The sequence below is a fragment of the Azospirillum rugosum genome, from assembly GCF_017876155.1.
Classification (GTDB): Bacteria; Pseudomonadota; Alphaproteobacteria; order Azospirillales; family Azospirillaceae; genus Azospirillum; species Azospirillum rugosum.
This window is the reverse complement of the sequence record NZ_JAGINP010000009.1, coordinates 1-55,630: the sequence shown is the minus strand read 5'-3', so window position 1 is coordinate 55,630 and position 55,630 is coordinate 1. Positions and strand designations below refer to the sequence as shown.

Annotated in this window: 55 protein-coding genes, 1 tRNA gene and 2 pseudogenes (1 of these 58 cut by a window edge); 35 read left to right on the top strand and 23 right to left on the bottom strand. The window is 68.7% G+C overall.

The features are described from left to right. Both J2851_RS13800 and J2851_RS13795 read right to left on the bottom strand, forming a co-directional pair. A protein-coding gene (locus J2851_RS13800) for a recombinase family protein (protein ID WP_281416028.1) crosses the window boundary here: on the bottom strand, positions 1-766 show its 5' portion. 755 nt of this gene lie to the left of the window's left edge; only the first 766 of its 1,521 coding nucleotides appear in the window; the start codon lies at positions 764-766; the stop codon falls past the left edge of the window. Positions 767-925: 159 nt separating this feature from the next. Next, entirely contained in the window at positions 926-1,204 is a 279-nt protein-coding gene (locus J2851_RS13795; RefSeq protein ID WP_209766867.1) for a helix-turn-helix domain-containing protein, read from the bottom strand. Positions 1,205-1,676: 472 nt separating this feature from the next. Here J2851_RS13795 and J2851_RS13790 point away from each other — a divergent pair, with 472 nt between their 5' ends. Continuing rightward, entirely contained in the window at positions 1,677-3,452 is a 1,776-nt protein-coding gene (locus J2851_RS13790) for a ParB/RepB/Spo0J family partition protein (RefSeq protein ID WP_209766866.1), read from the top strand. Positions 3,453-4,079: 627 nt separating this feature from the next. Here J2851_RS13790 and J2851_RS13785 read toward each other — a convergent pair. Both J2851_RS13785 and J2851_RS13780 read right to left on the bottom strand, forming a co-directional pair. Further along, on the bottom strand, positions 4,080-5,570 hold the full coding sequence (locus J2851_RS13785) for an IS4 family transposase (RefSeq protein ID WP_209766865.1): 1,491 nt from the start codon (positions 5,568-5,570) through the stop codon (positions 4,080-4,082). Next, the gene (locus tag J2851_RS13780; protein ID WP_209766864.1) at positions 5,570-6,076 is read right to left on the bottom strand and encodes a hypothetical protein; all 507 of its coding nucleotides are present in this window, start codon (positions 6,074-6,076) and stop codon (positions 5,570-5,572) included. Before J2851_RS13780 ends, J2851_RS13785 begins: the two co-directional genes overlap by 1 nt. A gap of 646 nt (positions 6,077-6,722) precedes the next feature. Between J2851_RS13780 and J2851_RS36550 the strand changes: the two genes are divergently transcribed. The 3 genes from J2851_RS36550 to J2851_RS13765 all read left to right on the top strand — a co-directional run bounded on the left by J2851_RS36550 (position 6,723) and on the right by J2851_RS13765 (position 10,068). Next, complete coding sequence (locus J2851_RS36550; RefSeq protein WP_209766863.1) at positions 6,723-8,342, top strand: diguanylate cyclase; 1,620 nt, start codon at positions 6,723-6,725, stop codon at positions 8,340-8,342. A 265-nt stretch (positions 8,343-8,607) separates the two neighbouring features. Next, on the top strand, positions 8,608-9,552 hold the full coding sequence (locus J2851_RS13770; RefSeq protein WP_209766862.1) for a flavin-containing monooxygenase: 945 nt from the start codon (positions 8,608-8,610) through the stop codon (positions 9,550-9,552). Between the two features lie 449 nt (positions 9,553-10,001). Further along, positions 10,002-10,068: transfer RNA gene (locus J2851_RS13765), tRNA-Arg, on the top strand. Between the two features lie 6 nt (positions 10,069-10,074). On the opposite strand, the gene J2851_RS13760 is transcribed toward J2851_RS13765, so the two are convergent. Beyond that, positions 10,075-10,557: a site-specific integrase gene (locus J2851_RS13760; protein WP_209766861.1), complete on the bottom strand. Its 483-nt coding sequence runs from the start codon at positions 10,555-10,557 to the stop codon at positions 10,075-10,077. A gap of 184 nt (positions 10,558-10,741) precedes the next feature. Between J2851_RS13760 and J2851_RS13755 the strand changes: the two are divergent. Next, positions 10,742-10,876: pseudogene (locus tag J2851_RS13755) on the top strand (transposase domain-containing protein); the annotation flags it as partial. A 37-nt stretch (positions 10,877-10,913) separates the two neighbouring features. Here J2851_RS13755 and J2851_RS13750 read toward each other — a convergent pair. The 3 genes from J2851_RS13750 to J2851_RS13740 all read right to left on the bottom strand — a co-directional run bounded on the left by J2851_RS13750 (position 10,914) and on the right by J2851_RS13740 (position 11,755). After that, positions 10,914-11,153: a hypothetical protein gene (locus J2851_RS13750; protein ID WP_209766860.1), complete on the bottom strand. Its 240-nt coding sequence runs from the start codon at positions 11,151-11,153 to the stop codon at positions 10,914-10,916. 83 nt (positions 11,154-11,236) lie between these two features. Beyond that, a complete protein-coding gene (locus J2851_RS13745; RefSeq protein ID WP_209766859.1) occupies positions 11,237-11,467 on the bottom strand; it encodes a hypothetical protein in 231 nt (76 codons plus the stop codon). A 57-nt stretch (positions 11,468-11,524) separates the two neighbouring features. Next, positions 11,525-11,755 carry a helix-turn-helix domain-containing protein gene (locus tag J2851_RS13740; RefSeq protein WP_209766858.1) on the bottom strand — a complete coding sequence of 77 codons (231 nt, stop codon included), beginning with the start codon at positions 11,753-11,755 and terminating at the stop codon, positions 11,525-11,527. Between the two features lie 153 nt (positions 11,756-11,908). On the opposite strand from J2851_RS13740, the gene J2851_RS13735 reads away from it, so the two are divergent. The 3 genes from J2851_RS13735 (at position 11,909) to J2851_RS13720 (ending at position 15,461) form a co-directional block, all read left to right on the top strand. Further along, positions 11,909-12,388: a helix-turn-helix domain-containing protein gene (locus J2851_RS13735; protein WP_209766857.1), complete on the top strand. Its 480-nt coding sequence runs from the start codon at positions 11,909-11,911 to the stop codon at positions 12,386-12,388. 739 nt (positions 12,389-13,127) lie between these two features. Then, on the top strand, positions 13,128-13,421 hold the full coding sequence (locus J2851_RS13725) for a hypothetical protein (protein WP_209766855.1): 294 nt from the start codon (positions 13,128-13,130) through the stop codon (positions 13,419-13,421). A gap of 105 nt (positions 13,422-13,526) precedes the next feature. Next, a complete protein-coding gene (locus J2851_RS13720) occupies positions 13,527-15,461 on the top strand; it encodes a diguanylate cyclase domain-containing protein (RefSeq protein ID WP_209766854.1) in 1,935 nt (644 codons plus the stop codon). Positions 15,462-15,748: 287 nt separating this feature from the next. On the opposite strand, the gene J2851_RS13715 is transcribed toward J2851_RS13720, so the two are convergent. Then, on the bottom strand, positions 15,749-16,258 hold the full coding sequence (locus J2851_RS13715; protein ID WP_209766853.1) for a GNAT family N-acetyltransferase: 510 nt from the start codon (positions 16,256-16,258) through the stop codon (positions 15,749-15,751). 519 nt (positions 16,259-16,777) lie between these two features. On the opposite strand from J2851_RS13715, the gene J2851_RS13710 reads away from it, so the two are divergent. Both J2851_RS13710 and J2851_RS13705 read left to right on the top strand, forming a co-directional pair. Beyond that, entirely contained in the window at positions 16,778-20,095 is a 3,318-nt protein-coding gene (locus tag J2851_RS13710) for a DEAD/DEAH box helicase (protein WP_209766852.1), read from the top strand. A gap of 49 nt (positions 20,096-20,144) precedes the next feature. Further along, positions 20,145-20,945 carry an HNH endonuclease gene (locus J2851_RS13705; protein WP_246500644.1) on the top strand — a complete coding sequence of 267 codons (801 nt, stop codon included), beginning with the start codon at positions 20,145-20,147 and terminating at the stop codon, positions 20,943-20,945. 498 nt (positions 20,946-21,443) lie between these two features. Here the strand turns inward: J2851_RS13705 and J2851_RS13700 are convergent, their stop codons facing one another. From J2851_RS13700 to J2851_RS13685, 4 genes are all read right to left on the bottom strand, one after another. Next, positions 21,444-21,848: a Ros/MucR family transcriptional regulator gene (locus J2851_RS13700; protein WP_209766850.1), complete on the bottom strand. Its 405-nt coding sequence runs from the start codon at positions 21,846-21,848 to the stop codon at positions 21,444-21,446. 143 nt (positions 21,849-21,991) lie between these two features. Then, complete coding sequence (locus J2851_RS13695) at positions 21,992-22,381, bottom strand: response regulator (RefSeq protein WP_246500643.1); 390 nt, start codon at positions 22,379-22,381, stop codon at positions 21,992-21,994. Beyond that, the gene (locus J2851_RS13690) at positions 22,368-22,832 is read right to left on the bottom strand and encodes a hypothetical protein (protein ID WP_209766849.1); all 465 of its coding nucleotides are present in this window, start codon (positions 22,830-22,832) and stop codon (positions 22,368-22,370) included. Before J2851_RS13690 ends, J2851_RS13695 begins: the two co-directional genes overlap by 14 nt. Before the next feature lie 32 nt (positions 22,833-22,864). Continuing rightward, positions 22,865-23,107, bottom strand: a complete 243-nt coding sequence (locus tag J2851_RS13685) for a hypothetical protein (protein WP_209766848.1) — start codon at positions 23,105-23,107, stop codon at positions 22,865-22,867. Between the two features lie 203 nt (positions 23,108-23,310). On the opposite strand from J2851_RS13685, the gene J2851_RS13680 reads away from it, so the two are divergent. Continuing rightward, complete coding sequence (locus J2851_RS13680) at positions 23,311-23,586, top strand: helix-turn-helix domain-containing protein (protein ID WP_209766847.1); 276 nt, start codon at positions 23,311-23,313, stop codon at positions 23,584-23,586. 31 nt (positions 23,587-23,617) lie between these two features. Here J2851_RS13680 and J2851_RS13675 read toward each other — a convergent pair whose 3' ends face one another. From J2851_RS13675 to kdpF, 7 genes are all read right to left on the bottom strand, one after another. Next, positions 23,618-24,025, bottom strand: coding sequence for a PTS sugar transporter subunit IIA (locus J2851_RS13675; RefSeq protein WP_209766846.1), 408 nt, complete (start codon positions 24,023-24,025; stop codon positions 23,618-23,620). A gap of 77 nt (positions 24,026-24,102) precedes the next feature. Beyond that, positions 24,103-24,801 (bottom strand): response regulator, encoded by a 699-nt coding sequence (locus J2851_RS13670; protein WP_209766845.1) that lies wholly within the window; start codon positions 24,799-24,801, stop codon positions 24,103-24,105. Beyond that, a complete protein-coding gene (locus J2851_RS13665; protein ID WP_209766844.1) occupies positions 24,798-27,521 on the bottom strand; it encodes a sensor histidine kinase in 2,724 nt (907 codons plus the stop codon). Before J2851_RS13665 ends, J2851_RS13670 begins: the two co-directional genes overlap by 4 nt. Before the next feature lie 10 nt (positions 27,522-27,531). Continuing rightward, entirely contained in the window at positions 27,532-28,140 is a 609-nt protein-coding gene (locus J2851_RS13660) for a K(+)-transporting ATPase subunit C (protein ID WP_209766843.1), read from the bottom strand. 10 nt (positions 28,141-28,150) lie between these two features. Next, the gene (kdpB, locus tag J2851_RS13655) at positions 28,151-30,286 is read right to left on the bottom strand and encodes a potassium-transporting ATPase subunit KdpB (protein ID WP_209766842.1); all 2,136 of its coding nucleotides are present in this window, start codon (positions 30,284-30,286) and stop codon (positions 28,151-28,153) included. A gap of 14 nt (positions 30,287-30,300) precedes the next feature. Beyond that, the gene (kdpA, locus tag J2851_RS13650) at positions 30,301-32,010 is read right to left on the bottom strand and encodes a potassium-transporting ATPase subunit KdpA (protein ID WP_209766841.1); all 1,710 of its coding nucleotides are present in this window, start codon (positions 32,008-32,010) and stop codon (positions 30,301-30,303) included. A gap of 10 nt (positions 32,011-32,020) precedes the next feature. Then, positions 32,021-32,110, bottom strand: coding sequence for a K(+)-transporting ATPase subunit F (gene kdpF / locus J2851_RS13645; RefSeq protein ID WP_209766840.1), 90 nt, complete (start codon positions 32,108-32,110; stop codon positions 32,021-32,023). A 756-nt stretch (positions 32,111-32,866) separates the two neighbouring features. On the opposite strand from kdpF, the gene J2851_RS13640 reads away from it, so the two are divergent. Beyond that, complete coding sequence (locus tag J2851_RS13640) at positions 32,867-34,756, top strand: potassium transporter Kup (protein WP_209766839.1); 1,890 nt, start codon at positions 32,867-32,869, stop codon at positions 34,754-34,756. Positions 34,757-35,163: 407 nt separating this feature from the next. Then, a complete protein-coding gene (locus J2851_RS13635; protein WP_209766838.1) occupies positions 35,164-36,072 on the top strand; it encodes an ArdC family protein in 909 nt (302 codons plus the stop codon). A 174-nt stretch (positions 36,073-36,246) separates the two neighbouring features. On the opposite strand, the gene J2851_RS13630 is transcribed toward J2851_RS13635, so the two are convergent. Then, positions 36,247-36,498 (bottom strand): helix-turn-helix domain-containing protein, encoded by a 252-nt coding sequence (locus tag J2851_RS13630; protein WP_209766837.1) that lies wholly within the window; start codon positions 36,496-36,498, stop codon positions 36,247-36,249. A gap of 179 nt (positions 36,499-36,677) precedes the next feature. Here J2851_RS13630 and J2851_RS13625 point away from each other — a divergent pair, with 179 nt between their 5' ends. The 3 genes from J2851_RS13625 to J2851_RS13620 all read left to right on the top strand — a co-directional run bounded on the left by J2851_RS13625 (position 36,678) and on the right by J2851_RS13620 (position 37,884). After that, positions 36,678-36,953, top strand: coding sequence for a DNA -binding domain-containing protein (locus tag J2851_RS13625; protein WP_209766836.1), 276 nt, complete (start codon positions 36,678-36,680; stop codon positions 36,951-36,953). Between the two features lie 165 nt (positions 36,954-37,118). After that, positions 37,119-37,316: a transcriptional regulator domain-containing protein gene (locus tag J2851_RS35755; protein WP_246500642.1), complete on the top strand. Its 198-nt coding sequence runs from the start codon at positions 37,119-37,121 to the stop codon at positions 37,314-37,316. Between the two features lie 22 nt (positions 37,317-37,338). Next, entirely contained in the window at positions 37,339-37,884 is a 546-nt protein-coding gene (locus tag J2851_RS13620; protein ID WP_307419536.1) for a DUF2285 domain-containing protein, read from the top strand. An 8-nt stretch (positions 37,885-37,892) separates the two neighbouring features. Here the strand turns inward: J2851_RS13620 and J2851_RS13615 are convergent, their stop codons facing one another. Next, complete coding sequence (locus J2851_RS13615; protein ID WP_209766834.1) at positions 37,893-38,729, bottom strand: pentapeptide repeat-containing protein; 837 nt, start codon at positions 38,727-38,729, stop codon at positions 37,893-37,895. Between the two features lie 516 nt (positions 38,730-39,245). On the opposite strand from J2851_RS13615, the gene J2851_RS13610 reads away from it, so the two are divergent. The 19 genes from J2851_RS13610 (at position 39,246) to J2851_RS36545 (ending at position 54,909) form a co-directional block, all read left to right on the top strand. Further along, positions 39,246-39,497, top strand: coding sequence for a helix-turn-helix transcriptional regulator (locus J2851_RS13610; RefSeq protein ID WP_209766833.1), 252 nt, complete (start codon positions 39,246-39,248; stop codon positions 39,495-39,497). A gap of 8 nt (positions 39,498-39,505) precedes the next feature. Further along, positions 39,506-40,390 carry a replication initiator protein A gene (locus J2851_RS13605; RefSeq protein ID WP_209766832.1) on the top strand — a complete coding sequence of 295 codons (885 nt, stop codon included), beginning with the start codon at positions 39,506-39,508 and terminating at the stop codon, positions 40,388-40,390. Between the two features lie 211 nt (positions 40,391-40,601). Next, complete coding sequence (parA, locus tag J2851_RS13600) at positions 40,602-41,240, top strand: ParA family partition ATPase (protein WP_209766831.1); 639 nt, start codon at positions 40,602-40,604, stop codon at positions 41,238-41,240. Next, the gene (locus tag J2851_RS13595; protein ID WP_209766830.1) at positions 41,237-41,476 is read left to right on the top strand and encodes a chromosome partitioning protein ParB; all 240 of its coding nucleotides are present in this window, start codon (positions 41,237-41,239) and stop codon (positions 41,474-41,476) included. Before parA ends, J2851_RS13595 begins: the two co-directional genes overlap by 4 nt. Continuing rightward, complete coding sequence (locus J2851_RS13590; protein WP_209766829.1) at positions 41,473-42,126, top strand: nucleotide-binding protein; 654 nt, start codon at positions 41,473-41,475, stop codon at positions 42,124-42,126. The genes J2851_RS13595 and J2851_RS13590 overlap by 4 nt, the downstream gene beginning before the upstream one ends. A 363-nt stretch (positions 42,127-42,489) precedes the next feature. Continuing rightward, a complete protein-coding gene (locus tag J2851_RS13585; RefSeq protein ID WP_209766828.1) occupies positions 42,490-43,233 on the top strand; it encodes a hypothetical protein in 744 nt (247 codons plus the stop codon). After that, positions 43,230-43,793: a hypothetical protein gene (locus J2851_RS13580; RefSeq protein ID WP_209766827.1), complete on the top strand. Its 564-nt coding sequence runs from the start codon at positions 43,230-43,232 to the stop codon at positions 43,791-43,793. Before J2851_RS13585 ends, J2851_RS13580 begins: the two co-directional genes overlap by 4 nt. Positions 43,794-43,804: 11 nt before the next feature. Next, positions 43,805-45,259, top strand: coding sequence for a type IV secretory system conjugative DNA transfer family protein (locus J2851_RS13575; RefSeq protein WP_209766826.1), 1,455 nt, complete (start codon positions 43,805-43,807; stop codon positions 45,257-45,259). Between the two features lie 14 nt (positions 45,260-45,273). Then, entirely contained in the window at positions 45,274-45,615 is a 342-nt protein-coding gene (locus J2851_RS13570) for a hypothetical protein (RefSeq protein WP_209766825.1), read from the top strand. After that, positions 45,612-46,682 (top strand): CpaF/VirB11 family protein, encoded by a 1,071-nt coding sequence (locus J2851_RS13565; RefSeq protein ID WP_209766824.1) that lies wholly within the window; start codon positions 45,612-45,614, stop codon positions 46,680-46,682. The genes J2851_RS13570 and J2851_RS13565 overlap by 4 nt, the downstream gene beginning before the upstream one ends. Then, complete coding sequence (locus J2851_RS13560) at positions 46,666-46,956, top strand: hypothetical protein (RefSeq protein ID WP_209766823.1); 291 nt, start codon at positions 46,666-46,668, stop codon at positions 46,954-46,956. The genes J2851_RS13565 and J2851_RS13560 overlap by 17 nt, the downstream gene beginning before the upstream one ends. A gap of 3 nt (positions 46,957-46,959) precedes the next feature. Beyond that, on the top strand, positions 46,960-47,280 hold the full coding sequence (locus J2851_RS13555; protein WP_209766822.1) for a VirB3 family type IV secretion system protein: 321 nt from the start codon (positions 46,960-46,962) through the stop codon (positions 47,278-47,280). Positions 47,281-47,302: 22 nt separating this feature from the next. After that, entirely contained in the window at positions 47,303-49,774 is a 2,472-nt protein-coding gene (locus J2851_RS13550) for a conjugal transfer protein TrbE (protein ID WP_209766821.1), read from the top strand. Further along, on the top strand, positions 49,771-50,685 hold the full coding sequence (locus tag J2851_RS13545) for a TrbJ/VirB5 family protein (protein ID WP_209766820.1): 915 nt from the start codon (positions 49,771-49,773) through the stop codon (positions 50,683-50,685). The genes J2851_RS13550 and J2851_RS13545 overlap by 4 nt, the downstream gene beginning before the upstream one ends. A 3-nt stretch (positions 50,686-50,688) precedes the next feature. Then, the gene (locus tag J2851_RS13540) at positions 50,689-50,880 is read left to right on the top strand and encodes a hypothetical protein (protein ID WP_209766819.1); all 192 of its coding nucleotides are present in this window, start codon (positions 50,689-50,691) and stop codon (positions 50,878-50,880) included. Positions 50,881-50,886: 6 nt separating this feature from the next. Further along, positions 50,887-52,179, top strand: a complete 1,293-nt coding sequence (locus J2851_RS13535) for a type IV secretion system protein (RefSeq protein ID WP_209766818.1) — start codon at positions 50,887-50,889, stop codon at positions 52,177-52,179. Then, positions 52,179-52,949, top strand: coding sequence for a hypothetical protein (locus J2851_RS13530; RefSeq protein WP_209766817.1), 771 nt, complete (start codon positions 52,179-52,181; stop codon positions 52,947-52,949). The genes J2851_RS13535 and J2851_RS13530 overlap by 1 nt, the downstream gene beginning before the upstream one ends. Then, positions 52,946-53,905 (top strand): TrbG/VirB9 family P-type conjugative transfer protein, encoded by a 960-nt coding sequence (locus tag J2851_RS13525; RefSeq protein WP_209766816.1) that lies wholly within the window; start codon positions 52,946-52,948, stop codon positions 53,903-53,905. Before J2851_RS13530 ends, J2851_RS13525 begins: the two co-directional genes overlap by 4 nt. After that, positions 53,902-54,909 (top strand): TrbI/VirB10 family protein, encoded by a 1,008-nt coding sequence (locus J2851_RS36545; protein WP_209766815.1) that lies wholly within the window; start codon positions 53,902-53,904, stop codon positions 54,907-54,909. The genes J2851_RS13525 and J2851_RS36545 overlap by 4 nt, the downstream gene beginning before the upstream one ends. 455 nt (positions 54,910-55,364) lie before the next feature. Here J2851_RS36545 and J2851_RS13515 read toward each other — a convergent pair. Beyond that, a pseudogene (locus J2851_RS13515) lies at positions 55,365-55,630 on the bottom strand (hypothetical protein); the annotation flags it as partial.

Genomic DNA, 55,630 nt, shown 5'->3' with positions numbered 1-55,630 from the left:
TGGCGCCGATGTACTTCTCGTTGCTCAACAACTGATGAACGGTGCCCCGTGTCCAGGGACGCCCGAAATCGGTGCGCTTGCCTTCGGCGTTGAGGAGGGCCGCGATCTCTGTCTCGGACCGCCGCTCCTGAACAAAGGCCCGGTACACCCGCCGGACGGTTTCGACCTCGTCGTCGGGGCCGGGGACGAGGATCACCCGGTCGGTCTGCAGGCTCTTCCGCTCCCCAGGCCCCAGCAGGCATTTGGCGCGCCGGTCCTGGCCGATCATCTGGCGGCGCAATCCGTACCCGGCAGGACCGCCCTGGCGGAACCCCAACTCGATCAGGCGGCATTGGCCGGCAAAGACCTTGTGCGACAGCTCCCGGCTGTACTCCCCGGCCATCTTGCGCTTGATCATCTTCTGCAGGTCGGAACCCATGCTGCCGTCATTGGAGAACGGCTCTGCGCAATACTCGACCTGGACACCGGCGCGCCGGCACAGGTACTCGTAGTAGGCGCTCTCGTCGGCATCCTGGAAGCGACCCCACCGGCTGACGTCGTAGACCAGGATTACCGAATAGTCGGCGCGACCGTTCTGCACGTCGTCGATCAGGCGTTGCAGGCCTTCGCGCCCGTCGATGGCCAACCCGCTCTTGCCGGCATCGGCGTAGGTCCGCACGATCTCCAAGCCGCGCCGGGCGGCGTACTGGCGGATGGCGCCGTCCTGGTTTTCCGTCGAATACTGCTGGTGCTCCGTCGACATTCGCACATACTCCGCCGCCCGCATCGCGCGGGAGGGAACCGGAGCGTCGGAGGCCGTCGGATGGGGGCGCATGGCGAAAGCAGCCTTTCACGACCGTCGCCGTGGAACTCTATTTGACGCACTGTATAACTGCAAGCGTGAAGGCCGCCCCCGCCTAGCGCTTGGGACGGCGCGCGCGCAGAATCACGACACGGCCGCCAGGAGCGTTCTTGCTAAAGAGAAGGGAAGCGCCGATCCGTCGCCGGTGAAGATCCAGTCGGTGGTGATGCCGTGCAGCTCTTTCAGGCGTGCCATCGCCAACGGATCCGGGAGACGCTTGCCGCTCTCCCAGTGATTCCACGTCGCCGCCTTCACGCCCAGAGGTTCGTAAAGGTCCTTCTGCGTCAGGCCGAGCGCCAGACGGGCCACCCGCAGACGGTTGCCGATTGCCTTCAGGTCGTCGGGATTGCGTTTGCGAGCCATGAACGGCACTTTACGCATTGTAAAGGAGGGAGGCAAGACGCGCGGATGCATGCGGGACGATGCCGCCCCCGCCGCCAACCCGATGCGAGGGCGACCGTTTTGATGGCGCGTCCTGCGGACCGGGCTCTATGGCTGCGCCACCGAGCCGCGGCACGCCGCGTCTCGGCCCATGCGGGTGACGATCCCTCGCGCATGATGTTGCCGGCTGGCGCCGAACCTTCGGAGCCGGCGCCGGCTCGGCGCCGTGCACCGGCTCAAGCCGGGGGAAAGAGGGCGTTGCCGCTCTCTCCCCCGCGAGGGCCGCCTGTTGCCGGGCAGGGCTGCCGGCTCAGGGCACGAAGGCCGTGCCCCTCGCTCCGCAGCCCGGCCCGGCGCGCCGTCCCTCGCCCCCCACTCACCCACCGCTCGCGCGGCCCCGGGAAGCAGCAGCGGCTTGCTGCTGCTTCGCAGCTTCAAGAGAGGGAAGTGAACCATGAGCACCCAACTCGTTCCCCTGTCCCAGCTTCTCCCGCCGACCTCCAACCCGCGCAAGCGGATCGACCCCGACGGCATCGAGGGGTTGGCCCGCTCCATCCGAACCGACGGCGTGCTCCAGAACCTCGTGGTGAAGTGCCTCAAGGGCGACCGCTTCCGCGTCGTCACCGGCGAGCGGCGCTACCGGGCCTTGAAGCTGCTGGAGAGCCGGGGCGAGATCGGCGCCGATTACCGGGTGCCGGTCGAGGTGCGCCACGGGCTGAAGCCGGCCGACGCCCAGCGGATCGCCCTGGTGGAGAACGTGCAGCGCGAGGCTTTGGACGCCATCGACGAGGCCGACGGCTTCGCGGCGCTGCTTCAGAAGGGCGCCACGCTGGACGACGTAGCGGCAGAGACGGGCTTGAGCACCACCACCGTCAAGCGCCGGCTGGCGCTGGCCGGGCTGTGCGCCGAGGCCAAGCGGGCGGTGCGCGACGGCAGCCTCGGACTCGGCATCGCCGAGGCGCTGACGCTGGGCACGCACGAGCAGCAGCGGCGCATTCTCGCCGACATCGAGGACGGCATCTGGCACGACGCCGACGATGTCCGCGCCCGTCTGGTCGAGGAGAAGCCCTCCATCGCCATGGCGGTGTTCCCGCTGGAGCGCTACGGCGGCACCTTTACCGCCGACCTGTTCGCGGAAGCCGAGGCGACCTACTTCGACGACGCCGAGCAGTTCCACGCCTTGCAGCGGCAGGCCGTCGAGCAGATGGCGGCCGAGCACTCGAAGACCGCCGCCTTCGTGGACGTGTTCGACACGCACGGGGCGCCGTGGTGGCACTACCGCGCGGCGCAGGATGGGGAGAGCGGCGGCGTGGTGATCAACCTCACGCCGGCCGGCCGGGTCGAGGTGCGGGACGGGCTGGTGCGCCACGAGGTGCAGAGGACGGTCGTCGCTGAAACGCGGGAGAGCCCCCTGGCGGTGCGCCGGGAGCGGCCGGAGTATCCGGCTTGGCTGGTGCGCCACATGGCTGGGCACAAGACGCTGGCCGTGCAGACGCTGCTGATCGCCGCCCGACGCACGGCGAAGGAGGTGGCGGTGGTGCTGCTGATGCGGGGCGCCGATGCTCATCATGGCCGGGTGTCGGTGGAGGCGCATCCGGCCCTGGCGCTGTTCTCGGGCGAGGATGGCCGGCCCCGCAGCTACGACGCCGTCGAGGCGGCAGCGGTCTACTTCGAGCGCCTGCTCGGCCTGGAACCGGCCGAGGGCGACGCACCCGCCTACGGGCCGCGCAGCCGTGGTGCGTGGGAGCGGCTGGTGGGCGAGTACAAGGACGGCGCCGACCTGTACGAGCGGCTCAAGCGGCTGAGCGACGAGGATCTGGACGGGCTGCACCTGCTGCTGACCATCCTCGCCTTCGGCCAAGGCGACATGGATGCCATCGACCACGGCGACGGCCTGTTCAACCGGGTGGCGCGCGACCTCGGCGCCGACATGCGCGACTGGTGGCGGCCGGACGAGACCTTCCTCGGCGGGCGCACCCGTGCCCAGCTTTGTGCCATCGCGGTGGAGAGCGGCGCTACGGTCACCATGGCCCGGCTGTCGGACTACAAGAAGTCCGGTTTGGTCACCGCTCTGGCGGCGCACTTCGCCCGCACGGCCGATGCCGGCGACGAGGCGCCGGACTGGCAGGCGAAAGGCAGGGACTGGCTTCCCGGCGCCATGCGGTTCAGCCCCGAAGCGCCGCCCGAGGCTGAGGCCGAGCCGGACGACCTGCCGGCGGCGGCAGAGTAGGAACGAACCGCCGCCCTTCTTCGGGAGGGCGGCTCCCCGTTTGCATTTCGCGCCGTCCGCCATATGGGGCGTTTTCAGAACTCCAACGGCTACGCCGCTGATGCAGGCTATGGGGAGCAGGGCGTCGATGATCGCATGCGGCAGGGGAGGCGTCTGTCTGGTGCCATCGATGCCGACAACCCAGCTTACAACGAAAGTTGAAGCCGAAAGGCCGCCCGCAGGGGCGGCCTTTCGTGGGAGAGGAACCAATCATCAGCGCGGAAGACGAATGGCCTTTCAACAAGATCCAGGTTCGAATGTTCCCGGTGTGTCATCGAACGACCATATACCAGCCTACCATGCCGCAGTATCGCAAATTGGCCCCATGTGCCACTGACGTTTTGGACAAGGCCGAGGCTCGCCTGAGATCCAGCGAGGCAACCATGCTCCAAGCGTTTGAGCGGTTGGCCGCCAGCAAGGCGGCATTGCGAGCATGGCGCCGCAACAGGATCCAAGACGCAGAAACCTTCTCGCGTTCTGGTGGGTGCTGAACACCCCAACCTGTGCTTATTGAATTTTCTGAAGGCTGGGAAACGCGCCTTAAACGGACGGCGTGTGTATATCCAAGGTACGCATCCGGTGAGCCTTTCAATTACCCACAAGCTGGGGCGCGATCTCCGAGCCCAAGGTGATGTCGATCAGGCGCGCCATGCCGCGCCACATGACGGTGTTCCCTGGTGGGGGATCGCAGCCCCGGGCGAGATAACCGCCGAGCTTGGCCACTTTGGTGAGATATATGCCCAGAGTGTTGCCGCCGGGCAGGGTTGGAGCCTTGTTGGGGATCAGGAAGTCAAGGATCTCCTGCTCACGATCGGTGAAGACGATCCCCGCATCGACATCCGGCGCCGATCGGTTGATCATCGTCAGCCAGAAGACCCGCCAGATCACCAAGCAATAGACGGCGATCAACTTCACCAAGCGGTCGGCGCTTCGAAGGCGAGCCTCCTCGGCTTTGCAGCCTGACTTCAGGATCTTGTGAAACACCTCGATCTTCCACCTTACCGCATACCAGCGGAGCTTCTCGACGGCGTCGCCGTTCGAGAGGACGGGGAGATCGGTGAGGAGCTTCCAGTCGATGCGCGGGCGGTCGGCGGGCGCCTCACGTTCCCGGGCATGCAGGACCGTCAGGGTGAGCGCCGGGTAGCGCTTCTGCTTCCCGATCGGCGGCAGGATCCGCAAGCTGCGGTAGGTGAGTTCGACCTCCGCCGTGCTGACGTGGCCCTTGCCATCCCGGACGGTAACGGCATGCACGCCTTGAACGGCGACCTCGTCCATCACGGCGTCGACGGTCGTATCGCCGCCCAGGGCAAGCCGGTCAACGCAGGTCCGCACCAGGAAATGTGTGCCCAGTTCTTGAGCCAGGCAGAACAGCTCGTAGATGTCGCTCTCGCGATCCCCGACATGGATGCAGCGCGTCGGATCGCCGAACCGCTCCGTGGTCTGGCGCAGGTTCTCCAGCCAGCGGACACTCTCTTTCTGCTCGATGGGAACCCGCGTCGGGTTGATCTTCCTCTTGAGAGCGGCGGTTCCCTTGAACTTGGTCCGGGTCCAGAACTTGACCGCACCAAGCCCCAGGGGCAGGCCTTCGGTCGTGACCGCCAGACTGGCGTGCATTAGCAGCCCACACACGGTGTGCATGCGAAACCGGCCCTCCTGGTCCTGACCGCTGTTCACCCGGACGGTCTGGCCGATCTTCTCGGGATGCTCGCGCTGGAAGGAGAACTCTGTGGTGTCCTGAATGACTAGGAGGGGGCCGGTAGTCGCGGCGACCCGCTGGCGGGTCGAGTCGAAGTGGCCGGCGAGAATATCCGCTTCGCTTACCCGGTCATTGGCGAAGAACCGGTAGGCCGCCTTGGTGTTGGCCCAGTCCTGGCAGGCCAAGGGGATGCTGTCGCCCATCGCCCCGGCCATCTGATCGAGCAACGTGCTCAGCCGCCGGCCCAGACGCTCATCGGCAAAGTTGCAGCTGGCAAGTTCATCCTCGATCCATGCGTTTGACCCCTGGACATCGGCGCCTCCCGAACATCGTTCGATGCCAACAGGTCCAGCGTCCCCCGCGTTCGGGCCAAAAGCCACCATCACCGGCCGCGCGGCCAGATGTGGGTAATTGAAAGGCGGTCGAGTTCGGCTTTGCGCGCAAGATAGCCCTGGTTCAAGGACTTGAGGTAGGACAGTCGCGCCGCGACCCCTTGGTCGCTCAGCTCCCCGTAGCGCACGAACATGCCGCGCGCTTCGCGCAGCGCCTCCTTGCGTTCCGGGCGGACGGCCAGTTCCACCATCCGGTCGATCAGGTCCAGGCTTTGCGCGCGTTGCGTACCGCCCATTTCGGCGAAGCGGACGACGTCCGCCTCCGTGCCAGCGGTCGCCACGACCAGATTGGCATAGGCGATCGCCTGGAACTTCGCCTGGATCTCCTGCGTGGTCGCGGCCACGACTGCAGCCCGTTGCGACAGCCCGGTGTCGGACCGTATGGTGTTGAAGGCTTCGTATCCGCCGATGGCCATCCCGGTCACCATGACGACCACGACGATGCCGCTTCCCGCCAGCTTCGTGGCGATGCGAAGGTTTTGCGCGATGCTCCACATTGGTGTGCGTCAGCCTTACCGTGGGTGAACGGCGGCTGAGAGGTGCGGCGTGCGCGTTTCCTCGCTCCTCCTATTCATTTGCAGGTATTTTTAGAAAATATTACAGGGATGCCGTGTTCCTGCCATGCCGGCCAAGTGCGACGAATGCGCCCCCAACGACGGTATTGTTAATGCTCACCGGCCCCTCGCAGGCCATATCGTTCACAGCTACGAAATGCGGCTGTACGCTGCCCTGTCCCGGCAGGCGAGCAAAGATCAAACTGGATCTGTCTTTGAGCGGCAAGCATAAAAATTCACGAAGCCATAAATTTCGTGTCATTCAAAAAGCAGAGAGCTTGGGGTTCTTGTCGCGTACCCTCTATGGAGGGCTGCTGATATTAAATTATCTATTATTTACCGTAAATGCCGATGCGCGAGTTTGTTAAAAGGGCGGCGAACAAGCTGATGCTGCGCGTCAAGATCGATCAAAGAGTCTTGGGACGGCAAATGGGGCGTGCGCTGCCCTGCCAACGCCTTCTGCATTGCGTTAACTGTCGGTTAGTGCATCAGGTTTCTGATATTGAATTCGAGGACTTTTCCTCGCATGCGCGCGTGCGCGCATCAGGGCGAGTGCGAACGAATGCGTAGTCTACGTAACATTATCGGGGTGACGATCACGCTTCTGCTCGGCGGCATCGCCGTTGTCCGTGGCGCCTCCGTGGGGTGGGAGGCCGAAGGCCTGCTCCGGCAGGAGGTCGGCCGCTCCTTGGGCGAAACGGCGAAGGGCCTGGCCGAGCGGCTCGACGCCGACATGCGGGCGCGGACAGCACGGGCCGCCATTCTCGGCTCGCTGGAAGCCCTGCAGGATCCCAGGTCGGCCCAGCGTCTCGTCGATGAGATCCTCACACGCGATCCTTCCACGGCGTGGGTCGGCGTCACCGACGCGCAGGGTACGGTCGTGGCGGCAAGTGGTGGAATCCTGGTGGGCCAGAGCGTGGCACAGCGGCCTGTCTTCCAGCGTGCCCAAGACGGCATGTTCGTCGGCGACGTCCACGACGCGGTGTTGCTGGCGAAGCTGCTCCCCAATCCGTCGGGCGAACCGATGAAGTTCGTCGACGTGTCGGTGCCGTTGAAGGGGCCCACCGGCAAGACGGTCGGGGTGCTGGCCTTCCATTACAGCTGGTCCTGGGCACGCGACGTCGTCGGAGCCCTGCTCGACATGGTCCGGAACCGCACAGGAACCGAGGTCCTGGTCATGGCGGTGAATGGAACGGCCCTGTTGGGCCCGGACGGAACCATGGGGAAGCCTCTGGTCTTCGACGGATTGGAAGCGGTCCGCGCGCGGGGCGACGGCTGGGAGGTGGCGCGCTGGCCGGACGGCCGCGAGTACCTTCTGGGGTTCTCGCGTGGCGCCGCCGGTCAGGATGTCTCGGACCTTGGCTGGACGGTCATCGTCCGGCAACCCGTGGAGCACGCATTCGCACCCGCACAGGAAATGCGCCTGCACATTCTGCTGTCCGGTTTTGTGTTTGCCGGCATTTTCGGAGCGCTCGGCTGGCTCGCCGCCGGCTGGATCGCCCGGCCCTTGCGTCTCATTGCCACGGAGGCGGAGCGCATGCGTGCGGGCGAACCGGGAGCCGCAATTCCGGAGATCACGCGGGGAGCCAAGGAGATCGGCACGCTCTCGCGGGCGTTGCGCGAACTGGTCACAAGTCTCACCGCCTCGAAGGCCGCGCTGGCGAGGATGGAGGACATCGCGTACCAGGACCGGCTGACCGCGCTTCCCAACCGCCGCTTCTTCGAACAGTACCTTGACGTCGCGCTGAGCCGCGCGCGCGCCGAGATGGGGCATGTGGCGGCGCTGTACATCGATCTGGACGGATTCAAGCCGGTCAATGACCGTCTGGGGCACGACGCCGGTGACGAGGTCCTGCGGCAGGTCGGCGTCCGGCTGGCGTCCAGCCTGCGAGGGGATGATGTGGTCGCCCGCATTGGCGGAGACGAGTTCGCGGCGATCCTCGTTTCGTCCGGATGCTCCGGGCTCGCCAACCTCGACGAGGTGACCGCCCGGATCATCGCGGCTGTGAACGAAGTCGTCGTTGTGCAGGGCCAGCCGGTGCGGGTTGGCTGCAGCATCGGTGTTGCGCTGTGGCCGCTCGATGGGCCGGATCTTTCCAGCGTGCTGAAGCACGCCGATGAGGCATTGTACGAGGCCAAGCGTAGGGGTAAGAACCAAGCCGTCAGCTACGCGAGCATGGCGGCTTCGCCATTGCCCGAAAGTGATTGAGGGCCGGGCTTCCGCAACCGAATGGCAGGGATACTGTTGTCATCCTGGATGAAAGCCAGGAGGCCTCCATGGCTGGCCACACGTCGGCCAACGGCAGCGTGCGGTTCATTGATCGGGGGGAGCCCGGTTGCCCGCTGTGTGTTCATACCCTGCCTGGCAAGGGCTGGTGTACTGGGCTGTGCCGCTGCTCCGCACTCGAAGCCGTCGCCGAGTTGGACCGGCTGTCCTTGGGAAAGGCCATGCTCGCGCCGGTGCCACAGGTGCAATGAACAATCGGGTGTGCCACGCTGTCTCCGGCAGGGCCGCCGCGCGGGACGTCACGGGCAAGCGGGTCGCCCTGATCGGCACCGGCGCCAGCGCCGCCCAGGTCGGGCCGGCCATTGCTGGGGACGTCGCGCACCTCACCGTCTTCCAGCGCTCGCGCCACTGGTGCCCGCCGTACCAGCGCGTGCCGGTGCCGGACGGCGTGCGTTGGGCGTTGCGCCACATTCCGCACTACGCGGAGTGGTTCCGCTTCCGCACCTACTGGTTCACGTCGGACGGCCTCTACCCCGACAGCCAGATAGACCCGGCCTGGCCGCAGGAGGTTTCCGCCTCCGCCCGCAATGAGGCGGTGCGCCAGTACTGCCTGGCGAACCTGCACACCAAACTGGCCGACCGCCCCGACTTGGTCGAGAAACTGACGCCGGACTATCCGGTGTTCGGCAAGCGCATCGTCATGGACGTGGAGTGGCTCAACACGTTGCGCCGCGACAACGTCACCCTTGAGAACACGCCGATCGAGCGCGTCACCGAGGACGCGATCCTGCTGAAGGACGGTCAATCGGTGCCCGTCGACGTCATCATCTGCGCCACCGGATTCGAGATCGCCAAGATGGTCGGCAACATGACCATCATCGGTCGCGGCGGCCGGAACTTGGGCGAAGAGTGGGGCGAGGACGATCCGCGCGGCTACCTGGGCGTGGCGGTGCCGGGCTATCCCAACTACTTCCTGACCGTCGGACCCAGCAGCGGGCCGGCGCACGCGGCCGGCGTGAACCTGATCGTCGAGGCGCAGATGCATTGCATCATCGAATGCCTGGACATCCTGCGGGCACGCCACGCCGTGGCGATGGAGCCAACCCAGCCGGCCGCCGACGTGTTCAATGCCGACGTCGAACGCTTCATGAAAAGCATGGTGTGCTCGCATCCCAAGGCGGACAGCTACTAAAAGAACAGCAAGGGGCGTGTCATCCTGGCGAGCCCGTACCGTCTGGTCGACTACTGGACGATGACCCGGTCTCCGAACCTGGACCATTACGCGTTCAGGTGAGGGCGCCTTTTGGTGATGGGCGCGGGCGGACGGTTATTTGCTAACAGTTTGCGATATGGCGGAACCTGTTGGCACGATACAGGCCCGCGCCCGTCGTCACCTGTGAGCCGCAACGTTCGCCCGACGAGCGAGCGAGTGGAGGTCCGTCGGCATCGCACGTCGATCAGCGCTGTGACGCGGCGCCGTTTTCCCGGCAACGGTACCAAGGAGGTGGCCGGCCCCCCGGGGCAGGGCCGGCCGGCCACGGTTGGCGTATCCCTGTTAACATCCCCGCATTCCTGCTTTCCGCACCGACTTGAGAGCTTCAGAAGCATGAATAAAACAGGAACCGGGTGAGAACACAACGCGGAAGTCGACCATGACGCTGCCCTCCGAAGGCAGAGGTCGTGGGTTCGAATCCCGCCGGGTCCGCCAGTCTTTTCAAGCGGTTATTGTTCTTTTGTCGGAAGGCACGACGCAGCGCAACCCCGTTTTCGTCCCCGCATCGCGTCCAAGCGCCGAATTGCCGGCTTCCGCCATGTAATCAGGGTGGTGGTGACCGTAGACGTCGCGGACGGTGTCCGGGCTCATGCCGACGAACCCGCCCACCTTCCAGAAGTCGAGTCCATCCCACAGCAGCCACGTCACGCAGGTGTGACGCAGAGTGTGGGGGTGGATTGTCGGCTTTTTGACCGCCGTTGGATTGCCGTCCGCGTCCTTGCCGGCGATCGGTTCGTAGAGCCCGGCGTCCACGGCGATGGTCGAAAAGCCCTCCTTCACGTCGCCGACCGGCTGGCCATCGCACTCGACGACGTACTGCCGGGTGATCTTCCGGGCCAGCGTCAGCTGTAAAGGCCGGATGAAGTTTGGTTCTCCCGCATTTTGCGTGATGCCGGTGGTGCCGGACGCCGAGGATGAGCACATGAGGTGAACATCGCAGCAGATTCAGTTCACCGTGACCAAGCGCCTCCTCCCCGTGATCCCCGACGGGCTCTGCGTCGAGCATGTTCTGCCGGAGCCTGACCGCATCATTATCCTCGTCCGCGCCCGACGCCCGTCAGCCCTATGCCCGCGTTGCCACGCGCCGTCGTCGCGCGTGCACATCCTCTACGGGCTGATCACCACGGCGAAGCTGAACGGCGTCGATCCCCAGGCGTGGCTCGCCGACGTGTTGGCCCGCATCGCCGACCTGCCGCAGAGCCGCCTGCCCGAACTCCTGCCCTGGAACTGGAAACCCGCCTGACCGCGGCGCTCACCGGATGCGTACTATCCAAGCGGGGTCAAGGATCCCGCTTTTCCCAAGCGCCGAAATAGGCCCGAAGACGCTCTTCGGCACGCTGGCGGTTCTCGACCGCCTCGCGATAGCTCATCTCGGCCTGCCGGAATACGTCCAGGAAGCGACTGTCCTGCACCGAGGCTGCACGCGCGAACTCAAGAGCCTTGGACGCCGTGTCCTCAGCCCGCCGCATCAAATCCAGAAAATCTCTGAGCTGCGCTTCAAGCAGCTTTCTCGTCGGCATCGCGGTTCCATGGTGCAAAGTGTCCTACGTAAGGATGGCGAACCTCGCTGTCCAGATCAAACCTGACGTTCGGTGTATGCGGCTCAGAATTGATCTCGCCCCGTCCGCTCTTCGGGCGGTGGCGGCAGACGCCGATCAAGTTCCATTTTGATGGCTTCCAGGCCAACCTTCAGAGGGTTGACTTCGTCCTCATTGATTGCCCGCGCCAATGCTGTGTGGTTGGCCGCCCAAACGCTCGACAGTTCTGCATTGTTCAGGCGGGCAAGGCGTGGCAACACCTGCTGGATCTGGTCGGCATGAATCTTGAGTGGCATGACCATTCCGGAAATTTAGCAATCTGAGCACGCCGGAACAAGCGGCGAGCGTGCCGTTCAGGAGCGGCTTTGTATCGGCTGTTCGAGTTCCAACAAGCTCGCCGCACTGACGCCGAGCGCGTCGGCCAGTTCCTTCAGCACGGTGACGGTCGGGTTGCGGGCGCCGCGCTCGATCCCGCTGATGTAGGTGCGGTGCAGCCCCGATTCGAAGGCAAGTTCCTCCTGCGACCAGCCGCGCGAGCGCCTGATCCTCTGCACGTTGAGCCCGACCTGCCTGCGGATGTCCATCCATGCAGAAAGCCGGTGCGCAGCCTATCGGTCTACAGACTATGAGTAACATTTTCTTAGGGGCGCGCACGCTACCGTCCGGGCGAACACAGCCGCCGCGAGCATCGGGGCGGGGGCAGCCCGCAGCCGAACGCACAGCGCAGGAGGTAACTCGTGTCCAACGCATCAGGATCAAAGCACAAGGGCCGCGGCCGTGCGCCGAAGGCCGGCAGCGGCCTGGACAAGGTTGACGAGCATGTCGGCAGTCGGTTGCGGCTGCGCCGCACCCTTGTTGGGCTGTCGCAGACGAAGCTGGGGGAGCGGGTAGGCCTGACCTTCCAGCAGATCCAGAAATACGAGAAGGGCGGGAATGGCATCGCCGCATCGCGGCTCTGGCAACTGGCCGCGGTGCTCGACGTTCCCGTCAGCTTCTTCTTTGACGGCATTCCAACCGAGGATGATCGCACCGCAGAGGCGCTTGACTCAGGAACGCCGATGCCGCCGCTGGGGCGGCGGGAAACTCTGGAATTGGTGAAATGCTATTACCGGATCAAGGACCCGCGCGTGCGCCGGAGGGTCTTCGATCTGGTCAAGGCGACTGTGGGCGCTTTGGAGAACGCGGTGGCACCTCCGCCGGTTTCAGATCCGCCTTGAAACGCATGCCCGGCCCCTTGTCTCCGTCAGCGGCAACAAACTCAATCCCGGCCGCATCGAAGGCCTGGATGAGAGCTTCAACGGTTAGGGTGTTCGCCCTTACGTACCCGTTCATCGACTCCAGCCGCTTGACCGTCGGTTCGGACACCTTGGACGCCTTCGCCACATCCTTCTGTTCCCAACGCAAGCTGGCACGTGCCGCTCTGAGTTGCTCGCCCGTAAGTGATGTCGTTGCTGCCAATGTTGTCTCCCAAGTGTAAAAATATCTATGACGTATTGACTGTCGCTCAGGGGCTATGTTATCCTTCAGGGATAAACGATAAAATGGCCCCGCAGCAAGGGTTCGTGTTAGGCCGGCTGCGCTCAAGGTGGCCGCAGCGCGGACACTTATTGTGTTCATTGGAAGGAGCCAGCGGTGCCCTCTAGAACGCGAGCACCAAGGAGGAGCAAGGCAACAACCCGCACTGAATTGGCTGCGGCCGCTCGCCTGCTGTCGGCTTCTCTATCGGATGGACGGTCAGAGGACCCACTCATCTCCCTTTGGCAGGATTGGCGGGAGACTTTCGCCTCCTCAAAGCAGCTGTGCTGTGAGGCCCAGCGTCTGGAACGGAAACTGGTCGAAAAGATCGGCTTCCCCCGTGTGGAAATCCCCCTCAACGATCACGAGCGCTCCTCGGTTTCGGCTACGGATCCCCGCCAGATCGATTGGGTGCTGGGGAAGGCGCCGGCCACCCGAGCGTTGCGCCGACGCCTAAAGCGCGATCTCGCCGCTGCGCAGGCGCGCTGGGACGCCGAAGCGGCGGCGATCGGTCTCACCAGCGCCGTACAGCGGGAAGCGGCGGCCGACCGGCGGGTGGACGAGTTGCTCAAGGCTGCCTCCCGCACGCCCGCAGGGTCGATCACCGGCGTCATCGCCAAGCTCGCCATCGCGACCGAGTGGAGCGAGCTGGAGCCGGAGGCCGACGGCTACCCCTGGGACTTCATCCGCGGCGTTCTCTCCGACCTCACCACGCTGACCACCAATGGGACATAGCGTATCCGGTCTCCCCACCGGGCGTCCGGCGGGTTATAACCAAGGGGAAAATCGGCTGGGAACTGCAACCATCGCACTGACGTCGGTTGGGAGTGTCGAGATCACTTGACGGCGAACACACGAAACCTCGTTGCCGCGCTGGTCGGATCGGCGGTCGCCGTCACCATCGTCGCCGTGGGCGCAACCACCATCGTCGACCACCGGGCCACCCGCGGGCGAGCCGAGCGGGAGCTGGATCAGCGCACCCTCCTCGTGGCTGAGCACGTCCGGGCGGTGATCCGGACCGACGTCATGCTGCTCGGGCGGGTCGCCGACCACTTCGCCGGCCGGCCGCTGCCGGCGCCCGAGGCGGCGGACGCCGACCGGGGCGCGCTCCGGGCGATGCTCGGGGACGCCGATGGGGTCGAGTCGATATGGGTGTACGACGAGCGCGGCGACGCGGTGCTGTCCACCGCCGAGGACAAGTTGGGCCGGTTCAACGTCGCGGACCGCGAGTATTTCCAGGCGACCAGGGCCGGTGACCGGCTGTTCGTCAGCCCGCTCATCTGGGGGCGCGTGACCGGCGGCTTCTTCTTCGTCGTCGCCCGGCGCCTGGAGGATCCCTCCGGCGCGTTTCGCGGAGTCGCCGTTGTGGGCGTTCCGGGCGACCGGTTCGCGGACTTCTATCGCCGCCTCTCTGGCGACGAGAACGCGTCGGTCGCGGTTCGGAAGCTGAACGGTGATGTCGTCGTGCGCGCGCCTCTGCCCGCCTCGGAACCGCCCAAGGGCTGGCCGGAGGGCTCCTACGTCCACGAACGCTTGGCCGAGGAGGCCGGGGTCTACGAGCGCGTATCTCCGATCGACGGGATCGAGCGGCTGTACGCCTTTCGCCGTCTCGATCCGGAAGGGCTGGTGGTGATCGCCGGCCGTCCCGTGGACGCGCTGTTCGCCGGCTGGTGGTCGCGGAGCGTGCTGGTCTATGGCCTCGGTGGCGTCGGCGTCGGGCTCAGCCTGGTGCTCAGCATCCTCGTCCTGCGCCGCGCGCGCCAGGAGGCCGACGCCCTGCGCGATGCGCTGCGGGCCGTGCGGGAGAGCGAGGAACGCTTCGACTTGGCGGTGGCCGCCACGACGGACGGCATCTGGGATTGGGACCTCCGCACGAACAAGGTCCGCCGGACAGCCAGGATGAAGGGACTGTTTGGCTTGGCCGACCACGAGATGGGCGACGATTCCCAGGAGTTCTGGGACCGCCTGCATCCCGCCGATGCCCCGACCCTTCGGTCCGCTGTGCAGGCGCACCTGGAACGGCGGTCCGAGCAGCTCGAAGCGGAATGCCGGGTGCTCCACGAAGACGGTTCCTGGCGGTGGCTGTTCGTCCGCGGCCGGGCGCAGTTCGACTTCGGCGGAAGTCCGTTGCGCATGGTCGGCATGATGACCGACGTGACCGAACGGCGGGAACGCGAGTTGCAGGTGCAGGCCGCTCACCAAGCGGCCGAGGAGGAGAAGGAGCGCGCCCGGCATGCGGCCAACCACGACCCGCTGACCGGGCTGCCCAACCGCGCGTACCTCACCGAGCGCTTGGCGGCGCTGGCTGCGGCCGCGGCGCCGGACGGCGGGCGACAGGTAGTGATGCTGCTCGACCTCGACGACTTCAAGGGGGTCAACGACACGCTGGGGCACCCGGCCGGCGACGAGCTGCTGCGGATCGTCGCCGGCCGGCTCCGGAGCTGCCTGCGCGACGGTGACTTCGTGGCCCGGCTGGGCGGCGACGAGTTCGCCGTGCTTGTACCGTCGCTCTGCGGGACGGCGTGCGGCACGCTGGCGCTGGCCGAGCGCATCGTCGCCACGGTGGGACAGGAGGCGGTCATTGCCGGGCAGCCGGTGCGGGTCGGCTGCTCGGCCGGCGTGTCGGTCTGGAAGGCGGCCGAGCTCGAGCCGGAAGAGGCCATCCGACAGGCGGACGTCGCGCTCTACGAGGCGAAGCGCACCGGCAAGAACCGGGTGGTGCTCCAGGGATGCGGGGACCTCCCGTCTCCCTGTTGCCGCAACGTCCCGGCCTGATCGATTGCTGTCGCCCCGTCCACCGTTCCGGCGGTGCCCGTCGGCCGGCGGTCTGCGCTCTCCAGCGATATCGTCCGCCTGTGCAGGGCGCGCATCGGGTCCATGGGCGTGCCGCCAACCACGGCCGTTCCCCCGTACCCTTCAGAATGAGGGGCACGCCGACCTTGCGGTTCGAGGCCGCTTCGGTCGGCGAGCGGAGCGCCCTACGCTCGAAGGCAGAAAGGACGGTGCGGGACAGGGTGGCTAACGGCAGCATCATCACCCGGGCATCCTCGAGGATCCCGCGTTTACGGCCGCCAACGGAGCTGCCAGTCGGTTCGGTCTCTGGTGCTCCGGACTTTTCGGAACCCAGCCTTCTTCAGAAGATGGACCATTGCGGTCGACGGTGTGAAGCACCGTGCGAACAGTCCCCGGTTCCTCGGGTCCCTGCGCATGTCCTCGCACATCGTGTGGAGCACATGGCGCGCGATGCCTTGCTTGCGCGCCTCTTCGACGATCGAAAAGAACCACAGCTCCACCACTCCCGGGTCGAGCGTCCCGTCGACGCGCTGAGCGAGGAAGCCGACAGGCCGGCCATCCTGCTCGATGAGCACGAATTGGGCGAACACCCCCAGGATGTCCGCGCCGCTGGCGACGGAGAACCGCGGTTGCCGGATCATGGCCTCGATCGCCTGCGCGGCCGGCATTCCAAGGGACCGGTAGTGGCCTCCTGCCAATCCGTCTTCATAGAGCCGACCAATGAACGGCGCGTCTGCGGGCGCCGCCTTTCTCATTGTGATGCCTTCTACGCCGGGCATGCTGAGTTCCCTTGAGGATCGGTTTTGCTTCACAGCGGACTGTACCGTACGGGCTTGCCGCCCGCCTGCTCGACAGACACCGTTTTTCGTCGTCGTTCGCAGGGCGGCGCGCCGACGCCCGGTCCGCTCGGCATCGCAGTTGGCTGGTTTGCCGGCCATCGCCGGCGTTCCATGCGCACCCCGTCTTTCGTGTCGCTCTGCGCCGCTTCGCAGACGGCCGGGTTCGACGGGAAGGGTGTGGGCCAAGGTGGCAACGGCAAGGCTGGCGACGGAAGGGCAATATACGGCCGAGCGAAGGCGGCGTCCGTTCCCGTTATGAAAGAAATGCATCGGTGCTGTGGGCGGATTCGTGCGAGGTGTCCGTGAGGTGGCGGTGGCGCAAGTTGTATTCTCGAAGGCCATGGTGCAGTCTGCCGGAAGGTGGACATCCCAAGCAAGGGGGGCTGTGCCCATATCAGCCACCCCTGTCACCGGGCACCGTTCATCGGACGTGGACATGACGCCCTTGGGTTCAATTTGATGCCTCTCACTCCTGATCCGGTTGCCCTGCTGAACGCTTGGCTGGCGCTGGAGGCCTTGCAGCCGCAGACATTTCCAAAGCAGGAGGACCTGATCAGCGATGAGCCGCCGCGCCGGAATCGTGGCGAGCCTCGCAAGACGCCTCCCCGTCTGCTGCTGCCGTTCGACGTCCGGTCCGGCCAGATGCCCTGGGACAGCCCGGCGGGTGATCGGGTGGGGTTGAAGCTCTCCGACGAGGAGACCATCCGCTGGTATCTGCCGGTGGCCTTCGCCAAGGTGAAGCCTGCGGTCGACCTGCTGGTCAGAAACGTCGAGCCGGATGGTCCGGAGCGGGAGCAGGCGTCCGGGGTCGCCGTGCTGGCCCTGGCCTCCTTCGATGAACGGGGCTTCCCATCCTCCAAGGTGCTGCTGTCGAGTTTCGGGTGGGCATGCGGAGAAGTCCTGGCCGACCGGATATCCGGCTTGCACCGGTACCTGGACGTCCAGGACGAACTGTGCCGCGAGATCGGAGACGCGCTGGTCGAACGCGCCGAGGAAGGCTGCCAGATCCCGACGACGAGGCGGGGCTTCGTCCTCGGCATGAGCACGCTGGAGCGGCTCTTGAACCTGCCGAAGGAGGTGCTCGAGCGGCCGAGGATCGCCATCCGCGTCATCGGGGACGGCGAGAAGGAGCCGGTCGACATCATCAACAGCTTCTTCCTCCGCGACCTGCACCGCCTCCGCACCGTCGTGCAGGCTGGCGGGGGCGGGGCGACGCTGCAAACCTATCTCGGGCAACGGCCGCCCCCGCATCGCCGCGACGTGCTGGCCGACAAGGCGCTGCTGGAGGATCTGCTGGCGCCCAGGCAACTGCCGTTGGCCCGCTGGCCGGCGCCTCCGCCTGCCAAGCTGGTGACGTTGCAGCAGGCGGCGGTGAACGCCGCCGTGCGCGATCTGGCGGACGGCGGCGTGCTCTCCATCAACGGGCCGCCCGGCACGGGCAAGACGACGCTGTTGCGCGACGTCATCGCCGCCGTGGTTCTCGACCGGGCCGACGCGCTGCTCGGGTTCGAGGATCCGGCATCCGCCTTTGCGCCCGTGGACCTCATTGCCGAAGGGGGGCGCCGGCAGACGCTTCACAGGCTGGACGACAGGTTGCGGGGGCGCGGGATCGTGGTCGCGTCCTCGAACAACGCCGCCGTGCGGAACGTCAGCGCCGAACTGCCTCTCGCCGGAACGGTGGCGCCGGATTGCGCAGCCCGTCATTTTCCCGGCACCGCGGACGCCGTTCACGGCAAGGAGGGGAGTTGCTGGGGGCTCATCGCCGCGGTGCTGGGCAACATGGCCAACCGCACGGACTTCGTAGAGGACGCCTGGTGGCATCCGGATTGGGGGTTGGAAAAGTACCTCGCCGCGGTGACCGGGCGGGTGAAGCGCGATCGGGCGGGCGCGCCGCCCCCGATGATCGTCGAGGCCGAAGCGCCGCCGCGGAACAAGGCGGCGGCCATGGAACGCTGGCGGCAGGCCTGTCTTGACTACCGGGAGAAGCGCGCGGCCGTCGCCGGCATGCAGACGCTGCGCGAGCAGATCCGCATGGCGCTGTGGTCGGCCGCGTCGGTCCAGCAGGCCATGGACGATGCCGAGGCGGCGCACCGTGCTGCGGTTGGAGACGCGGACAAGGCACGGGAGACCCGCCGGGCGGCGGAGCTGGCGCTGGCCCGGCTCGATGCCGCCGTCGCCGATGCGCGCCGCCTGCTCGATGGCAGCACGGCCCTCCAGCCGGCTCCTGTTTTCCGCTGGCTCGGTCTGGACGCCCGCTGGCGGCGACGGCAGGAGGAGGCGATGGGCCTGTTGCGCCGCACGCTGGCCGACCAGGATGCGGCCCGGGCCGAACTGCTTGCCGCGGGGACCCGCGCGGAAACGGCGGACGCGCAGGCGAGGGCGGCTGAGGCCGCGCTGACGGCCGGCCGGGAACGCTGGGCGCAGCTGCGCGACCTGGAGGCCCGGTGTCCGGATGTCTGCGCGGGCACCCAACTCGGCCCGACATTCTGGAGCGGTTCCCATGAGGCCATTCATACTGCCAGCACCTGGGCGGATCCTGACTTCACGGCGGCGCGGGATGAGATGTTCGCCGCCGCCATCCGTCTGCACCGCGCGTTCATCGATGCCGCCGGCGGGCCGATGAAGTCGAACCTCGGGCTGATGATGGATCACCTCAAAGGCAAGCGCACGCCGTCCGGCGCCGACGCCCACCTTGGAGATCTGTGGGACAGCTTCTTCCTCGTGGTTCCTCTTGTCTCGACGACGTTCGCCTCGTTCGACCGGCTGATGGATGGAGTGGGCGAGGGAGCCATCGGCTGGCTCATCGTAGACGAAGCCGGCCAGGCGACGCCGCAGGCTGCGGCTGGCGCCGTGTGGCGGTCGCGGCGCGCGCTCATCATCGGCGATCCGCTGCAGATCGAACCGGTCTCGAAGGTCCCAACGGGCCTCGTCCGGGCGATCTGCGCCAGCTACGGTGCGCACCCCGATCTGTGGGCGGCGCCGCGGGCGTCAACACAGACGCTCGCCGACGCCGTCAGCCCGTTGATAGCCCGTATGGGCGAGGGTGCCGATGTCCGGGAGATCGGCCTTCCGCTTCTCGTGCACCGCCGCTGCCAGGATCCGATGTTCTCGATCTCCAACGAGATCGCCTACGGGGGGCTGATGGTGCATGCGGCGGGGGATCCGGCGTCTCCCATCGCCGACGCCCTGTCGCCGTGGCTTGCCGGCAGTGCCTGGATCGACGTCCGGTCCAATGCCGAGAAATGGAGCAAGGCGGAAGGCGAGGCGGTCGTCGATCTCCTGCGGAAATTGAGCGTGCAGGGCATTCGGAAGCCCAGCCTGTACATCATCACCCCGTTCCGGGCTGTGGCGGACAAGCTCAGGAGTTTCGTGCTCAAAAGCGGCGTTCTCGACGAACTGGGCATCGAGGGAAAGAAGCCGAAGGACGACTGGGGAAAGGCGCACATCGGGACGGTCCACACGTTCCAGGGCAAGGAGGCGGAGGCCGTGCTGCTGGTCCTGGGGGCGTCGGCGGAGACCAGCCGCGGGTCGCGGACCTGGGCGGGCGGGACACCGAACATCCTCAACGTCGCCGCCACACGGGCGAAGAAGGTGATGTACGTCGTCGGCTCCCACGCCGCCTGGGCCGGTGCCGGCGTGTTCGCCGCTGCCGCCACAGCCCTTCCCGTCGTGCGCTGGCCGTTCGATGCGCATGACGTCACCGGCGAGACCGATGAGATGCCCGTTGAACGGGATGCTGCCGACGATTGTGAGGACATGGTGCCGCTTCCCGGCTGACATTCGCTCTCGTGTTCTGTGAAGCGCCGCGGCTGGGTGAGGTGAGGCGATGAGATGCATCTGGTGCAAGAAGGATGACCAAGCCCCTTCCGTGGAACACATCATTCCCGAGGCTCTGGGGTGTCCGGACGGTTTTGTCCTCACGGGCGGTACCGTCTGCCGTGCGTGCAACAACAACCTGGCAAGCCTGGATCGGGCGGTGATCGATGATTTCGACGTTCCCGCTTTCCTGGCGGGCATTCCTCGCAAGGGTGGCCGGCCGCCTGCCATTCTGAATCGCGGGAATGTCAGGGCAACGGTCGGCCGGCGAGGGCCCCAGATGTCCTTCAACATGGACAGGCACCCGGTTCGGGCACATGACGGGGCCGCTTTGCCTCCGGTTGGCGGGTCGAGTCGGAACATCCGTGCTTCGTTCGAACGCAGCGGCAGAGTTGGGACGGTATCCTTCTCCACCGAGATCGGCAGAAACCCCAAATTCGTCCGGGGGATCGTCAAGATTGCCGTTTCCGCGACGGCTTATTTCCTTGGTTCGGATACGGTGTTGTCGCCTGATTTCGATGGTGTCCGCGATTTTGTGCGTAACGGCTCAGGAGCAAGGCAAATATTGATGCTGATGGGCGAAGGCACGTCGTACTTCAATCAAGTGTCTCCGCCTTTCGTGTCGGAAGCCGGTGGTTGCGGTATCGGATTTCGGTTGGCCCATATGGACTTCCTGGTCGATATGAGTCCCGACTGCTCTCTTTTTCCCGTATGGAAGGCGAAAGCTCTGGAACTGTACGGGGAAACAGGATGGACATACTTGCCGCCGGAGCGTGCCGGAAAATCCGAGCCAAGGAAGCGCAGCAGGTGAAAGCGCGCAGGCAAGGCTCCTTCCCCGCGGCCCGGGACCGCGTCAGCGGCGCCGTTCGATTCCCAGCCGGAGGCACCGCAATCCGCAGGCCGCGTGTTCGTCGATCGGATTCATCACGGCCGGGGCGAAGCGGGCGGACACGGCTGGATGGGCTGCCTTCGGTGGAGATCACTGCCGATCCCCTGCCTCGAAACGCGGCAACAAGCTTGCCGGGCTGACGCTCAGCGCGTCGACCAGTTCCGTCAGCACCGTGCGAGTCGGGTGCGGCTGGCGCGTCCGACCCGGTGCGAGTCGGCTGCTCGGCCGGCATATCCGGTGTGGACGCAGGCCAAGCTGGAACCAGAGGAGGCGATGCGGCAGGCGGATGCCGCCCTGCACAAGGCGAAGCGGACCGGCAAGAGCCCGGCGGTGCTCCAGGGGCGCAGGGACCCGCCCCAATCGGTGTGCGGCGATGGTGCGGGCTGACCATTCCCGCCGATGTCCCCGGTACCCGCACCTTTACCCCATGTTCCGCGGCCTCCGGCCGATCCGCCCAAGCCCCCGCGCCTTGGCCATCGCCGAGCGGTCCGCCGCGTAGTTCGGGGCCGTCATCGGGTAGGCGTCCGGCAGGTTCCAGCGCGCCCGGTACTCCTCGGGCGTCATGCCGTAGACGGTCCGCAGGTGACGCTTCAGCGTCTTCAGCTTCTTTCCGTCTTCCAGGCAGACGATGTAGTCGGGCGTCACCGACCGGCGAATCGGCACCGCCGGCTTGCGCTCGGTGGGCGCCGGTGCGCTCGGCTTGCCGGCGCTGTCCAGCGCCCGGCGCACGGTTGCGATCAGGGATGGCAAGTCACCGATCCCGACGCGGTGGTTGCGGACGTATGCGGCGACGATCCTGGCCGCCTGCTCGATCACGTCAGTCATGACGCGGGGCGCTCCATGAAGAGGTTGCATACGTGAGTATGAGTTTTTACGCGAAGAGGCGGCAAAACCATAGCGGAAAAAGGGCTTCTGTCCTGTGGACGCGATGTGGAAGCACCTTGCCCAAGCCTTCCGGCCCTAGGGAATCATGATGCCTCCAGTGCGGCGCGGAGTGCGGCGAGAATCGGCTGGGGGCTCAGCGGCTTGGCTACGATGATGGTGGACGCCGGCGTGCCGTGTCCCAGCCCAGCAAGGTCGCGGACATCCGGCGTGCCCGTCATGACGATCACCGGCAGCAGCGGGCGTGACGACCTCAGGCGGCGGACCAGCGCCGCACCATTCAGGTGCGGCATCTGCAGATCAGTCAGCAGCGCGTCGGCCGGATCCTCAGCCTCGAAGGCGAGGGCGCGCAAGCCGTCGTGGGCCACCGTTACCCGATAGCCGGCGCCCTCCAGGATTTCCCGAAGCGCCCAGGCGACCAGCACCTCGTCTTCGACGACGAGGACGTGGACGGGTTTGCCTTCATCCATCGCCATCGCGTCCCCTCCCGCCGGCGTCGGCATCGGATGTCGTGCGGGCCGTTGCCCCTCGCCGTGCTCCCACACTCGTTTCAAGTTCGCGCTCCATCGCCGCGATCACGCTCAGCCGGCGGCTCACCTCGGCCCTGTACGCTTGCAGCACCTCCGGGGCGTGCCCCGTCGGGCGCCGGCTGGCCGCAAGCACCGCCCGGGTCAGGGCGGCCAGCGTGTCGAAGCCGAAGCTCACGGCCAGCGACAGCAGCGCCCTCGCGTCTTGATTGATGCGGTGCCAATCGGGCGGTTCGTCCTGCGCCGACCGCAGCCGCCGGATCAGTTCCTCCTTAAGCCCGGCAAGGACGTCACGGAAGGTATCGTGCTCCAGGTCGCGCCGGAGAATGGCAAGGATCGCTTCGTCGTTCGCTGCGGTGGTCTGCGGCATGGTCGGCCCGGCTGTCATGTGGAACGGCATGGACGGTGCGTCATGGCGTGCGTGCTGCCCATCTACTGCCATCCGCCTCCGGCCACGAAGGCCCGAACGGCCTCGAGATCGTCCTGCCAGCACCGGGTGCAGGGCAGGGGGACACCGAAGCGTTCCGCTTCGCCATAGATCAGCTCCTTGATGACGACCGCGCGCCAATAGCACTCCACCGCGGCCGGAATGTCGGCGGGGCACAAGGCGTCGCCATCGTCCATGCATCGATCGTACTGCCGGATCAACGCCGCCAGTTCCCAGACGCGCGGCATCGCGTCTTGCCTCCATCGTGCTTTCTCCACACCGGTACCACGGCGGCCAGCGTGGTCCTGCCTGCCCACGTCACGCGCGCCATGAAGCCGGGAAGAACATCGGGACCCTTGCAGCCGGAGAGTGTAGCCGGTTGCCTATGGGAATGCGACCAAAATAGTCGTCTCTGTGGCGCGCGAGGGGCGTATCGGGAATGTGATCCCTGATGATCACATCCAGGCAAATTAGGGCCGCGCGGGCTCTCCTCGGGTGGACGCAGGAGACGCTTGCAGACGCGGCTCTGGTCGCCCTGACGGCGCTCAAGCGGCTGGAGTCGGACCGCCTCGGGGTGCGGGACACCACGCGGGACGCCGTCCGCAAGGCGCTCGAGGAGCACGGCGTCATCTTCCTGTCCTCGGCTCGCGGCCTCGGCGTCATGCTGGTCGATCAGCCGGAGAATGCAGGCAAAACAGGCAGCGAGTCCCCACCTCCGGTTCCGTAAAAACGCGTGTAGCCCGGATCGGCCGCGGGTTTCAGCAGTCACCACCTCCTGCCATGGCAGAATAGAGTGCCGCCGCATCCACTGACCGGCGCAGGTGGGCCAACACGGTCGGGTCACGCAGCCGGCGCGAAACGCACGCCAGCGCATGCAGATGCTCATGCGCAGCCCGTGGCGGCCCCAGCAACAGGAAGACGAGATCCACAGGCTGATCGTCGACAGCATCGTTTGTGATGTGGCGCTCCAGGCGGGCGAACAGCCCGAAGAAGCGGCCGATCCCGGGAACGCGCGCATGCGGCAACGCCACGCCGCTGCCCACACCGGCCGAGCCCAGCGCCTCGCGCTTTTCGAGTGCCTCCAGGACGGTTGATTGCGGCAGGCTGGTCGCGGCAGCGGCGTGGCCGGCAAGCTCCGAGAGCAGCCTCCGGCTTGTCCGCTGCAACCAGCTTCGCGATGACGCGGTCGGGCGTCACAAGGTCGCCAAGGTCCATGAACGGGTCTTTCGTTTGACCGCCCGCCTCACTCCGGCGCGCGCAGGCGGTAGCCGACCCCGGTCTCGGTCTGGATGTGCCAGGGGCGGTCGGGGTCCGGCTCGATCTTCTGGCGCAGCTGGCGGATGTAGATGCGCAGGTACTGGATGTCGGTCTCACCGCCCCAGACCTCCTTGAGGATGAAACGGTGCGTCAGAACCTTGCCGGCGTGCGCCACCAGCAGACGCAGCAGGTCGTACTCGCGCGGCGACAGCTTCACCTCGCCCCCGCGCACCGTTACCAGCCGCCTCACCAGATCGACCGCCAGCTCGCCGCAGCGGAACACCGGCCGCTCGCCCTGCTGCTGCAGGCGGTGGCGCAACGCGGTGCGCAGGCGGGCCATCAGCTCGTCGATACCGAAGGGCTTGGTGACGTAGTCGTCGGCACCGAGGTCGAGCGCCTCCACCTTGCCGGCCTCGTCCGTGCGGCTGGACAGCACGATGATCGGCATGGTCAGGCCGTCGCCGCGCAACCGCCGGATCACCTCCTGCCCGTCCATGCCCGGCAGGCCGAGGTCGAGGACGATCAGGTCCGGCGTACGGCGGCGCACCTCGTCCAGCACCCTGGCGCCGTCCTCCGCCTCGGTGACGTCGTAGCCCTGCGCGGTCAGGCTGGCGCGCAGGAAACGGCGGATCGACGGCTCGTCATCGACGACGAGCACGCGCACCGGTGCGGTGTCGGATTTCATGGCGACGCCTCCTCTTCGATCCGGGGCGGGTCCGCGGCGGGAAGCGACAGGGTGAACACGGCACCCGCCCGGTCCGTCCGGTTCCCGGCGGCGATGGTACCGCCCATCGCCTCGACGAAGCCGCGGCAGATGGCGAGGCCGAGGCCGGTGCCCGCCCGCTGCCGGTCCTGCGCATGAACACGGTAGAACTTGTCGAAGATCCGCTCGAGGTCCGGCGGCGGGATGCCGTCGCCTTCGTCCTGGACCTCGATGCGCACGCGCTCCCCCTCCCGCCGCGCCCGCACGTCGATCCGCGAGCCGGGCGGCGCGTACTTGGCGGCGTTGTCCAGCAGGTTGAACAGCACCTGCTCGAACAGCACCGAATCGAGGTCGAGCATCGGCAGGTCGGCGGCGAGATCGACCTCCACGCGGTGCCCGGCGAGGATCGCGCCGGCCCGCTCCAGGGCACTGCCGACCACCTCGGCGAGGTCGACCGGGCCGGTGCGCGGCCGGATCGCCCCGGACTCCAGCCGCGTCATGTCGAGCAGGTTGGCGATGAAGCGGTTCAGGCGCTCGGCCTCCTCCTGGATGGTCGCCGTCAGCTCCTTGCGGCCCGCCTCGTCGAGCATCGGCCCGTAGCTGTTCAGGCTGGTGGCCGAGCCGAGGATCGAGGCCAGCGGCGTGCGCAGGTCGTGCGAGATGGAGGTGAGCAGCGCCGAGCGCAGCCGTTCGGTCTCCGCCGTCAGACGGGCGCGGTCCACGTCCTCGGCCAGGTTGACCCGCTCGATGGCGAGCGCCGCCTGGTCGATCAGCGCGTCGAGCAGGCGCCGCTGGTCGGGCGTCAGCAGGGCGCCGGGCTTGCCCCCGCCGGCGTCGGTGTCGATGCCGACCACGCCCACGGCGCCGCGCCCGGTCCGCATCGGCAGGAACAGCCACTTGGCGCCGGGCAGCGTGTCGGCGCCGGCGCCGGCTGGCCGGTTGTTCTCCCACGCCCATTTCGCCGCCGCCAGATCCGCGTCCTCGATGACGTCCTCCGGCGGGTAGCCGGCGCGAACCGCCACCGTCTCGCCCTCCGGCAGAAGCACCACCACGCGCACCTTGAGCATCGCGGCGATCTGGTAGGCGGTGGCCCACAGCAGGTCGTCCATGGCGGCGACGCCGGCCAGCTTGCGGCTGAACCGGTAGAGGTCCTCGGTGGTCTTGGCGCGCTGGCGCGCCGTCACCGCCTGGGCGCGCACCCGCGCCGTCAGGTTGCTGGCGATCACCGCCACGACCGCGAAGAAGAACAGCGCGACGATGTTCTCGGGGTCGGCGACGGTGAAGGTGTGCAGCGGCGGGATGAAGAAGAAGTTGAAGGCCAGCACGCTGACCAGGCTGGCGAAGAGGGATGGTCCCAGCCCGCCGGTGACGGCGCTCGCCAGCACCGCGGTGAGGAACACCAGCGCGATGTTGTTGAGGTCGAGCACGAGGCGCAGCACGTGGCCGGCGCCGAGCGCCGCGGCGACGTAGCCGGTGCCGGCCAGATAGGGCAACCACTCGACCGGCGTGCGCGGCACCGGGGCGGTCCTGACCGTCTTCGGCGGAATCGGGTCACCGGCGTCGCCGGCGATCACGTGCACGCTGATGTCGCCGGCGCAGCGGATCAGGTCGTGCGCCACCGAGCCGTGCAGCAGCTCCGACCAGCGCGACCGGCCCGACTTGGCGATGACGATGTGGGTGACGTTGTTGGCCCGCGCGTAGTCGACGACCGTGGACGCCACGTCGGTTCCGGGGATGGTCACCGCCTCGCCGCCCAGCCGCTCCACCAGCCGCAGCGCGTCGGCGATGCGGTCGCGGCCCGCTTCCGCAAGCCGAAGATCGCGCGGCGTCTCGACGTGGACCGCCGTCCAGTGGGCGCGCAGCCGCTCCGCCTGCCGCCGGGCGTAACGCACCATGGCGCCGACGTTCGGGTCCTCGTTGACGCAGACCAGCAGGCGCTCCCCGGCGGCCCAGGGGCCGGCGATCGCGTGTGCCTGCATGTGGGTGAGCAGCTGTTCGTCCACCCGTTGCGCCGTGCGCCGCAACGCCAGTTCGCGCAGCGCCGTCAGGTTGCCGGGCGAGAAGTAGTGGCGGATCGCGCGCTCCGCCGTGCGCGGCACGTAGACCTTGCCCTCCTTCAGCCGCTGGAGCAGGTCGTCCGGCGCCAGGTCGATGACCTCGATGTCGTCGGCGCGGTCGAGGATGGAGTCCGGCACCGTCTCGCGCACGCGCACCCGCGTGATCTTGGCGACCACGTCGTTGAGGCTCTCGACGTGCTGGATGTTCAGCGTGGTGTAGACGTCGATGCCGGCGTCCAGCAGCTCCCCGACGTCGAGGTACCGCTTGGCGTGGCGGCTGCCGGGCGCGTTGGTGTGGGCCAGCTCGTCCACCAGGGCGAGCGCCGGCCGTCGGGCGAGGATGGCGTCCAGATCCATCTCGTCGAGCGCGTGCCCCTTGTAGTCGATCCGGCGGCGCGGAACCACATCGAGCCCGGCGAGCAGCGCTTCGGTCTCCGGGCGGCCGTGGGTCTCGACGATGCCGACGACGAGGTCGATGCCCTCGCGGCGCTTGGCCTGCGCCGTCTGCAGCATCTCGTAGGTCTTGCCGACACCGGGTGCTGCGCCGAGGAAGATCTTCAGCCGACCGCGCTCCTCCCGCTCCGCCTGACGCAGCAGGGCGTCGGGCGAGGGGCGGGCGGTGCGGTCGGACAGCTCGTCGGTCATGCCCGGCAGCCTAACGGTCCGCCGCGCCGGCATCCAGGGCGAGGTTGAGCGCCAGAACGTTGACGGTCGGTTCGCCCAGGACGCCGAGAAGGCGGGGAACGGTGTGCGCCTCGACCAGCCGGCGGACCCGCTCCTCGGGAAGCCCGCGCGCCCGGGCGACCCGCGGCACCTGGAAGTCGGCCGCGGCCGGCGAGAGGTCCGGGTCGAGGCCGCTGCCCGACGTGGTGACCAGATCGGCCGGGACCGGGACACCCGGGTTCTCCGCCTTCAGCCGCTCGGCGTCGCCCTGGATGCGCTCCACCAGCGCCTTCGAGGTCGGGCCGGCGTTGGAGCCGCCGGAGTTCGCGGCGTTGTAGGGCGCCGGCACCGATTTCGCCGGGTCGGCCGGGTCGGGAGCTGTGGTCGCCGACGGGCGGGGGTGGAAGTACCGCTCGCCGGTGAAGGGCTGGCCGACCAACCCGGAGCCGATGACGGCGCCGTCCCTGACGATCAGGCTGCCGTTGGCCTGATGCGGGAGGACGCCTTGCGCGATGCCGGTGACGGCGAGGGGGTAGACGAGGCCGGTGATCACCGTCAATGCGGCGGTCATGACCAGCGCGGGGCGCAATTCCCTAAGCATGTCCGGGTCCTCAGACAAGGCCGATGGTGGTGACGATCACGTCGATCGCCTTGATGCCGGCGAAGGGGACGGCGAGGCCGCCCAGGCCGTAGACCAGCAGGTTGCGGCGCAGCAGCGCGGCGGCGCCGACCGCGCGGTAGCGCACGCCTTTCAGCGACAGCGGGATCAGCGCGACGATGATCAGCGCGTTGAAGATGATCGCCGACAGGATGGCGCTCTGCGGGCTCGCCAGTCCCATGACGTTCAGGGCCTGGAGCTGCGGGTAGAACGCCAGGAACATCGCCGGGATGATGGCGAAGTACTTCGCCACGTCGTTGGCGATGGAGAAGGTGGTCAAGGCACCGCGGGTCATCAGCAGCTGCTTGCCGATCTCGACGATCTCGATGAGCTTGGTCGGGTCGCTGTCGAGGTCCACCATGTTGCCGGCCTCGCGCGCCGCCATGGTGCCGGTGTTCATCGCCACGCCGACGTCGGCCTGGGCCAGCGCCGGCGCGTCGTTGGTGCCGTCGCCGCACATGGCCACCAGCTTGCCCTTGGCCTGCTCGTCGCGGATGAGCTGCAGCTTGGCCTCCGGCGTCGCCTGGGCCAGGAAGTCGTCCACCCCGGCCTCGGCGGCGATGGCGGCGGCGGTCATCGGGTTGTCGCCGGTGATCATCACCGTCCTGATGCCCATCTGCCGCAACGCCGCGAAGCGCTCGCGGATGCCGCCCTTGACGATGTCCTTCAGGTGCACGATTCCGAGCAGCCGGCCGTCCCTGGCGACCGCCAGCGGCGTGCCGCCGGCGTTGGCGACGCGCTCCGCAATGGCCGTCAGCTCCTGCTCGGCCGCGGCGACGGCCGGGCCCGGGCGGACCGCCGCGACGGTGCCGCCGCGCCCCACGGCGGCCGACCGCGCGCTGCCCTGGACGTGGGCGAGCACGGCGTCCACCGCGCCCTTGCGGACCGAGATGCCGCCCCCGCCGATGTCGCCGTCGATGCCGCTGATGCGGGTCTGGGCGGAGAACGGGATGAAGTGGGCGTGCAGCTCCGCCATTTCCCGGCCGCGGATGCCGTACGCTTCCTTGGCCAGCACGACGATGGAGCGGCCCTCCGGCGTCTCGTCGGCCAGCGAGGCGAGCTGGGCGGCGTCGGCCAGGTCGCGTTCGGACACGCCGCTCACCGGCAGGAACTCGGCGGCCTGCCGGTTGCCCAGCGTGATGGTGCCGGTCTTGTCGAGCAGCAGCGTGTCGACGTCGCCCGCCGCCTCCACCGCGCGCCCGCTCATCGCCAGCACGTTGAAGCGCACCAGCCGGTCCATGCCGGCGATGCCGATGGCCGACAGCAGCGCGCCGATGGTGGTGGGGATCAGCGTCACGAACAGCGCCACCAGCACCAGCACGCCAACCGAACCGCCGGCGTAGGCGGCGAAGCCGGGGATGGTCGCCACGGCGATGACGAAGATGATCGTCATGCCGGCCAGCAGGATGTTCAGCGCGATCTCGTTCGGCGTCTTCTGGCGCTGCGCGCCCTCGACCAGCGCGATCATCCGGTCGAGGAAGGTGGAGCCCGGTGCCGCGGTGATGCGCACCTTGATCCAGTCGGAGATCACCTGGGTGCCGCCGGTGACGGCCGAGCGGTCGCCGCCCGACTCGCGGATGACCGGCGCCGATTCGCCGGTGATCGCCGCCTCGTTGACCGAGGCGACGCCCTCGATCACCTCGCCGTCGGAGGGGACGAGGTCGCCGGCCTCGACCAGCACCAGGTCGCCCGGCTTCAGGCTGGTGGCGGGGACGAGCTGCACGACCGCACCGTCCGGGCCGAGCAGGCGGGCGCTGTTCTCGGTCCTGGCCTTGCGCAGGGTGGCCGCCTGCGCCTTGCCGCGCCCCTCGGCGATGGCCTCGGCGACGTTGGCGAACAGCACGGTGAACCACAGCCAGACGACGATCTGCAGCGCGAAGCCGATGCCGCCGGCCCCCGTCGCCAGATCGCGCAGAAACAGAAGCGTGGTCAGCGCGGCGACCACCTCGACGCAGAACATCACGGGATTGCGGATCATCAGCCGCGGGTCGAGCTTGCGGACGGACTCGGCCAGCGCGGGGCCAAGGATGGCCGGATCGAGCACGGTGGCGACCGGCGACCGTTTGCGGTCTTTCGGCACGGTGTGCATGGAAGCGTCCTCACTCAGAAGAGGGTGCCGGCGTTCATCGCCAGGTGCTCGACCAGCGGGCCGAGGGCGAGGGCCGGGAAGAAGGTCAGGCCGCCGACGATCAGGATGACGCCGACCAGCAGGCCGACGAACAGCGCGTCGTGCGTCGGGAAGGTCCCGGCGGAGGCCGCCGCGCGCCGCTTCGCCGCCAGCGAGCCGGCGATGGCCAGCATCGGCACGATCACGAGGAAGCGGCCGACCAGCATGTCGAGGCCGAGCGTCAGGTTGTACCAGGGCGTGTTGCCGCTCAGCCCGGCGAAGGCGCTGCCGTTGTTGCCGGCGCCCGAGACGTAGGCGTACAGCACCTCGGTGAAGCCGTGCGGCCCGGCGTTCGCCATCGACGCCACGCCGGTGTCGGTCACCACCGCGGCGGCGGTGAGGCCCAGCATCATCAGCGGCATGCAGAGGATGGCGAGCATGGTCATCTTGACCTCCTTCGCCTCCAGCTTCTTGCCCAGGTACTCGGGCGTGCGGCCGACCATCAGCCCGGCGACGAACAGCGCGATGATGACGAACAGCAGCATGCCGTAAAGCCCGGCGCCGACGCCGCCGACGATGACCTCGCCCAGCATGATGTTGACCAGCGGCACCATGCCGCCCAGCGGCGTGAAGCTGTCGTGCATGGCGTTCACCGCGCCGCAGGACGCCGCCGTGGTCACGGTGGCGAACAGCGCGCTCGAGGCGATGCCGAAGCGGGTCTCCTTGCCCTCCATGTTGCCGGCGGCGGGGTCGATCCCGAGTGCGGCGAAGGCCGGGTTGCCCTGCGCCTCCGCCCAATAGGCGACGGTGACGCCGGCGAGGAACAGCACGCCCATGGCGGCGAGGATGGCCCAGCCCTGGCGCTCGTCGCCGACCATGCGGCCGAACAGGTTGGTCAGCCCGGCGCCCAGCGCGAAGATCGACACCATCTGCACCAGGTTGGTCAGCGCGTTGGGGTTCTCGAAGGGGTGCGCGGAGTTGGCGTTGAAGAAGCCGCCGCCGTTGGTGCCCAGCATCTTGATCGCCTCCTGCGAGGCGACGGGGCCGAGTGCCAAGGTCTGCTTGGCGCCTTCCAGCGTGGTGGCCTCGGCGTAGGCGCCCAGCGTCTGCGGCACGCCCTGCCAGACCAGGAACAGCGCGTAGACCACGCAGAGCGGCAGCAGGACGTAGAGCGTGCAGCGGGTCAGATCGACCCAGAAGTTGCCCACCGTGCGCGCCGAGGCGCGGGCGAAGCCGCGCACCAGCGCCACCGCCAGCGCGGTGCCGGTGGCGGCCGAGACGTAGTTGTGGAACGTCAGCCCGGCCATCTGCACGAGGTGGGACATCGTGCTCTCGCCGCCATAGTTCTGCCAGTTGGTGTTGGTGGTGAAGCTGGCGGCGGTGTTGAAGGCGAGGTCGGCGGGCACCGCCGCCATGCCGGTCGGGTTGAACGGCAGCACGCCCTGAAGCCGCTGCATCAGGTACAGCACAGCCATGCCGGCGGCGCTGAACAGCAGCATGGAGACGGCGTAAGCCGTCCAGTGCTGCTCCGCCGCCTCGTCCACCCCGGCGAGGCGGTAGAGGCCGCGCTCGATCGGGCGCAGCAGCGATGACAGGAACGAGCGCTCGCCGTTGAAGACGCGGGTCATGAAGCCGCCCAGCGGCCGCGTGACGGCGGCCACCAGCAGGACGAAGAGCAGGATCTGGATCCAGCCGTTGACGGTCATGGACGCCTCCTCAGAACCGTTCGGGATGGATCAGCGCGTACACCAGGTACGCCAGCAGGCCGGCCGTCACGAGGCCGCCGAGGACGTGGTCGAGGACCATGGCGCCCTCCCTACAGCCGGTCGCAGGCATGGACGTAGGCGATCGCCCCGGCGAAGAACGCCAGCGTGATCGCCAGTGCGACGATGTCGAACATGATTGGTCTCCGAAGCACGCCATTTGCCGATGGGGAGAGTTTGGCAGCGTGAGGCCGAACCCGCCTTAATCCGGATAAAGTCCGCTGCGATCAGAGGCCCAGGGCGTCCAGCACCAGGGTCACGATCAGGGCGAGCGTCAACGCGGTGGCGAGCGTCACGGCCACCTCGTGAAAGACCTCCTCGGGCGTCGGGTACACCTCGTCCAACGGGGGCCCATCCAGTCCTTCCGCGGCCGAAGGCGCGTTCATGAGCTCTTCGGCCACGGCCCGTTCCGTTTTCCACAGCATGCGATCCTCGCGGCCAGCGCCGCCGGCCCCCGGAGAGGGCGCATGCCCCCTCAGGACCGTGCCGGCCCCCATAGAAGAGGGCAGTTCTGCGTATAAAAGCCATGAGGATTGATCGCATCGAAGAATATACGGACCACATATGCGCACGCCATCAGCGCCGCCTCTGCGACACGCCGCAACGAGCTTGAGCATCCATCCGCACAAGTTCCATGCTCTTTTCGGGTGCCGGAAATATATGCGGCATATATGCGACGCAGATCGCGTTCGGTCGCGCTGAACATTTTGTCTTGTGTTTCGTTTTGCAGGCGCATAATGGGGCGCCGTCGTTGCCGGTGGCGGCACGACAGGTGAACAGGCGCAAGGCGGGCGAACCAATGACCGAAGCCAGCATCCCCACTCCGGCCGGGACGGCAAAGCTGCGCGCGCTGACGCTCGGCGCGCTCGGCGTGGTGTACGGCGACATCGGCACCAGCCCGCTCTACACGCTGCGCGAATGCTTCGTGCAGAGCGGGCTGCCGGTGCAGCACGACACGGTGCTGGGCGTGCTGTCGCTGATCTTCTGGTCGCTGATGCTGGTGGTGACGCTCAAGTACGTCACCTTCGTCATGCGCGCCGACAACCAGGGTGAGGGCGGCATCCTGGCGCTCACCGCGCTGGCGCTGCGCGGCATGCGGCCGGGGCACCGCCGGACCATGGCGGTGATGGCGACCGGCCTCATCGGCGCCGCCCTGTTCTACGGCGACAGCATCATCACCCCGGCCATCTCGGTGCTGAGCGCCATCGAGGGTCTGACCGTCGCCACGCCGGTGTTCGAGAAATACGTCATCCCGATCACGCTGGCCATCCTGGTGATGCTCTTTGTCGTGCAGCGCCACGGCACCGCGCGCGTCGGCGCCCTGTTCGGGCCGATCATGGTCGTCTGGTTCGCCGTGCTGGCGCTGCTCGGCGTCGCGCAGATCGTCCGGGAGCCGCGGGTCCTGGAGGCGCTGCTGCCGATCCATGCGCTCCGCACGCTGGCCGAGCACGGGACGCTCGGCTTCGTGCTGCTGGGCGCGGTGGTGCTGGCGGTCACCGGTGGCGAGGCGCTGTACGCCGACATGGGGCACTTCGGCCGGCGGCCGATCCAGATGGCGTGGTACGGCATCGTGCTGCCGGGGTTGCTGATCAACTACTTCGGCCAGGGCGCGCTGCTGCTGAGCGATCCGTCCACCATCGAGAACCCGTTCTTCCACCTGGCGCCGGACTGGGCGCTGTACCCGATGGTGGCGCTGGCGGCGGCGGCCACCATCATCGCCAGCCAGGCGGTGATCTCCGGCGCCTTCTCGATGACGCGGCAGGCCATCCATCTGCGCTACCTGCCGCGCATGGAGATCCGCCACACCTCGGCGCACGAGATCGGCCAGATCTACCTGCCGGCGGTCAACTGGCTGCTGCTGGCCGGGGTGGCGGCGCTGGTGCTGGGCTTCAAGACCTCGAGCAATCTTGCCGCCGCCTACGGCATCGCGGTGACCGGCACCATGGTGGCGACCACGCTGCTCGCCTACAAGGTGGCGCGGCGGCTGGGGAAGTGGACGCTGTGGCAGGCCGGCGGAGCGCTGATCGTGTTCCTGGGCATCGACACTGCCTTTTTCAGCGCCAATCTGCTGAAGGTGTTCGAGGGTGGATGGTTCCCGCTGGCGGTGGCGGCCGGCGTGTTCCTGCTGATGACCACGTGGCGCCGCGGCCGTGCCGAGCTGCGCGACAAGCTCGCGGAGGACGCCATCCCCATGGATGCGCTGATGGGGCGCCTGAAGGGCGGCGCCATTCCGCGCGTGCCCGGCACCGCGGTGTTCCTGACCAGCAGCGCGCGCGATTTGCCGCCGTCCTTGCTGCACAACCTGAAGCACAACAAGGTTCTGCACGAACGCGTTGTGCTGCTGACGGTGGAGATCGAGGATGTGCCCACCGTCCCGGCCTCCGAGCGCTTTAAGCTGACGCCGTACTCGGCCGGCTTCTTCCGGCTGATCGTGCGTTTCGGCTTCATGGACGAGCCGGACGTTCCCGCCGCGTTGCGCGAACGCCGCATGCCCGGCCTGCCGTTCGAGCCGATGGACACCACCTATTTCGTCAGCCGTGAGACGCTGATCCCCACCCGGCGGACCGGCCTGCCGCGCTGGCAGGAGATCGTCTTCATCACACTGTCCAAGGCGTCGACCAGCGCATCGGAGTACTTCTGCATTCCCCCCGGCCGCGTGGTCGAACTGGGCATCCAGATCGAGATCTGAAGCCTTCATTCCGGATGGCTGCGGCGCAATCCGGTCGACGTTTCTTACTCCGCTGAACCAGCGCCTCCGCCGCCGCGCGGCGGACCGGGCTCTAGGGGCTGATCGCCCCCCGAGCCGCGCGGACGCGCGTCTCGGCCCATGCGGGTGACGATCCCTGGCGCGGTCCCATGGATCGGCGCCTCCGGCGCCGCCGGTGCGGGGAGGCGAGGGGCCCTGCCCCTACGCCCCGCCGACCCCGCCGCCTACGGCGGAGCAGGGCCGCCCGGCCCGTGCCGGGGCTGCAAGCCCCGCGGGCCGCGCAGCCCGGCCCCGCCCGCCGGCGGGGCCTCCCTCGTACCCCGGTCTCGCCGACGGGCAACCGTGCAGCAGCAGCGCGCTGCACGGCAGCCCAACACGGAGAGACCGCCATGGCCACCCTCACGCAAGACCGAACCGACGTCTACACCCGCGTCACCGAGCGCATCGTCGCCGACCTGGAGAAGGGCGTGCGCCCCTGGATGAAGCCGTGGGACGCCGGGAACGCCGCCGGCCGCATCGCCCGGCCGCTCCGCGCCGCCGGCCAGCCCTACCGCGGCATCAACACCGTCATGCTGTGGATGACCGCCATGGAGCGCGGCTATGCCTCGCCGTTCTGGTTGAGCTACCGGCAGGCGCAGGAATTGGGCGGTCAGGTGCGCCGGGGCGAGCACGGCACGCTGGTCGTCTACGCCGGCACCGTCACCCGTCCGGAGCAGAGCGGGGAGGGGGAAGAGAGCGAACGCGAGATCCGCTTCCTGAAGGGCTACACGGTGTTCAACGCCGAACAGGTGGATGGCCTGCCCGACCGCTTCCGCGCCCCGGCTCCCGAGCCGAAGGAGCCCATGGCGCGCATCGAAGCGGCAGACCGCTTCTTCGCTGCGACCGGGGCGGAGATCCGCACCGGCGGAACGCGTGCCTACTACGCCATCGGTTCGGACCACATCCAGATGCCGCCGTTCGAGACCTTCCGCGACGCCGAGAGCTTTGCCGCCACGCTCGGCCATGAGACGGTGCATTGGACCCGGCACCCGTCCCGGCTTGCCCGCGACCTCGGGCGCAAGCGCTGGGGCGACGAGGGGTACGCGGCCGAGGAACTGGTGGCGGAGATCGGCAGTGCCTTCCTATGCGCCGACCTCGGCATCACCCCGGAGGTGCGCGAGGACCACGCCGCCTACATCGCCTCCTGGCTGGAGGTGCTGAGGAACGACAAGCGCTTCATCGTCAGCGCCGCGGCACACGCCCAGCGCGCCGTCGATTACCTGCATGAGCTCCAGCCGCCGGTGCAGCAGGCCGCCTGAGCGTCGGCGGGGACCGGCGTGATCGGATGCCGGTCCCCTCGGCCCGCCAACGTCCGCCCATCATCGCGTGCTGATGAATAGCCGGAAAGTTTAGCTAAACTCCGCCGAATGCGCCGTTGGAGCCAAGCCCCCACACAGCATTTAAGGACATGGCGGAAAGCCGCCGTTCCGGAATTACGGATTGTCGGCAAGCTGCGAGAGGTAGGGGTGGTTGGGCGGCAGTTCCAGAAGATCGCGGGGAAGCACCTTGAGGGCCGTCGCCAGACGCCCGATGGTGGTGACCGTCGCCTTGTGCTCCGCCCGCTCTATACCGCCCAGATAGCTCCGGTCCATGCTGGCGCGGTGCGCCAGCTCCTCCTGCGTGATGCCTCTGGCCCGGCGCAGGCGGCGGACGTTCAGGGCCAGGATTTCGGGCAGATCCTCCATCCGCAGAATGGAGCCGGATTGCAGGATCAGTCTCCACGGGATACATCTCCCATTCGGAGCGGACCGATCGGGCTGGCCCGGCGCAACCTCGGCACAGGCGCGGACGGTGTTGGCATATCCTGGTATGCTGGCCGGAGGCGTTCCGCAGCGTGAAGGAACGTAGGGGAGGGAACCAACCGATGACCAAGCCGCAGCTCGAGCCTCCGGTCGCCGACGCGCCGCCGCAGTCGGACACGCTGACGGACTACGACCGCCTGCACCTCGTCACCTACCTGCGCCTGCTCGACGCCGAGGCGGACGGCGCCGATCCCGACGAGGTCGCCCGCATCGTGCTGGGCATCGATCCCCTGCGCGAACCCGAGCGCGCCCGGCAGAGCCACGCCGCCCATCTGGCGCGGGCGCAATGGATGAGCAAGGCCGGCTACCGGGAGCTGCTCCGGCAAGCCGCGCTCTGATCCGCATCGGCGGTTTTCCGGAAATCCTGATCCGCGTATCGGCGGACTCCGCCGAAGTACGCCTTTCTCGCACTGGTCCTACGTCCTCAGCGGCCTCGCAATTTATGGGTAGGCGCACACCTTTGGTTTGTGTGCAACCATACGCTGCGTGCGAGCGGCGCGATCATGACGGCGAAGAACGATTGGCGCAATCCGGCCGCCTACCAGTACGCGTTATCCCAGCCCGTTTCCTGCTGGGCATGGGAGTTCCTCCGACGCAACCGGGACTACCAATTGCACGTTGCGACCGCCCGGCAGAACGGCCGGCCGTCCTGTGAGGATGCGGCCGGTCACTGGGGGTTGCACAGTCCTGGAAGACCCTGACAAGAGCGGCGCGGAAACACTGGTGTTCTGGCGGCCGGACGTGTTGCCCGGCTTGGTCCGGCTGTCGCCGGCACCCAAACGCCACAGTGGACCGGCGGCGTGTTTCGATCCCTGGTGGGGGGCGTCGCGCCGGGCGATCCTGGAAGTCGAGAACGGCTTCCACGTCGCCCTGGCCGAGGGACCATACGAACGGCGATTCTGGATCGAGGGCAAGCGCCTGCCGAAACCGGGAACGCCCCTGCGGGCGCTGGTTTCGCTCGACGCCGACTTGGACACCCAGATGGCGGCGATCCGCCGTCTTCAAGAGACCGTGGCGAACCCATCCGCCGCAACGGACCTGACACCGTACCAGACACGCATGCTGGTGCGCGTCCTGCAGGCGCTCGACGCCCACCTCGACGGGGCCGGCGCACGCGATGCCGCTGAGGCGCTGTTCGGCTTCGAGCGCGTCAAGGCGGACTGGTATCGGAGCAGCCCCCTGCGAGACCAAGTGCGTTACCTGATCCGCCGGGGGCGGCAGCTCATGGACGGGGGGTACCGTGACCTTCTGCAGAGGACGTGCACGTAACGGCGGTTTCAGTCTCCAAGCAAGCGCTTCGCAAGGATTGCAACAAGCAGTCCGCCCATCATGTAGCCGATGGACACCTCCAAGATGACCACGGCCTTGGCAAGCTTGGTGATGGGCGATATGTCGCCGTATCCGAGCGTGGAAAAAGTCACGAAGGAAAAGTACAGGCAGTCGAAGAAAGTGTCGGCCTCCTTCAAGTCCCCAGGCATAGCGCTGTAAGCCGCGCCAAACAAAACGATGACGCCGGCAACCCAAACCAGCCATCGCCGCAGTGACCGCCCATAATCGCAGGTCAACCACAACCACTTGGCAAGCCATGGATGCCGACGCTGAAGATGGGCAATGCGCTGTTGAGTGCGGGCGTGCTCTTGCAGGAGGGCGGCGAGGTTGAAGTTGATCTGGTAGAGCGGGACCCCCAAAAAATCCGTGTTCGTGTCAAACTCGACATTGTCCACAAAGGTATCTTTCATGCTGGCCCAGGCCAGCCGCGTTCCGCGCAGATCCGCTTCGGACAGGTGTGAATCATCGAGTTTTGCCGCGGTCAGATTGGCGCCGCTCAGATCGGCCCCATACAATTCGATCCCCCGCAGATCCGCGCGCTCCAGGTTCGCTCCCGCGAGGGGAACGCCACGCAGATCCGGCTTTCCGTAGAAGCGGCCAACAAGGCTGTCCAGGCGTTCACGGTCGTAACCGCTGTTCCGCCACGCCGCGAGAATCCGCTTCCCCTCATCCGAATACCAGCGTTGGCGCAACGCCGCTTTGTCCGCCCGGATGTGGGCATCAAGGTCAGCATGGTCTGCGGAGACATCAACGCCAGCCGGAATGATCAGGCTCGCCGTTGGCACGCTTCAACCTCCCTCGCCCTTCCGAACCCTTGATGTGGCGCTGCGAGCCTGCACCTGCCAGCCCGCCGAAGCGGGCAAGTCCCCGCGGCTTGCCGCTCAGTCTACGGCTTTTCGTGGCTGCGGCAAAGGATGGATAGGGCCTCCAACGCCGAACCGGTTTTCGGGCTGGTCCTCTCGGGGCAGGTCAGTGGCGCTGTCCCGGAACCCGCGGCTGTCGGTGGTGGTGCGCTGGCACTGCCGATCTGGTTTTGCTCGTTTCCGGAATCCCGGAATTCCGCCAGCCCGCACATCCGCCGTCTCCGCTTCGCAGCTGGGCAAGATTGTTATAAAGATCGCCTTGAGGCTCCGGTTGACCACCATCGCAGCCGAGCGTTTTCAACGCGTTCACCGGCCTTGGCCGGGGGACTCTCCCCAGCAGGTTCTTTCCCCTCCCTGACCCCCCTCCCGCTTCGCCACCGTGCTCCCTGACGCGCCCCTGCTTGCCGCGGGCGCCCTGAGGAACACGGAGACTGGCGAATGGACGACAAGACCGGCGGCCTGCCGCTGCGCTTTCTGCGCACGCCCGAGGCCGCGCGTTTCCTCGGCCTGTCCGGCCGGACCCTGGAGAAACATCGCGTCTACGGCACCGGCCCGCGCTACCGCAAGATCGGCGGCCGGGTGGTCTACGCCCTTGAGGACCTACGGAACTGGGCTGACCAGGGCCTGCGCACCTCCACCTCGGACCCCGGCGCCGGCACCGTGCGGCCGGCCAAGCCGGCGAGCCGGTGAGCCGCGCCATGGACGGATCCCTCCGCAGCGGCGCCCTGCCCATGCAGCTCGACCTGTTCGTGGCGCTGCCCGGCGACATGGCGGTGCGCGACCAGCAGGACCTGATGGCGCACCCGTTCTTCTCGCTCGCCAAGTCCCGGCGCACCGAGCCCATCGACTACGCCGCGGGCGAGGTGCGCGTGCGCGTCGAGGGCACCGCCGAGCACGGCATCGCCACCATCTGGGACGCCGACGTGCTGATCTGGGCGGCCAGCCAGCTCGTCGAGGCGCGCGACGCGGGCCTGCGCACCGCGCGCCTGCTCAGCGCGACGCCGCACCAGATCCTCACCTTCACCGGCCGCGGCACCTCACTGCGCGACTACCAGCGTCTGCGCGCCGCGCTCGACCGGCTGCAGGCCACCACGGTGGTCACCAACCTCCGCCAGCCCGACCTGCGGCGCCGGCACCGCTTCTCCTGGATCAACGAATGGAAGGAGCGCGCCGACGCCGCAGGCCGGCCGCTGGGGCTGGAGCTGATCCTGCCGGACTGGTTCTACCAGGGCGTCCTCGACGACGCCTTCGTGCTCACCATCGAGCGCGAGTACTTCGGCCTGACCGGCGGCATCGAGCGCTGGCTGTACCGGCTGGCCCGCAAGCACGCCGGCCGCCAGCCGGACGGCTGGGCCTTCGACTTCCGCCACCTGCACGCCAAGTCGGGCAGTCTCGCCCGGTTCGCCAACTTCGCCATCGACCTGCGGGCCGTCGCCCAGCGCCAGCGGCTGCCGGGCTACCGGCTGGCCGTCGAGCGCCGGCCGGACGGCGGCGAGCTGCTGCGCTTCGTGCCGCACGGCCCGGCCGCCGGAGGCGACGGGCGCCGCCAAAGCTATCCACAGACGCGGGGGATAAGCCGGTGAAACCGCTCGTGCTATCGGGTGTGCATCCGCTCGTGCCATCGGGTGCACCGGACTCGTGCCATCAGGTGCACGAAGGGCCTGCAAGCTCCTGGAATACATCACGGATTCGCGCCCTTAACGTATCTAACGTAGAGTCTAACGACTCTTTGCTGGTGGGCGGTGGAGAACCCGGGGAAAGCCCCTGGCGCACCGCAGGCCGGGGAGCGGCGCCATGATCGTGGCGCTGCTGAACCAGAAGGGCGGCGTCGGCAAGACGACGCTCGCCACCCACCTGGCCGGGGAGCTGGCGCGCTCCGGGGCCAGGATCCTGCTGATCGACGCCGATCCGCAGGGCTCGGCGCTCGACTGGTCCGAGCAGCGGGCCAGGGAAGGGCTGACGCGCGTCTTCCCGGTGATCGGACTGGCGCGCGAGACGCTGCACCGCGAGGTGCCGGAACTGGCCCGCGGCTACGAGCACGTCGTCATCGACGGGCCGCCGCGCGTCACCGGGCTGGTCCGCTCGGCGCTGCTGGCGTCCGACCTGGTGCTCATCCCGGTGCAGCCGAGCCCCTACGACGCCTGGGCGTCGGCCGAGCTGCTGCGCCTGCTGGACGACGCGCGCGGCTGGAAGCCCGGCCTGGAGGCGCGCTTCGTCCTCAACCGCTGCATCGCCCGAACCCTCCTGCTGCGCGACGCCCGGCGGGAACTCGCGGCCGCGGTGCCGCCGGCCCTGGCGAGCGCGGTGGGGCAGCGCGTCGTCTTTGCCCGTTGCGCGCGCAGCGGCCGGCTGGCGGCGGAGGAGGCGCCCGGCTCACAGGCCGCCCGCGAGGTGGCGGCTCTCGCGGCCGAGGTGCTGGAGACGGCGCCATGAACGGCGGACGGATCGGATTCGGGACGCGCCCCGGTGATCCCGACGCCTGGGTGCGCCGCGGCGACGCGCCGGCCCCGGCCAAGGCGGACGTCTACACCGCGCGCCTCACGGTGGACATCACGCCAGAGCTGCGCGGGCGGATCAGGATCGCGGCCTTCCGCAAGGGCGTGACCATGGCGGTGCTGCTGCGCGAGCTGCTGGAGGGTGCCTTCCCGGAGGAGGGCGGGCGGTCATGATCGTGGCGCTCCTCAACCAGACCCGCGGCGCCGGCCGAACCACGCTCGCGGTGCAGATCGCCGGCGAACTGGCGCTCCAGGGTCAGCGGGTGGCGCTGCTCGATGCGGACGGGCATTCGGGCGCCTTGGAATGGGCCGAAGCACGCCGGCGCAACAGCCTGCCGGCGCTGTTCCAGACCATCGGCGTCTCCAGCCGGGAGCTGCGCGGCGGTCTCTGGGGGCTACAGGCCACCCTCGATCATCTGATCATCGACACCCCGTCCCATTCCGCCGACGCCCTGCGCTCGGCGCTGCTGGCGGCCGACACCGTGCTGCTGCCGACGCGCCCCGAACGGCCGGCGATGGGGCGTTGCGCCGCCACGATGCAGCTGGTCGCCGAGGCGCAGGCGGCGGAACTGGCGACGACCGCCGCCCTGGTGTTCACACGCGCCCCCATCGGCACGAGCGTCGAGCCCGGCGCCGAGGTGACCGTCTGCGGCCTGCGTCTGCCCGTCGCCGCCTCGATGGTGCGCGAGCGGATGAGCTTCGCCCTGAGCCGGGGCACCGGGCTGCTGGTGCACGAGATCGACCTTGCCGGGCAGGCGGAAGGCGATGTTCGGCGGCTCGTTGGCGAGGTGTTCGGGGTTCTGCCGGCCGTCGCCGGAGGGTGATCCGGTGGGGCGGCCAGCCGGGCTCGAGGAGGCGTCGCAGGATGGCGAAGGATCGGCTGCAAAGACAGGCGTTTGGACGGTTTCGCAAGTAACTGGATGCTTTTTGCGTGGCGGTCGCGCGAGAAGCAGAGGGCCTTTCAGCAAGATAAATAGCCGGTTCGCTCGTTCATCAGAGTGTTGCGGCGCGTAGGCTTTTTGCGTGCACACGCGGGCTTTCGTGAACAAGGCGGAATACCAGCAAAATGCTAAGCGTAACCCGATTTAATACTTGATGAAACGGGATGTTGACTTATGGTTAACGGATGCATGGTGCCGGTTCCACCTGCCGAGGGCAGGCCGCCGGCCAGGGCAGGGAGCACGGGCATGGGCTGGCGCGGCTCGATCTTCGACGGCATCGCCTCCGACGATGGCTTCAAGGCGCGGATGAAGGCGCTGGCCGACCGCGGCCGGTCGCTCGCCCGGGCCTACGTCCGCCGTCCGGAGCGCCGCGTGAAGGTGCGCGCCGCGCCCAAGGCGGCCGGCGCCTACGCCCGGCCGGTGAACGTCAAGGTGCTCTACCACGACCGGGCCCGCGGCGCCTTCCCGAACTCCGTTGCCGTGCTCGCCAACTATCTCGCCAAGGACGGCCCGCTGTTCGACCGCGACCGCCTCGGCATCGACAGGCAGGACATCGTCGACGCGTGGTCCGGCGACCGCCGGGTGTTCCACGTCATCGTCAGCCCCAACGACGGGCAGCGCATCGACGACATGGTGGCCTACGGCCGCGACGTGATGGCCGCGTGGGAGAGCCGTGTCGGCCGGCTGGAGTGGGTGGCCTCGGTCGAGACCAAGCCCGACATGGCGCACCCCGACGGCAACAAACACCTGCACGTCATGATCCGCGGCGTGCAGGACGACCGCGACCTCTTTTTCGAGCGCGACGTCGTCACCCACTGGTTCCGCGCCGACGCCATCGACGTCACCACCCGTACGCTCGGCTGGATGAACGAGCGCGAGCGTCAGGCTTACGAGCGGCAGCTCAACGAGATGGAGCGCCTGCGCGAGCAGCAGCGCGGCCGCGAGGCCGGGCGCGACGGCCTGCACGAGCTGGGAGGGCACGAGCTGTGAGACTCCCGGCCATCCTTCTCGGCGAACGCCGCTTCGCGTGGCGCCCGGTGGTCCTGGAGGACGGCCGGCGCGCGTGGCTGCGCTTCGTCTTCCGCGTCCACCCGGTGTGCGGGCTGGCACCGATGTTCGGCGGCCGGACAGCCGGGTTCACCGACCGCATTCCGTTCTGCGACCCCGGCTTGCGCGGCTGGCTGCGGGCCGGCCTCGTCGGAAGGATCCTCGCCATGCGCACGCGCCTGCTCGCCTGCCTGCTGGTCTGGTTCGCCGCCCTGTCCGCGATCACCGAGCTGGTGGGCTGGCTGTTCTCCTGGCCTCCCGTCTTCGGCGGGATGCGCGTCGGCGACGCCGTCCTCTACCTGCCCGGCCAGTTCCTCGCCTGGCGGCCGCTGGTGGCCAGCGCGCACCGCTGGATGATCGACGCCGCCGTCCTCGTGTCGCTGGCCTGCGCCGGCGCCCTGGGCGTGCGGATCTGGCTCGACCTGACCGGCAGCCGCATGCGGCGCTTCGGCGCCGGCCGCTGGGCCGGCCGCGACGACGTGCGGCGCAGCGGGCTGCTGTGAGGGAGGCGATCATGGCGGCGGAGTCCTCCATCTTCCTCGGCGCCTGGGGCCGGCATCTCCTGCGCGAGCGCACCATGCAGCCGGTGCTGATGATCGGGCCGACCGGCTCCGGCAAGACGACCACCGGCGTGGTGCCGACGCTGTTCGAGGGCTGGCGCGAGAGCGCGGTGGTCTGGGACTTCAAGGGCTCGCTGGTGCGCGACACCGGTGCGGCGCGCGAGCGGTTCGGCGACGTCGTCGTGCTCGACCTCGCCCGCGAGGGTGGTCCCCGCTACAACCCGCTGATGGCCGTGCGCCCGGCGCCCTTCCTGGTGCCCGACTGCCAGCACGCGGCGCGCATCCTCACCGAGGGCGAGAAGGAGGGGCACTGGCGCAACGCCGCCTTCTCCTATTTCACCGGCGTCTTCGTCTACCTGCTCACATCCGCGCCGGATTCCGAGAAGTCCCTGGCGGGGGCCCGCCGGCACATCCTGCTCGGCGACGAGGGGCTGAAACTGATGCTGCGCGACGGCGTGCACCCCACCGCCCAGCGCGCCGCCCAGGAGCTGTGGGACAAGAGCGTCGCCGTCGCCGAAACGGACGCCGGGGAGCCGCAGGCCAAGAAGGACGGACGGGAGTCCGGCCCGGCCGACAAGAGCCTGCATTACCGCAAGTCGGTCTACGTCACCTGTTCGGTGCTGCTGGCCGAGTTCGAGGACGCCGTGCTGGAGGCGCAGACCGCGGCCAGCGACTTCGCCATCGCCGACCTCGTGGCCGGCGAGCGGCCGGTCACCCTCTACATCGTCGCCCGTCCGCTCGACGCGCGGCGCCTGCGCCGGGTCTTCAAGCTGATCCTGACGCAGATGATCGATTTCCTGACCGTGGACCGCGACCGCACCGACGACGGCCGGGCGCGGCGCTGGCGCCTGCTGGTCGCGCTGGACGAGTTCCTCCAGTTCCGCATGGCCGAGACGGCGGAGTGGATCCGCTACGTGCGCGAGTACGGGATCCGCCTGCTGCTGCTGGCGCAGAGCCTGTGGGAGGTGGAGGAGCAGTACGGCAAGGGGCTCACCGCCAACTGCCGGCTGGTGGTGTTCCGCCCGAACTCCTCGGACGAGGCCGAGCGCATCAGCCGCATGGTCGGCGAGGCCATCGAGGAGGTGCCGACACGCAGTACGTCCCGCTCGGCCTTCGACCTCTTCCCCACCGTCAGCCGCGGCGTGCGGGTGGACCGGCGTCCGGTGATGCCGATGCACGAGGCGCTGGAGATGGGCGAGGGCGACCTGATCGTCTTCGGCTACGGCAAGCCGATTCGCGGCGCCCGCCTGCACCCCTACGCCGATCCGCGCTGGAAGGGTCTCTACGGCCCGCCGGCCAACGCCTGGCTGCCGAAGGCCGGCGCCAACCGCTGGTTTGGCGAAGCCCTTCCACCCACCGGAGACCATCCACGTCCGGTGCGCCCCTCGCGCCGCCGGACCATCGTCTGAGCAGGACCGATGCCATGAGCGACGACACCGGTATGCGCAAGCTTCGCCACATCTCCGCCCGCATCCCCGCGGCGCTGGCCCGCCAGATCGAGATCGTCCAGGAGCGCCACCGGCTGCCGCATTTCAGCGACGCCGTGACGCTGGTCATCGACCGCGGCCTCTCGGCCATCGCGCGGGCGAAGGTGGAGGAGGAGCAGATCGAGGCGACGATCCTGCGCATCGAGGACATGACGGTGACGGCGCTCGCCATGCTCAACGTCGCCCACGAGCTCGACCCCGAGGCCGTCGCCGAGACCCGCAAGAGCATCCTCGATGAATGGGAACGCCGTGGCCGGCGTCGCGGGGGTGCGGCATGACCGAACTGGTGGTCATCGACGAACCGGCGCGGCGCGAGATGCTGCTGCTGGCTTTGCGCCGGCTGATGGACGAGCTGTTCGGCGATCTGCTCACCCGAGAGGACGTCGCCAACGTCCTGGTGCTGCCGCCGTTGCGCGGCTCCAGCCGCTGCCGTGTCGTCGTGAAGAACGGACCGTCCCCCGAGTTCGTGCGCGAGGCCGACCCCGACCAAGTACGCCGCCTCCTGGCGTACGTCGCCGGCTTTCAGCGCAAAGAGCTGCGCCGCGACCGCCCGACGCTCGACGTCACCCTGCCGGAGACCGGCGAGCGCATCCACGCCGACATCGAACCGGTCACCACCGGCCCCGCCTGCTCGATCCGCAAGCCCTACCGCGGCCGCATCACGCTCGACGACTGGGTGGCCTCCGGCGCCGCGACAACACTCCAGGCGCGGATCCTCCGCCGGCTGATCGCGGAGCGCCGCACGGTGGTGATCGCTGGCGACGTGGACACCGGCAAGACGACGCTGCTGCGCGCCTGCCTGGAGGAACCGGCCTTCCGGGACGGCCTGCCGGCGGTGCTCCAGGACCCTTATGAGTTCGAGCCGCCGTGCCCGCACGCCTACGCCATGGTCGCCGACCCGTGGGCCGACCCGCCGGTCACCCTGGAGACGCTGGTCGCCAACGCCCTGCGCGTGCCGATGACGCACCTGGTGCTCGGCGAGGTGCGCCGGGCCGAAGCGCGGCAGATGGTGGTCGGCTGGACCACCGGGCACCCGGGGCTGTGCACCGTGCACGCCGGTTCCGCCTGGGACGCGCTCGACCGCATTGCGCAGATGGTCGGGCTGGGCGGCATCACGATGGACGCCCTGCAGATGCGCTGGATCGCCAAGGCGGTGCACGCGGTGGTGCACCTCGCCCGCGACGGTAACGGCAAGCGCTTCGTCAACGAGATCGTGCGGGTCGAGGGCTTCGACCCGGCCGTGGGCTTCGTGCTCCGGCCCCTGGTGTGGGCCGGGGACGGGGAGCCGGGCGCCATGGTGGCCCCGGCGCAGGATCGTGGAGGTGGGAATGCGGAGCTTTCGTGAGGCGCGCCGGGCGCTCGCCCCGGCGCTGGTGCTGGCGTGGACGGCGCTGCCGGCGCACGCCCAGGTGATCGCCAACCTCGGCGCCGAGCTGCTGTCCTGGCAGGCGGTGTTCGACGCCAACTTCGTGCCGATTGCGGTGACCGCCGGGCTGCTGCTGGCGCTGATCGCGGCGATGTTCTCCCGCATCGCCGGCGTGGTGGTGTTCATCTTCACCGTCGCCGGCGCCGCGGCCTACGGCATGCGCGACGCCATCGTCGCGCTGGCGGGGGTGTGAGCCATGCAGGCCCCGCCGCTGCCCGAGGGGTGGGAGAAGCCGGTGCGCCGCACCTCGGTGCGGCCGACGAAGATGCCGCTCGGCGTGCCCATGGAGCTGCTGGCCATCGCCATCTGGCTGGCCGCAGAGCTGTGGCTGGCGCTCGGCGCCGTCCCCCAAGCGGTGGCGGGGTTCCTGCTGGTCTTTCTGGCGGCGCGGTATCTCACCCGCCGCGATCCCTGGTGGCTGGAGATCGTCCGCCAGAACACCTCGGCGTGGCTGCTGCGGGCGCTGCGCACCCGCGGCCGCTCGCTCCGCCTCTCATCCTACCGCGCGCCCCGCTGACCGGAACGAGGACCGCCTTTCCATGCTCGACCTGACTGCCTTCAACGACGGCTTCGACGCTCTGTCCCGGCACCTGCCGTGGGACTGCTTCGTGTGGCCCGGCGTGGTGCTGCTGGAGGAGGACGGCGCGCTGATGGCCGTCGTCGAGTACGGCGGGCGCGACCAGGACGCCCAGGATCCGGCCGAGCGGATGCAGACGGCGCTGGCCGCCGGCAACGTGCTGTTCCCCTTCACCGGCGGCTGGACCTTCCACTTCGAGATGCAGCGCCGCTCCGCTGACGGCTACCCGCGCTCGACCGGCGCGCATCCGGTGTCCGAGCTGATCGATCGGGAAAGGCGTGACCGCCTCGACGCCGCCGGCCGGCAGTTGCGCACGCGCACCTTCGTAGCGATCACCTACACGCCGTCCCGGCCGGCCACGCGCACCGTGGCGTCCTGGTTCACCCGCAACCCGCCGGAACGCGCCCGGCCGGACGTCATGCGCGATCACGTCGAACCATTCCGTCAGCTCGTGCTCCAGTTCGCCTCGCTGCTCGGCCGCGCGGTCGGGTGGGCGCGCATGTTGGACGACGACGGCGTGCAGACTCTGCTGCACAACTGCGTCTCGCCCATTCACCAGACCTACGTGGCGGCACCCGACATTCCGGGCTTCCCGATCAAGGCCAACCTCGTGGACGTCGGCTTTGTCCCCGGCTCGTTCCCGGCCTGGAGCAACGGCGGTGCCGCGTGGCACGTACGGGTGATCGGCATCGGCGGCTATCCCAGGGCCAGCCATCCCGGCCTGCTCAACGCCCTCGACAAGCTGCCGTTTCCATTCCGCTGGTCGGTGCGCTTCGAGGCGATGGACCACGTCCAGGCGCGCGGCGTCTTCTCGGCGCTGTGGCGCAAGCACGACGACACCTCCTACGACTGGCGCTCGGTGCTGCTGCGCGCCGTCGGCGGCTACGCCGCCCTGCGCCACGATCCGGTCGGCGTCATGGAGGCGCTGGAGGCCGAGGCCGCGCGCCTGGAGGCCGAGCAGGCCGGCACCAGCTCCGGCTGGATGACGCCCACCGCCGTGCTGTGGGGCCGCTCGGTGGAGGAGGTGGAGGAGCGCCGGGACGAACTGGTCAAGGCGCTGCGCACGCTGGGCTTCACCGTCATCGAAGAGACCTGGGGGGCCGAGCGGGCGTGGTACGGCACGTTGCCCGGACACGTGCGCCCGAATCCCCGCAAGGTGCCGCTGACCCAGGTCCAGCTCGCCGATTTCCTGATTCTCTCTTCCGCCTGGGGCGGGCCGCAACGCAACCCGCACCTCAAATGCGATCCGCTGATGCAGCTGGAGGCCGAGGGCGGCACGCCGCTGAGGCTCGACATCCACCAGGGCCAGGACGGGGCGGCGCTGGTGATCGGCCCGCCGCGCACCGGCAAGTCCACCGTGCTCGCCTTCAAGGGGCATCAGTTCCTCGCCCGCGTTCCGAACGGGCGCGTCGTGTGGATCGACGTGGACGCCACCGAGAGCACCAGCCTTGTCGCCACGTGGGCGGCCGGCGGCGAGTTCCTGTCCATGGGCTCCGGCGACGGCGCGCTCGGCGACCTCGCCTTGCAGCCATTGGCCGACGTGGACACGGCAAACGGCTTCGCCTGGGGCCATGGCTTCGTCATGGACCTGCTGCGCCTCCAGGGCGTGCTGGCGCCGGGCAACCTGTCGGGCGCGCAAGCCGGCGACGCGGTGGACGCGGCGCTGCACCTGCTGGCCGTCTCGCCGGTGCCTGAGCGCACGCTGTCGCACCTCGCCCATCTGGTGCAGGACAACGCCGTCCGTGTGGCGCTGGAGCCCTACTGCCGGGGCGGTCCCTACGGCGATCTCGTCGATGCGGCGGAGGACCGCTTCCTCGGCTCCGCCTGGACCACGGTGGACATCGGCGCGCTGATCGACCGCGGCCCGGGTGCAGCCCCCGTGATCAAGGCGCTGTTCCGCCGCTTCTACCGGCTGTTCGAGGACGGCCGGCCGACCCTGTTCCTGGTGGACGAGGCGTTCAAGGCCTTGAAGCACCAGCCGGCCGAGCTGGACGAGCTGCGCCGGCGCGGGCCGAAGAAGAACGTGGCGCTGGTGCTCGCCACCCACCAGCTCGACGACATCGAGGGCTCGGCCATCGCGGCGATGCTGAAGACCATCCAGGTCCTGGTGCTGCTCGCCGACCCGAACGCCGCCAAGCGCTCCATCCTGCGCGACTGGGGGCTGAACGCCACGCAGGCCGGGCAGGTCGCCCGCGCCATGCCGCGCCGCGACGTCTTCTTCAAGACGCCCGAGGGCAGCCGGCTGGGGCAGCTGACCCTCGATCCGGCGGCGCTCGCCGTGTGCGGCTGCGGCGGGGCCGCCCACAAGCGCCGTGCCTTCGAGCTGATGGCCGAGGTCGGGCCGCCGCGCTTCGCCGCCGAATGGCTGCGCCGCCATGGCCTCACCGAGGCCGCCGACACCCTGGAGACGCCTTATGAAGGAGAGACACTATGAGGATCAGGACTCTGCGCGCCGCCACGGCGGCGGTCGCCATCACGGTCGGCCTGACCGCCGGCCCACCCCCGGCCCATGCCTTTCTGGGCGGGCTGCTCAACAGCTTCTTCGGCGGTGGTGGCGGAGGCGGCTGCTTTTCCGAGAAGAGCGACGGGCTGTTCGGCACCGCGCTGTCGGCGGTCGTCGGGTACGTGACCGGCGGCCCCGCCGGCGCCGTCGTCGGGGCCGGGTCCAGCGTGATGGAGAACGGGACGGGCGGCGGAAACAAGGCGGCCGGATGCCCGATCGTGGAGAGCCGGCCGCGCATCGTCGAGGAGATGGTGCAGCGCCAGGAGGTCGAGATCATCGCGCAGACCGCCCACATGCTCACCCAGATCGACAACATGGTGCGCATGCGCGCGCTGTCCGGCGCCGACACCGGCGGCGCCGTGGCCGCACGGCTTAGCGATGCCCGGCGCGCGGCCGGCATGGTCGAGCGCGTGCTGTGGAGCCTGGACGGCGTCGGCCGGCAGTTCGCCGACCTCTACCCCGACGCCCTGCCCGAGGACATGAGCGCAGCGGCACTGGCGGAGCATCAGGCCGAGCAGGCACGCCTCGCCCGTGCCGCCAGCCGCGCCAGCAAGCTGGTCTCCGCCGACGTGATGACCGGGGTCGAGGACTACCCGGCGCGCGCCCGGGATCTCATGGCGGCGCTCAAGGCGTGCCAGGGCCAGACCTGCGCCATCGACGCCGGCACCCAGGCGACGCTGCTGAACGCCGAGATGGCCGGGCAGCTCCTGATGATGCAGGCCGCGCATTACCGCGCCGCCGAAGCCCAGCTCGACTACGAGCAGGCCGCCGTGGAGCGGGCGCGCCAGCATACGCGCCTCACCTGGCGCGGCCTCGACACCTACACCGCGCCGGGGAGCTGAGCCATGACGCCGCGGCAGATCCTCCTCGCCCTGGGCATGATGCTGCTCGTCGCCGTCACCGCCACCGTGGCGCTGGTGCTTTACGTCCGCTCCGACGATGGCGCCTCCACGCTGGAGCGCCTGGAGCGGGATCCCTCCTGGCGCGGCATCGCGGCCTACGGCTCCGTGGTGCCGCTGCCGGCCAACCGGAGGTGAGCGGCCATGGACGTCAGCGCCCTGTCGGTCGCCCTGCACCAGCTCACCGCCGCCGTGGTCACCGGCCTGGGCCTGCTCGGGCCGGACGTGCGGGCGGCGTTGCGCATGCTGATGATGCTCTCTTACACGCTGGCGCTGCTGCTCTGGCTGTTCGAGGGCAAGGCGGCGGTGCACGGCCCCTTCCTGCGCATGCTGCTGAAGTTCGCCGCCATCGGCGCCCTGGTCGAGTGGTTCCCGGCCGGGTCCGCGGCGCTGATGCAGGCGGCGGCCCGGCAGGGCCTCAGCCTCGTACCGGGCGGCGGCTTCTCGCTGGACGATCCCGGTTACATCGCGCACCTCGGCATCCAGGCGGTGATCCCGCTGATGCTGCGCGTCAAGGAGATGCTGGGGCCGATCGACTTCTTTCTGAACTTCGTCGAGATCGTGCTCTTCCTGCTCGCCGCGCTGGTGGTGATCGTCAGCTTCTGCATCCTGGCGATCCAGGTGTTCCTGGCCTTCCTGGAGTACCGGCTGCTGTCGCTGGCCGCCTACCTGGCGATCCCCTTCGCGGTGCTGGGGCCGACCAGCTTCGTCGCCGAGCGCGCCATCGGCTACATCGCCGCCACCGCGCTCAAGCTGCTGGTGCTCGGCTGCATCATTGCCATGTGCGGCACGACGCTGCTGGCGTTGACCTTCACCGGCACGCCGACGCTGGCCCAGGCCTTCGGGGTGGCGGTGCTGTCGGCGGCGATCTTCGTGCTGGCGATCAAGGCGCCGCGCGCCGCCGCCGGTCTGGTGAACGGCGGCCCGGTGATGGACGGCGTCACGGCGCTGGCAGCACTCTGGACCGCCGGCTGGTTGGGTGCGCGCACGGTGGCGGGGGCCGCCGCGGCGACGTCGGGCGCACCCGGCAGCCTCGCCGTGGGCGCTTCGGCGGTCTGGGGTGGTCTGCGGTATGCCACGGCCGGCGCCCTGTCGGCGGTCGGCAGCGGTGCCGGTGACGACGGCGCTGCCGCCAACGCCGCGGCCGGTCGCCGCTATCCGGCGGGCCGCTTCGGCGGATCGCGGGCCTCGGCGCCACGCGACAGCGGCTGGGACCAGCCGATGAGTGCCGCTCAGCGCAGCGAGCTCGACCGGCTGGCCGCTGGCCGGCCCTACGACCCGGACATGACGCGTGGGCAGGCCAGCCGCCTGATCGAACAGTGGGGCGGCGATCGGTCCTGGTACGCCGGCCCGCAGGCGGACCGCCCCGCCGACCCGCCGGGCAACACCGACGGCCGCCCCGCCAACCGTCCGAAACGCAACGAGGGAGAGGCGTGATGAAGGAGCGCGTCGTCAACGTCTACGACCCACCGGCGGCGGCCGTGCCCGACAGTGCCAAATACCTCGCCGCCATGACCTACCGCGCCAGCCGCGAGGCCAAGGCGCTGCGCCTGAAGCGCTGGTATTTCGGCCTGGCGGTGCTCGGCCTGTCCTGGGGCGGGCTCATGACCTGGGACAACCTGCGCATCGCCGGCAAACTGGTCGAGATCGCCCAGTACAAGCCGGTCTACCGCGTCGAGCAGGCGATGGATGGCCACCAGCGCCTCGTGCTGCTGGACAACACCCTCACGGTGTCCAAGGGCGCCCGGATCAACGCGGTGACGTGGTTCGTGCGCTGGCAGCGCCAGATCGGCACCGACCCGGTGGTGCTCGCCAGGGACCGCGCCGCCGCCCGCGCCCGCCTGGTTGGCGGCGCCGAGCGCAAGTGGGACGCCGTGATGGCGGCCGACCTCAACCCCGCCGAGGGCTGGACGCGCGACGTCGCCGACGTCCGTGTCCAGGAGCGCGAGGCTGACCCGAAGACCGGCATGTCCGCCTTCTACGTCGTGTGGACGGAGACGGTGTACCGGGACTTTAAGCCGCGCTCGAAGACGCTGATGAGCGCCGCCGTGGTCACCGTGGATGGTCCCTCACGCGACGGTGCCTTGGACGGCGTGTCGATCTCCGGCTTCTCCGAGCCCAGCGGCACGCCTCTGAAGACGGAGCCGAAGGATTCCTCGAAACCAATCCCACATGCCTCGCCCGAGACGACGGAACCCCAGCCATGAGACTCCCTGTTCCCCTGCTGGCGCTGCCGCTTCTGGCCGCCTGCGCCACCGACACGACACCGTTGGATACGGCGGTGGAGGCCCCGGCGCCCCGGACCTACACGACGGCCGACCTGCGCATTCCCCAGACGCAGATGGAAAAGGAACGGCGCGAGAAGCCGGCGCCGCGCCCATCGCGCGCTCAGACGCGCAACTGGGTCGGGCAGGCCAACGAGGCGGCGCTCGACCTGCCGACGCTGACCTGCTTCAAGGGCAAGAGCTGCGAGTACTGGTACCAGAGCGACCTGCAGTACCTCGTCTACATGGCCGAGGGGAATCAGACGCTCGTCTGCCTGAAGCCGGGCGAGGTGGTGCGCGACATCGTCGCCCCCGGCGCCCAAGTGTGGATTCCCCACCAGCCCTACAGCTTCGGCAAGGGCGCGCAACGCACCGAGTGCATCGCCTTCATGCCACGCCGCGCCGGCCTCAACCAGCAGATCTCGATCTTCACGAACGAGCGCAAGTACGACCTTAACGTCGAGACGCACAGGCGCACCCATCACGTCGAGGTGCGTTGGCGCTACCCCGAGGACTATCTGGCGACACTCAACGGGCAGGCGGCGGCCATCTCTGCTACGGTCGCCGGCGACCGGCGGGACCGCACCACCGAGCTGGCCTACCGGGACCGGCGCTGCACCTACGCGCTCGACGGCGACACGCCCGAGTGGCGGCCGGTGCCCACGGCCGACGGCCAGCCGCCGGTGTGCGACGACGGCGAGGTGACGGTGATCAACTTCACGCCCGGCGCGCTCGGTGCCTACGGCGCGCCGATCCTCTGGCGCATCGGCGCCGACGGCACCCGCATCCCGGTCCAGTACGGCCGCATGAACGCCACGTACCGCGTCGCCGGCATCCACGATCACCTGCTGCTGGCGCTCGGCGCGCAGGAGGTGCACATCCGGAGGACCCGCCCGTGACCCCGACCAATGACACCCCGCCGCTTCCGCCTGCGGATCCGCTCGCCCGGCATCAGGTGCTGACGTCCGGCCCCCATGTGCTGCGCATTCTGCTGACAGGCGCCGTTGTGATCGGGCTTGGCTTGGCGGCCTATATGCTGGGCCGCAGCCAAAGCTCCGGCATGCCCAAGGTGCTGGGCAGCCTTGAACTGCCGCGCGGCGAGCCGAAGCTGCCGGGTTACGAGGACATGGCGCCGAAGCCGGCTCCGGCGCCACCACCCGCGCCCCGCTTCGAGAAGAAGGACCCGCCGCCTCCGCCTGCACGGCCGCAGGCCAAGTCCGCTCCCAAGGAGGACGAACTGCGCAAGAAGGCGATGGACGCCGGTGTGGGCGGCTGGAGCCGCAAGGAGGAGGGCAGGGGCACCGAGACCGCCACACAGGCCGGCACGTCGGACTTCTCCGCCGTCGGGTCGGAATGCTTCGTACCACCCGGCACGCCCATCCCCTTGCAGAGCGTCAACCGGGTGGTGACCGAGCGCGGCGGCATCCTCACCGCTCGGGTGACGCAGGACGTGTGGGACGCCGGCTTCTCCTGCCTGGCGGTGCCCGCCGGATCGGTGGTGACGCTCGACGTCGGCACCGGTGTGGGCAAGGGGCAGAAGCGCATCGAGGTGGCGAACCCGGTGATCACCCGCCCCTGGCCGCGCAGTGATGCGGTGCGTGTCGCCGCGGTGGGTGCCGATTCCACCGGTGCGGCCGGGCTGACCGGGTCGGTGCAGGTGCCGTGGTTCCAGACCGGGCTGCTTATAGCGGCCAGCACGGCGGTCGATGCCGGCGTGGCGGCGTTGACCGGCGGCGGCAGCCTGATCGGCGGCATCCTCGGCCACGCCATGGACCGCCCCCTCGACAAAGCGGCCAAGGACCTGCTTGACCGGGCTCCGGTCATTACCCTGGATGCGGGCGAACCGGTGATGCTGCTGTTGCGCGGTGGTCTGAGAGCGGACGATTTCGGCCGTGGACGTTAGCTGTATGCGACGCGCACAGTCGGCGTGGTGCGGGCGTTAAGATGGATCCTGTACATGGCGGCTCCTCCTTGGAAGCCGCGGAGTCTGCGGTGGCCGCCTTGGTCATGATCCGCAGCCCATGCTCCTCGTGCTCCGAGGGCGGCTGTGGGGTTGACCCGCTTGGCGGCGGTGATGAACGCGTTGGCGCAGGGAGACGCCCCAACCGCAGTTCCGGCCGTCGAGCGCCGCTCTGAGATGGGCGAGATGGCCCCGGCGGCCGTGGTGTACGCCGCCTGTAGCTGGCGGTTCTGCACAGGCCGGTCACCCCGCGCCAGCTAAGCGCCATTCTCGACGAGCAGACCGAGGAACCGAATGCCAGACGGTGCAGCGATCACCTGCGCAGCAACCTGGAGTCCGTCCACTGTGCGATGCGGAAGCATCCAGGTGGATCGGAAGTGTCTTGCCGTGAACCACGTTCAGGACTTCCGTAGCTCCGGCGTGCAGGCCAGCATCTGCGTGATGGATTCCCGGAACACCGCGGGGGGCACCGGCTTGTGCAAGATCTCGAAGCCGCTGCGGCGGACCTCGGCAATGCGCTCGGGCGCCGTGTCGCCGGACACGATGACCGTCGGCACCTCCCGCCCTAACAGGACGCGGAAAAAGGCTGGGCTCAGCCGGCTGGTCGTGATTCTCTCCGGTCGTGGAGAAAGCGGCCGGCGAGGGAACGATGCGGGGATCGGAC

Coding starts and splice junctions, on each gene's coding strand:
- J2851_RS13795 (WP_209766867.1), bottom strand. CDS start 1,204: ATGGCTCGCAAACGCAATCCCGACGACCTGAAGGCAATCGGCAACCGT.
- J2851_RS13790 (WP_209766866.1), top strand. CDS start 1,677: ATGAGCACCCAACTCGTTCCCCTGTCCCAGCTTCTCCCGCCGACCTCC.
- J2851_RS13785 (WP_209766865.1), bottom strand. CDS start 5,570: ATGGTGGCTTTTGGCCCGAACGCGGGGGACGCTGGACCTGTTGGCATC.
- J2851_RS13780 (WP_209766864.1), bottom strand. CDS start 6,076: ATGTGGAGCATCGCGCAAAACCTTCGCATCGCCACGAAGCTGGCGGGA.
- J2851_RS13770 (WP_209766862.1), top strand. CDS start 8,608: ATGAACAATCGGGTGTGCCACGCTGTCTCCGGCAGGGCCGCCGCGCGG.
- J2851_RS13760 (WP_209766861.1), bottom strand. CDS start 10,557: ATGTGCTCATCCTCGGCGTCCGGCACCACCGGCATCACGCAAAATGCG.
- J2851_RS13750 (WP_209766860.1), bottom strand. CDS start 11,153: ATGCCGACGAGAAAGCTGCTTGAAGCGCAGCTCAGAGATTTTCTGGAT.
- J2851_RS13745 (WP_209766859.1), bottom strand. CDS start 11,467: ATGCCACTCAAGATTCATGCCGACCAGATCCAGCAGGTGTTGCCACGC.
- J2851_RS13740 (WP_209766858.1), bottom strand. CDS start 11,755: ATGGACATCCGCAGGCAGGTCGGGCTCAACGTGCAGAGGATCAGGCGC.
- J2851_RS13715 (WP_209766853.1), bottom strand. CDS start 16,258: ATGCCCGGCGTAGAAGGCATCACAATGAGAAAGGCGGCGCCCGCAGAC.
- J2851_RS13710 (WP_209766852.1), top strand. CDS start 16,778: ATGCCTCTCACTCCTGATCCGGTTGCCCTGCTGAACGCTTGGCTGGCG.
- J2851_RS13705 (WP_246500644.1), top strand. CDS start 20,145: ATGAGATGCATCTGGTGCAAGAAGGATGACCAAGCCCCTTCCGTGGAA.
- J2851_RS13700 (WP_209766850.1), bottom strand. CDS start 21,848: ATGACTGACGTGATCGAGCAGGCGGCCAGGATCGTCGCCGCATACGTC.
- J2851_RS13695 (WP_246500643.1), bottom strand. CDS start 22,381: ATGGCGATGGATGAAGGCAAACCCGTCCACGTCCTCGTCGTCGAAGAC.
- J2851_RS13690 (WP_209766849.1), bottom strand. CDS start 22,832: ATGCCGTTCCACATGACAGCCGGGCCGACCATGCCGCAGACCACCGCA.
- J2851_RS13685 (WP_209766848.1), bottom strand. CDS start 23,107: ATGCCGCGCGTCTGGGAACTGGCGGCGTTGATCCGGCAGTACGATCGA.
- J2851_RS13680 (WP_209766847.1), top strand. CDS start 23,311: ATGATCACATCCAGGCAAATTAGGGCCGCGCGGGCTCTCCTCGGGTGG.
- J2851_RS13670 (WP_209766845.1), bottom strand. CDS start 24,801: ATGAAATCCGACACCGCACCGGTGCGCGTGCTCGTCGTCGATGACGAG.
- J2851_RS13665 (WP_209766844.1), bottom strand. CDS start 27,521: ATGACCGACGAGCTGTCCGACCGCACCGCCCGCCCCTCGCCCGACGCC.
- J2851_RS13660 (WP_209766843.1), bottom strand. CDS start 28,140: ATGCTTAGGGAATTGCGCCCCGCGCTGGTCATGACCGCCGCATTGACG.
- kdpB (WP_209766842.1), bottom strand. CDS start 30,286: ATGCACACCGTGCCGAAAGACCGCAAACGGTCGCCGGTCGCCACCGTG.
- kdpA (WP_209766841.1), bottom strand. CDS start 32,010: ATGACCGTCAACGGCTGGATCCAGATCCTGCTCTTCGTCCTGCTGGTG.
- kdpF (WP_209766840.1), bottom strand. CDS start 32,110: ATGGTCCTCGACCACGTCCTCGGCGGCCTCGTGACGGCCGGCCTGCTG.
- J2851_RS13640 (WP_209766839.1), top strand. CDS start 32,867: ATGACCGAAGCCAGCATCCCCACTCCGGCCGGGACGGCAAAGCTGCGC.
- J2851_RS13635 (WP_209766838.1), top strand. CDS start 35,164: ATGGCCACCCTCACGCAAGACCGAACCGACGTCTACACCCGCGTCACC.
- J2851_RS13630 (WP_209766837.1), bottom strand. CDS start 36,498: ATGGAGGATCTGCCCGAAATCCTGGCCCTGAACGTCCGCCGCCTGCGC.
- J2851_RS13625 (WP_209766836.1), top strand. CDS start 36,678: ATGACCAAGCCGCAGCTCGAGCCTCCGGTCGCCGACGCGCCGCCGCAG.
- J2851_RS35755 (WP_246500642.1), top strand. CDS start 37,119: ATGACGGCGAAGAACGATTGGCGCAATCCGGCCGCCTACCAGTACGCG.
- J2851_RS13610 (WP_209766833.1), top strand. CDS start 39,246: ATGGACGACAAGACCGGCGGCCTGCCGCTGCGCTTTCTGCGCACGCCC.
- J2851_RS13605 (WP_209766832.1), top strand. CDS start 39,506: ATGGACGGATCCCTCCGCAGCGGCGCCCTGCCCATGCAGCTCGACCTG.
- parA (WP_209766831.1), top strand. CDS start 40,602: ATGATCGTGGCGCTGCTGAACCAGAAGGGCGGCGTCGGCAAGACGACG.
- J2851_RS13595 (WP_209766830.1), top strand. CDS start 41,237: ATGAACGGCGGACGGATCGGATTCGGGACGCGCCCCGGTGATCCCGAC.
- J2851_RS13590 (WP_209766829.1), top strand. CDS start 41,473: ATGATCGTGGCGCTCCTCAACCAGACCCGCGGCGCCGGCCGAACCACG.
- J2851_RS13585 (WP_209766828.1), top strand. CDS start 42,490: ATGGGCTGGCGCGGCTCGATCTTCGACGGCATCGCCTCCGACGATGGC.
- J2851_RS13575 (WP_209766826.1), top strand. CDS start 43,805: ATGGCGGCGGAGTCCTCCATCTTCCTCGGCGCCTGGGGCCGGCATCTC.
- J2851_RS13570 (WP_209766825.1), top strand. CDS start 45,274: ATGAGCGACGACACCGGTATGCGCAAGCTTCGCCACATCTCCGCCCGC.
- J2851_RS13565 (WP_209766824.1), top strand. CDS start 45,612: ATGACCGAACTGGTGGTCATCGACGAACCGGCGCGGCGCGAGATGCTG.
- J2851_RS13560 (WP_209766823.1), top strand. CDS start 46,666: ATGCGGAGCTTTCGTGAGGCGCGCCGGGCGCTCGCCCCGGCGCTGGTG.
- J2851_RS13555 (WP_209766822.1), top strand. CDS start 46,960: ATGCAGGCCCCGCCGCTGCCCGAGGGGTGGGAGAAGCCGGTGCGCCGC.
- J2851_RS13550 (WP_209766821.1), top strand. CDS start 47,303: ATGCTCGACCTGACTGCCTTCAACGACGGCTTCGACGCTCTGTCCCGG.
- J2851_RS13545 (WP_209766820.1), top strand. CDS start 49,771: ATGAGGATCAGGACTCTGCGCGCCGCCACGGCGGCGGTCGCCATCACG.
- J2851_RS13540 (WP_209766819.1), top strand. CDS start 50,689: ATGACGCCGCGGCAGATCCTCCTCGCCCTGGGCATGATGCTGCTCGTC.
- J2851_RS13535 (WP_209766818.1), top strand. CDS start 50,887: ATGGACGTCAGCGCCCTGTCGGTCGCCCTGCACCAGCTCACCGCCGCC.
- J2851_RS13530 (WP_209766817.1), top strand. CDS start 52,179: ATGAAGGAGCGCGTCGTCAACGTCTACGACCCACCGGCGGCGGCCGTG.
- J2851_RS13525 (WP_209766816.1), top strand. CDS start 52,946: ATGAGACTCCCTGTTCCCCTGCTGGCGCTGCCGCTTCTGGCCGCCTGC.